Genomic DNA, 57,671 nt, shown 5'->3' with positions numbered 1-57,671 from the left:
GACGCCGGCTACTACGCCCGGACACTGGGATACGCACCCCGCACCCTCTCAAGAGCGGTGCAGCAGGTCACCGGCCGCAGCGCGAAGGCATACATCGTCGATCGGATCGTCCTGGAAGCCAAACGGCTCCTCGCGCACGACCGCCTCACCGCGGCCGCCTGCGCCCACACGCTCGGCTTCCCCGACGCGTCCAACTTCTCGGTGTTCTTCCGGAAGGCGACAGGCATTCGCCCGGGCGCGTGGCAGGCCGAAACGGTGGCCGTCGCGTGAGGGGGTGTGCTTGAGAAGGGCACCATCCATGATCACAGAGCGTCGCAACTCCGTGATCGTCTGGGCCCTGTTACCTGCCTCGCTGCTTGGGCATCACCGTGCCTGTCTGCGCGACCTCTTAGCGGACCTTCTCGAAGAAGGCGCGCATGTCGGCGGCCATGGCGTCGGGCTGGTCCATGGCCAGGAAGTGGTGGCCGCCCGGGTTGTCCGTGGGCCAGTGGACGATGGTGTTGTGCCGCTCGGCGAGCCGCCGGATCCCGGGAGCCCCGCTGTAGACGCCGGTCGGCGCCGCCCTCTGGCCCTCCGGCCAGCCGAAGCCCGTGCTGTCGTACATGGGCCAGGAGGAGGAGCCGAAGGTGTCGGTGAGCCAGTAGAGGGTCGTGTTGGTGAGGATCAGATCGCGGTCGATCAGCTCCTCGGGGAGCTTGTCGGCGACGGTGAACTCCTTGAACTTCTGGATCATCCAGGCCAGCGCGGCGACGGGGGAGTCGTGCCAGCCGTACGCGAAGGTCTGCGGGGCGGCGCGGAGCAGGGCGTGGTGGGGGACGCCGTTCGTCCAGTCCGCCTGCTGGAGCTGTTCGAAGGCCGTGCGCTCCTCCTCGGTCAGCTCGGGGACGTCGCCTTCGGTGGGAATGCCGAGCCCGGCGGTGATGTACACGCCGACCACGTGGTCCGGTGCGGCCCTGGCCACCTCGGGGGCGACGTACGCGCCGAGGTCCCCGCCCTGGGTGCCGTAGCGGTCGTAGCCGAGCCGGTCCATCAGCCGGGCCCAGAGCCGGGCCACCCGGGCGACGTTCCAACCGGTTTCGCGCGGGGGCGCGGAGAAGCCGAAGCCGGGCACGGACGGGACGACCACATGGAAGGCCTGGGACGGGTCGCCGCCGTGCGAGCGGGGGTCGGAGAGACGGCCGATGAGTTCGGCGAACTCGACGAAGGAGTTCGGCCAGCCGTGGGTGAGGATCAGCGGCAAGGCGTCGGCTTCCGGCGAGCGGACATGCAGGAAGTGGATGTCCTGGCCGTCGATCTCGGTCATGAACTGGGGGAATGCGTTCAGCCGCGCCTCCTGTCGGCGCCAGTCGTAGCCGTCCCACCAGTAGTCGGCCAGCTCCTTGAGGTGGGCCAGGGGCACGCCCCGGCTCCAGCCCTCGCCGGGCAGCTGCCTCGGCCAGCGGGTGCGGGCCAGGCGCTCGCGCAGATCGTCCAGGTCGGACTGGGGGATGTCGATACGGAAGGGGCGGAGTTCATCGCTCATGCGGCGACTGTAGGAGTCGTCTAGGCCGGATCCTGACCTAGATGCCCCGGCATGATGGACGCCATGAGCACCCCTTCCGCCCGGCTCCTGGCGTTGCTGTCGTTGTTGCAGACCCCGCGCGAGTGGCCCGGCAGCGAGCTCGCGGACCGTCTGGCGGTCAGCCCCCGCACGGTCCGCCGGGACATCGACCGGCTGCGTGAGCTGGGATACCCGGTGGAGGCGAGCATGGGAGCCGCCGGGGGATACCGGCTCGCCGCGGGCAAGGCCATGCCGCCGCTGCTGCTGGACGACGAGGAGGCCGTGGCCCTCGCGGTCGCGCTCAGCACGGCGGTCGGCAACCCGGTGAGCGGTATCGAGCAGGCGTCCCTGCGCGCCCTGGCCAAACTGGAGCAGGTGCTGCCGTCCCGGCTGCGACACCGGGTCGGCGCCTTCCGGACCGCCACGGAATCGCTGGCCACCGAGAGCCCCTCGGCCGTCGACCCGCACGACCTCGCCGTGACCGCCGCGGCCGTGGCCGGCGGTGAACGGCTCCGGTTCGCCTACCGGGCCGGGGACGGCAGCCGGAGCAGCCGGCTGGTCGAGCCGCACCGACTGGTGCTGGCGGGGCGCCGCTGGTACCTGCTGGCGTACGACAACGAACGCGACGACTGGCGGATCTTCCGCGCCGACCGGATGACCCGCCTCCAGCCCACCGGCGTACGCGTCCCGCCCCGCGAACTGCCCGAGAAGGACGCGGCCGCCTTCGTCACCCGCACCATGTACTCCCTCGCGCCCACCTACGAGGTACGCGCCACCGTCCGCCTCAACGCCGCCCGGGTCGCGGAGCGGCTCGGCGCCGCGCCGGAGGAGGTGCGGCCGATCGACGAGAACAGCTGCGAGCTGCACGGGCGCGCCGACACGCTGGAGTGGCTGGCGTCCCGGCTGCTCATGCTGGGCTGCGACTTCGAGGTCCACGAGCCGCCGGAGCTACGCGATCACCTGCGTACGATCGGGGCCCGTGCCCTCCGCGCCGCCGGAGGTGTGGCGGCCGGAGCCCCGCCGGCCGGAGACCGGGTGGCCGAAGACGGGTCGGGCGGATACCGCGCCGCCGGAGGCGTGGCGGGCGGGCGCCCGCACTGAGCGGCCCACAACGTGCGGGGCACCCGCGCCCTCAGCGGTGCCCCTCAGCGGCGCCGCTCAGCGGTGCCCAGGCGCGCCACCGACCCGTGAGCTGGACATCCGACCCGTGAGCTACAGATCCGAGAGGGACGCCGCACGCTCCCCTCCGCCGGTCGCGACGGGGCGCGTAGAGCGGGGTCGCGGCGCGAGAAGGCGACGCCCGGTGACCAGCGCGGCCAGGCCGGCCGCGGAGCCGGCGAGCGGGACCAGCAGCCCGGCCGCGGCGCCGTGCGCGTCGACGGCCCGGCCCGCGGCGGCGGAGCCCATGGCCAGGCCGAGACCGATCGCCCCCGTCAGCCAGGTGAACGCCTCGGTGGCCGCCCCCCTCGGCACCAGTTGCTCCACGAGGGTGTAGGCGGAGATCAGGGTGGGCGCGATGGCAAGGCCACAGCACAACCCGGCCACGGCGAGGGAGGTCAGCGAGGGCATCGCCCAGAGCGTGGCGCAGCCGACGGCCAGCAGGGCGAAGGAGAACAGCATCCGGTGCGCGACCGACCGCTTCCAGCGCACCATGCCGTAGCCGACGCCGGCGCCCATGCTGCCGCAGGCGAACAGCCCGTAGACCACGCCACTGAGCCCCGCGTGCCCGGCCGCCTGCGCGGCGGCGGTCATGGACACCTGGAGCCCGCCGAAAACCGAGCCCACCCCGAGCAGCGAGCCGGCCAGCAGCCGCACGCCGGGGTAGGCGAGCGCGGGGGCCTGGCGGGTCCGCTCACGGCGGCGCACCGGCGGCGCGCTGCCGCGCCGGGCCGCGAAGAGCAGGCCACCGACAACGGTCAGGGCCGCCTCGGCGACCAGCCCGGCCGCGGGGGCGATCCCGGTGCCGAGCGCCGTGGCCAGGACCGGCCCGACGACGAAGGTGAACTCGTCCGTCACCGACTCGAACGCGAAGGCGGTGGCGAGAGCGGCGGGCGGCCCCTCCCGCAGGGCATGCACCCAGCGGGCCCGCACCATGGCCCCGATCTGCGGCACGGACGCCCCGGCCGCGACCGCCGCGGCGAAGAGCACCCAGGCAGGGGCCGCGCCGAGGGCGAGCCCGACCAGCGCCGCCACGGCAACCCCGTGGACCCCGACGACCGGCACCAGCACGGCCGCCTGCCCGTACCGGTCGGCCAGCCGTCCGATCTGCGGACCGGCTATCGCCTGGGCGACGGCGGCCACGGCGGCCACGGTGCCGGCGAGGCCGTAGGAGTGCGTGGTGCCGGCGACCAGCAGCACGATGCCGAGCCCGAGCATGGCGTAGGGCAACCGCGCGACGAACGCGGGGACGAGGAAGGCCCGGGCGCCGGGGGTGCGCAGCACCGCGCCGTAGCCGATGCGGGCAGGGGTGAAAGACGCGGCCTTGGTGGGGCGCCCCATCGAGTACTTACTTTCCGCTGCCTGGTAGCGCCGCGGGGCCCGTCCCCGCCGAACGCCGAGGGTCGTCCGCTGATGCCACAACCGGGGTAGATACCGCGCGGTGAACCGCGGCCGCCGATCGGTCGGGCCGACCCTGCATCAGGCAGATGTCGCCTGGTCTGGTGAACGGCCACCACTATAGCGGCCCGGCCGAAAGCCTGTTTGTGGTGAGTATCGGACAGCGACACGCCTACGCCAGGGCGTGTCGCTGTCCGATACTCACCACAAAGTGCCCGACATCGGCCTCAGGCCCACCTGACCGTCGCCAGAACCACCTCCCGGGGGACGGCTACCTGCCTGCACGGGCGGGCACCGGATTGTCCGGTGAGTCCAACCAGATTCGTTCACCGCGCCTGTCCACGGTCAGCCCGAAGCGGTCGAAGCCGGGGTGGCCTTCCTCCTCCCACCACCGGTAGGCCGCTTCCGCCTCGTCCCAGAGCCGGCGGGGGCCCGACTGCCACACGCGGGCAGCCGCTCCGTCCCGGAACTGCACGCAGGCCCATGAGCGGTCGGTGAGCCCGTAGAACCACACCGGGCGCGCCCCGTCCTCCTTCTCGGCGACGACGTGTCGGCAGTCGCGGACCAGGAGGCTCAGCGCGAAGCGTTGCGGGCTGAAGCGCTCGGCCACGAACTGGGCTTCCGTGATCGTGGTGGACGACTCGTCGGCGTGGACCACGCTGCCGGGGACGTAGTCGGTGTGCACCACGGGCGGAAGGCGCTGCGCCCGGAGTTTCATGAATTCGACCGGTCCGGTGAACGTGCCCGACGCGCTGTGTCCGTCGTCCGCGACGATCAGCCGGGCCACGGCGTCCCCGTTGCCGTAGTGCGTGCCCCAGGGGGCGACGATGACCCCGTGCGGTCTGCACTGCCGTACCCATGCGAACGGGATCGACCGGAGTCCGCAGGTCGCGAGGATCCGGTCGTACGGCGCCGCATCCGGGCAGCCCTCCAGGCCGTCGCCGTGCACCACGCGCACGGGTGCGCCGAAGCGATCGAGAGTCGCCTTCGCCGTGGCCGCCACCGCCTCGTCCACCTCCACCGTCACGACGTTCTCCGCGCCCAGCCGGTGAGCCAGCAGCGCGGCGTTCCAGCCGGTGCCCGTGCCGATCTCCAGCACCCTGTGACCGACCCGTACGTCCAGGTCACGGAGCATGGAGAACACGACGCTCGGCATCGAGGCGGAGCTGGTGGACACCCGGCCCGGTTCCGTACCCGAGTGTTTTCCGTCGTCCCATTGCGTGACGATGGGCGCGTCGGAGTCCGCGTACCTCAGCCATCCAGCCGGGTCATCTGCTCTGCTGACGGCGATGCTGCGGGCGGTGTGCATATCGAACGGCCACATCAGGTCGGGCAGAAACGCGGAGCGGGGTACCGCCTGGAACGCGGGTGCCCAGTCCGGGGAGAGGACACCGGCGGACATGAGGACGCGCCCCAGCTCGGTACGGCCGGGGCGCTCCTGGTGTGCGTGCGGGGTCACGGGGCGGTGTCCTCATGCGTCTTGGGCGGGTTGGGGACGCCGGGGCCACCGTCCGGAGACGGCGGCTGGTGCGGGCCGGGGTAGGGCTGCCCCGGTAGCTTGTCTCCGTTGCCGCCGTCAGCGGCCGTGGTGATCTGCGACCTCATCGTTTGCTCCTTCATTCTGTTTTACGGGATCCATTTGGGCCACTGGCCCGACGAGCACACCACGCACGGGACCTTGGTCGTGCCCCCGCATGTCACGCATCCCGCGAGTCCGCCGCAGTCGGGGCAGGTGACCTCGCCCCATCCCGCGCAATAACCGCAGTACCACGTGTGCCCGTTGGCGTCCGTCCAGGCCGGAAGGGGCCGACCTGGACAATTGCGTCGCGGGCCCGCCGTCACGGGCCGGGCGTCGTCGAGCCCCGGAGGCGCGGGCGTTGCCGCTTCTCCGACTTCTCCGGGCAGGGGATACCGGTGCGCTCCTCGCAGCGGCAGGGGCGGAACCAGAGGGGGTCGAGAGCCGCTCTGAGGTCTTCGGCGGTGGCTTGGGGGAGGAGTACGGGCCGGGCGCGTCTGGTGTGGGTCCCTCTCCTGACGGCGTTGGCGAGAGCCCGCGCGGCGTCCGGCCGGATGCCGCTGATGTGCACCAGGCTCAGGGGCGACGTTCCGCCCACGGCCGACCAGCCGATGCTCAGCGCCTCGACGCCCGCGAGGGCCAACGCGGACCGGAGTTCGGCGGCGGCCTGTTCGGCGTCCGTCGTGGTGTCGTGGAGGCCGGTCACCGGCCGGCCCCCGCCCGTGCGGGGGTGTAGGGCGGGATGTACGGGGGCGCCGGGTCGGTGTCCCGCATGAGGGGGATGGTCCACCCGAGCGGGATCCGGGGCAGTCGCAAGCGTGTCTGCTCCGCGTGTGACACGGGGCGTGGCATGGGGGTGGGGGCGGTGGTGCGTGTCGGAGGGGGAGTGGGGGTCGGCTGCGGTTCGGGGGTGGCGGTTCGGCGGCCGAACAGGGCCTTTTTCACTCGTCCGAGTGATCGTGGTACGAATTGCATTGTCGTTCTGCTCATTTCAGATCGGCCATGCCCCCGGGCCGCTGCAACGGTCGCGGGGGTCCTGTATGCCTAGTCAACGCCACGCCGCTGACCATGAGTTGCACACTTCTTGCACACTGACCCCGTCTACCGCTGTGGGAGTGGGACCATGGGAAACATGAACGGCGCGAATGTTCCCGGACCCGGCGCCAACATCGTGGCGCTCCGTAAAGATCGCGGGTTGAGCCAGGTGGCGCTGGCTCGCAGGTCAGGGGTGTCCGTCTCCCTCCTCAGCAAAATCGAAGTGGGGGACCGAGCCTTGACGCAGAGCGTAGCCGCCTCGGTGGCCCGGGCGATGGGCCTGACGCTTGATGAAGTGCTGGGCCGGACACCGGAAGCGGACCTCTCCGAACTGAGTTACGCCATTCGGCGATTCGATCTCCCCGGAGAACCGCCACGCGATCCGGAGAGGTTGGCGCTTGAGGTGGATGGCCTCAATCGGAATCGGTGGAACAGCGAACTGGCCGAGGTATCGGCGAAGCTGCCACCCTTGCTGGTGAAGGTGACCAACCAGGCGCACGCGACGGGCCGTCCGAGCGACTGGACCCTCGTCGCCGATGTCTACAGCGTGGTCTATTGGCTGGCCGCCCGGCACCGGTGGATGCACTTGGCGGAACTGGCCACGATGAAACAGCGCCTGGCCGCTGAACGGGCGGATCCGATCGCGGCCATTGTGGCCGCGCGGGACGATGCCGGTACGTTCTTGAATTCGGGCGACTTCGCCGGAGGGCTGGCCATTGTCGACCGTGCCATCGTACGGGCGGAATCCTCTCTTCGAGGGCGCGAGCGGGCCTTTGGGCTGGGCCTCCTGCATCTTCGCGGACTGACCTTGGCCGGGCGCCTCAGGGACAAGCAGACCACGAACCAGCACATCGCGGCCGCGTGGCGTACGGCGGAGGAATTCCCGGAGGACATCGCCGAGCACGGAATCCACTTCGGCCAGGAGAATACGGCCACACACGTCATCTCCACCGCTTCCGACATGGAGCGGCATCGAGAAGCTCTCGACACGGCAGAGGACTTGCTTCGCGCGGGGCTGACGCTTCCGGCCACCCGCGTGGGGCCGCTGTACATGAATATCGGACGCTCGCAATTGGCCCTCGGGGACCGGGACGGCACGCTGGAGTCCCTGGAGAAGGCATGGACCGTGGCGCCCGAAATGGCTGCCGTCCACCCGACCAGCCTGGAACTCACGCGGGTGCTGACGTCCCTGCACAAGCGCAGCAATCCGCGCCTGACCAGGCTCGCGAAGCGGGCCGGAATCGCGATGTGAGGCGTACCCCGGTTGCTCTACCTTCGGGCGCATGGCTGATGAGGAGTTCAGGCACCCGAGGCTGGCCGCGATCTACGATCCGCTCGATCCCGACCGCAGGGACCTGGACGCCTACCTCGACCTCGCGGAGAAGCTCGGGGCGAGGCGGGTGCTGGACATCGGCTGCGGGACGGGCATGTTCGCGTTGCTGCTGGCCGACCGGGGAGTCGAGGTCGTGGGTGTTGACCCGGCCCAGGCGTCACTCGACGTGGCGCGGGGCAAGCCAGGCAGCGAGCGGGTGCGGTGGATCTGCGGGGACGCCACGGCGCTGCCGCCGCTGCGGGTGGATCTCGCCACCATGACGGCGAACGTCGCCCAGCAGATCGTCGATCCGGACGCATGGCGGGGGACGTTGCGGGGCGCCTACGAGGCGCTGCGGCCGGGTGGGCATCTGGTGTTCGAGACGCGGGATCCCGCGAAGCGGGCCTGGGAGGAGTGGAATCGCGAGGATTCGTACCGGGTCACGGAGATACCGGGCGTGGGCGCGGTGGAGAGCTGGGTCGAGGTGACCGAGGTCGCCGGGCCCTTGGTGTCGTTCCGGTGGCATTACGTGTTCGCGGCGGACGGTGAGGTGCTGACGGCCGAGTCGACCCTGCGGTTCCGGGAGCGGGAGGAGGTCGAAGCGGATCTGGCGGCGCAGGGATTCGAAACGCTGGAGGTGCGCGACGCGCCGGATCGGCCGGGTAGGGAGTTCGTCTTCGTTGCCGTTCGGCCGGTGTCGTGATCCACTCGCCATGACCGCATCCGACAGAAGGACACCACGAGTGGATCTCCCACGCTCCATCGTCATCAGCGAACACAGCCACCGCATCCACAACCCGTTCACCAGCGAGAAACTCGCCGCCCTGGGGCAGGCGTTGCGCCTGGAACCGGGGACGCGGGCGCTCGATCTGGCCAGTGGGTCGGGGGAGATGCTGTGCACCTGGGCGCGTGATCACGGGATCACCGGGACCGGGGTGGACATCAGCACGGTGTTCGTCGACAAGGCGCGGGCGCGGGCCGTCGAGTTGGGAGTGGCCGAGCGGGTGGTGTTCGTGCACGGCGACGCGTCGGGGTATGTGGCCGACGAGCCGGTGGATCTGGTGTCGTGTGTGGGCGCCACCTGGATCGGCGGTGGCGTGCCGGGCACGGTGGAGCTGTTGCGGAAGAGCCTGCGGCCGGGCGGCATGATGCTGATCGGCGAGCCGTACTGGCGGCTGGAGCCGCCGGACCAGCGGACCGTCGAGGCCTGCCATGCCGGCAGCAAGGAGGAGTTCCTGCCGCTGGCCGGGCTGATCGAGCGGTTCGGCGGGCTCGGTTACGACGTGGTGGAGATGGTGCTGGCCGACCAGGACAGCTGGGACCGGTACCGGGCGGCGCAGTGGTTGAACATCCGCCGCTGGCTGGACCGCAATCCGGAAGACGAACTGGCCGCCGAGCTGCGGGCCGAGCTGACCACCGCCCCTGTCCGCTACGCCCGGTACGAGCGCGAGTACCTCGGCTGGGGCGTGTTCGCGCTCATGCGTCGCTGACCCACGTGTTTGCGATCCGAGATGCTGATTGCAACCGACCGATCGTTCGGTTAGTGTCGCCCCGCGTCCGTTCCCAGCGATGAGGTGGCACATGATCCCGAAGGATGCGACCGGTGGCGCGACCGGCGACGACGATCTTCTCAGCCGGGTCGCGGATGTGCTCCGCCGGCTGGCGCTCGACGAGAAGCTCAAGGAGCGTGTGCCGGCCGACCCCATGCTAGGCCCCCTGGCGCGGCGCATCGCCCGCCGGTACGTGGCCGGCGAGACGGTGGCCGAAGCGCTGGCGGAGGTCGCCGCGATCAACGGGCGCGGGCATCGTGCCACCGTGGACTACATGGGCGAGAGCTGCCGGGACGCCGCGCAGGCCGACGCCGCGACAGACGTGTTCCTGGACGTGAGCGAGCGCCTGGCCGCGGGCGGGCACGACTCCTCCGTCTCGCTCGACCTGTCCCACATCGGGCTCGCCGTGGAGCCCGGGCTGGCGCTGCGCAACGCCCGCCGGATCGCCGAGGCGACGGCCGCCGCCGGCCAGGAAATGATCATCTCGGCGGAGGGGTCGGACCGCACCGACGCGGTCCTCGATGTCCACGGCGCGCTGTGTGAGCAGTTCGACCACGTCGGGGTCACTGTCCAGGCGCGGCTGCACAGGACCGCCGACGACACGTCTGTCCTGCTGCGCCGCCCCGGGCGGGTCCGGCTGGTCAAGGGGGCGTTCTTCGAGCCGGAGACGATCGCCTACCCTCGCGGCAGCCGCGAGCTCCGCGAGGCGTATCTGAGCTGCGCCCGGGCCCTGGTCGACGGCGGCCACCCGTGCTCCTTCGCCACCCATGACTGGGACCTGCTCGGCGAACTGGAGTCGATGGTGGCCGGCGGCGCCCATGACCGGGCCGCGCCGTGGGAGTTCGAGACCCTGCTGGGCCTGGGGCCGGATCGGGTCGCCGCTATGCGCGAGAAGGGGCACCCCACCCGGGAGTACGTCGTCTACGGCACCGAGTGGTGGCTGTATGTGTGCAACCGGATCGCGGAGGACCCGCAACGGCTCTTCCACGCAGTCGCCGACGCCGCGGGGCGGTAGGGGCCGGCTCGAGTCGGAGTGTGGTGAGTATCGGACAGCGACACGCCGACACCACGGCGTGTCGCTGTCCGATACTCACCACAAACTCAAGACGTTGCTCCTACCGGGCCCCCGCAGTCACAGGCCCGCCGCCGCGCGCAGCTTGGCCGCGCGGTCGGTGCGCTCCCAGGTGAACTCGGGGCGCCCGAAGTGGCCGTAGGCGGCGGTCCGGGCGTAGCCGGGGCGGAGCAGGTCGAGGTCGCGGATGATGGCGGCGGGGCGCAGGTCGAACACCTCGGCGATGGCGTCGGTGACCCGCTGGACGGCCACCCGGGCGGTGCCGAAGGTCTCCACGAAGAGGCTGACCGGCTCGGCCTTCCCGATGGCGTACGCGACCTGCACCTCGCAGCGGTCCGCGAGGCCCGCGGCGACCACGTTCTTGGCGACCCAGCGCATGGCGTACGCGGCGCTGCGGTCCACCTTGGAGGGGTCCTTGCCGGAGAACGCGCCGCCGCCGTGGCGGGCCACGCCCCCGTACGTGTCCACGATGATCTTGCGGCCGGTCAGGCCCGCGTCGGCCATCGGGCCGCCCTGCACGAACCGGCCGGTGGGGTTGACCAGCAGCCGTACGTCGTCGGTGGCCAGCCGGACGCCCTCGGCGCGCAGTGCCTCCAGCTCCGGCTCGACGACACGTGCGCGGATGTCGGGGGTGAGCAGCCCGGCGAGGTCCACATCGGCGGCGTGCTGGCTGGAGATGACGACGGTGTCGAGCCGTACGGGCTTGCTGCCCCGGTACTCGACGGTCACCTGGGTCTTGCCGTCGGGGCGCAGATACGGCACGGTGCCGTCCTTGCGGACGGCGGTCAGCCGGCGGGCCAGCCGGTGGGCCAGGGTGATCGGGAGGGGCATCAGCTCGGGGGTCTCGTCACACGCGTAGCCGAACATCAGGCCCTGGTCACCCGCGCCCTGGCGGTCCAGGTCGTCGACGACCGCGCCGGAGCCGTCGCGGACCTCGTACGCCTGGTCGACGCCCCGCGCGATGTCCGGCGACTGGGCGCCGAGGGCCACCGAGACGCCGCAGGTGGCGCCGTCGAAGCCCATGGTGGAGCGGTCGTAGCCGATGTCGAGGACGCAGGCGCGCACCAGGGCCGCGATGTCGATGTTCCGGGCGGTGGTGGCGATCTCGCCCGCGATGTGCACCTGGCCGGTGGTCAGGAGTGTCTCCACGGCGACCCGGGCGCGGGGGTCCTGGGCGAGCAGGGCGTCCAGGATCGTGTCGCTGATCTGGTCGGCCATCTTGTCGGGGTGGCCTTCGGTCACCGATTCGGAGGTGAAGAGGCGGGTGGGCATGGTGTGTTCTCCCTCGGCATGGGTCCTCAGGGGTGCTCCCCGGCGCGCGGGGTCGCGCCGGGGAGCGGGGGAGGTGGCTTTCGGAGTGGCCTGTTCGCGCGGGCGGTCAGGAGCGGCGGGCGAGCAGCACCCGGTGCATCGGGGTGTCGAGCAGGCCGACTCGGCGCAGCCCCGCGTCCGCCAGCCACTGGTCGTAGTCGTGCACGGTGAAGGCGTCGCCGCCGCCGGTGGCCAGCATGGAGGCGGCGAACAGCCGGAAGAACTTGTTCTGCACCGAGCCCTCGCCGCGGTCCTCGTCGACGATGTGGTCGGCGATCGCGATCACCCCGTCCTCCGTCAGCCCCTTGGTGGCCTTCAGCAGCAGCTCGCGTGCCGACTCGGGGGTCTGGAGGTGGAAGATGTTGACGAACAGCGCGAGGTCGGTGCCGCTGCCCCAGTCCTCGCTCCAGAAGTCCACGACCTCGCCCCGGAACCGCTCGGCGACCCCGAGCTGCGTGGCCTGCCGGGCGGCGATCGGGATGATCCGCTCGGCGTCCAGGCCGCGGGCGGTCAGCTCCGGGAACTCGCGCAGCAGCAGGTGGCTGTAGATGCCGGTGCCGCAGCCGACGTCCAGCAGATTCGCGGAGCGGCCGGTGGTCCAGCCCAGGTCGCGCAGGGCGCCGGCCAGCGCCCGGGTGATCGGCGGCGCCCAGAAGTTGATGCCGCGGACCAGTGAGGTGTAGTCCTCCTCCGATATCTGGTTGAGCTGCTGTGCGCCGTCGGCGGCGCGGGCGCCGGAGCGGACGTTGTCGGCGAGGTGGCGCCAGGCGTTCCAGGCGACGTTGCGGTCGTGGCCGATCTTCCCGGCGAGGCTGAAGAGCCCGTGGGGCGCGAAGACGCCGTGCAGCTCGGCCGGGAGGGTGTAGACGGCCTGGCCGTCGTCCCCTCTGGTGCGCTGGACGACGTCGTACGCGTACAGGCCGTCCAGCAGGACGCGGGTGGCCCGCAGGTCGGTGTCGAGGATCTCGGCGAGCTGGGCGGCGGTGGCCGGGCCGACGGCCAGGGCGGCGAAGGCGCCGAGGTCCTGGGCGGCCTCGATGACGCCTGGTGCCCACATGCCGATCAGGTGCTCGTACAGCCGGTGGGCGGCCCGTACCTCGCCGTCCAGGGCCTCGGGGAAGGCGGTGGTGTCGACGAGCGGGGTGAGGTTGGCGGACGCGGTGGTGGCGGGGATGGTCATGAGGCCGGCTCCTTGGTGAGTCGCGGGGCGGGGACGGGTCTGTGGTGGGCTGGGCTGTGGTGAACGAGGCTGTGGTGGACGGCGGTGTCGTGGGTGAGGCTGTGGTGGGCCGGGACCGGGACCGGGACCGGGACCGGGGGCGGGGGCGGGGCCGGGCGGTGCGGGCCGCGGCGGGCCGGGGCCCTGCGGTGCGGGCCGTGGTGGGCCGTGGGCGGCGGCGTCACAGCACGATCCCGCCGTCGATCTGGAGCACGGACCCGGTGATGTACGCGGCCTTGTCGGAGGCCAGGAAGGACACGGCCTCCGCGACCTCCTCCGCGGTGCCGAACCGGCCCAGCGGGACGGCCGCGACGGCGCGGTCCCGCTGGTCGCCGCTGAGGGCGCCGGTCATGTCCGTCTCGATCATCCCGGGGGCCACCGCGTTGGCGCGGATGCCGTACCGGCCGACCTCCTTGGCCAGCGCCCGGGTCATGGCGACCATCCCGGCCTTGGAGGCCGAGTAGTTGCCCTGCCCCGGGTTGCCGTAGACCCCGGACACCGACGAGAGCGTGATGATCGAGCCGGCCTTGCGCTTGACCATCGGGAACAGCACGGCCCGGCAGACGTTGGACGCGCCGTCCAGGTTGGTGGTGAGCACCGCCCGCCAGTCCTGGTCGGACATCATCAGCATCGGCTTGTCGCGGGTGATGCCCGCGCTGGCCACGGCGACGGCGATGGGGCCGAGCTCGCGCTCGGTGCGCGCCACCCATGCGCGTACGGCCTCGCCGTCGGCGATGTCCAGGCGCTCGGCGAGCGAGCCGGCCCCCACCTCGGCGAGTTCCTTGCCGAGCTGCCGGGCCGACTCCTCGTCGGAGCGGTAGCAGAAGCTGATCGCGTAGCCGTCCCGGGCCAGCCGCAGCGCGGCCGCCCGGCCGATGCCCCGGGACCCGCCGCTGACCAGCGCGACCGGCGGGGCCGGCGCGACCGGCGGCGCGGCGGAGGTCGCGGAGGCATCGGAGGCCGAAGGGGCCGCGGGGGTCGCAGAGGCCGCAGGGGCCTCGGAGGCCGCGGGGGTTGCGGACGCCGCGGGGGTTGCGGACGCCGCAGGGGTCCCAGGGATCCCAGGGGCCCCAGGGGCCCCGGAGGTCGCGGACGCCGCCGGGGTCCCAGAGCCCCCGGGCGTCGCGGGAGTCGCGGGGCTCATCGGGCACCGCCCAGCAGCCGCAGCACCCCGCAGGCCACCAGGCCCTCGCGGTCCACCGAGGTGACCACGGCGGCCCGGCCGGCCGAGGCCGGGTCGGCGGACGCCGCGACCAGGACCGCGGCGAGCTGGAAGGCGGCCTGGGCCGAGGCGGTGTCGCCGATCAGCTCGTGGCACACCGCCCGGTCGGCGGCCTGCCGCCCGAACACCTCGGTCAGCAGGGTCCGTTCGGCCTCGCCCGCCGCGCCGGTCAGCCCGCCCCCGGCCGCCGCCCACACCTCGTCCGGGGTGACACCGGACTCGGCGAGGGCGTGGCGCACGCTCTCCCGCAGCGTGCCGGGCAGATCGCCGGTGACGTCCACCCGTACGTCGATCGCCAGGAGTTCGGCGAGCGCCGGCCGGTCCTCGGGGAGGGTGTCGGCGGGTTCGAGCAGCAGCATCGCGCAGCCCTCCCCGAGCGGCGCGCCCTGCTCCTCGTCCGCGCCCCGGCTGTGGCGCTCCAGCCAGGAACGGGCCCCGGAGTACTCCTCCACCGCCCCCACCAGCGCCCGCTCGGCCCGGCCCGCGGCCAGCAGCCGGCGGGCGTAGGCGAGGGCGAGCAGCGCGGCCGGACGGCCGCCGGCCAGGGTGGTGTTGGGGCCCTTGAGGCCGAAGCGGATGGCGCTGGCCCCGGCCGGGCTGTTCATCAGGGTGTTCGGCATCAGCTGCGCCGGCACGTCGTACGGCTTGTCGCCGACGAACGAGGCCCGGCTGAAGTTCTGCTGGCTGGCCGCGCTGCCCAGGGTGGTGCCCAGGACGAGCGCGGTGCCGGTCCCCCGGGTCACCGGGTGTTCGTCGGCCTCGGCCTCCTCGAACAGCTCGCGTACGGCGGTGACCGCGAGCCCCATGGCCCGGTCCATGGTGCGGGTGCCGGCCCGGCCGAGGATCTGCCGGATGTCGAAGCCGGGCACCAGGCAGGCGCCGGCGTCGGGCGTCTGCCAGGCCGCCGGGTCCGGCACGGCCGCGGTGGGGCGCCGCGCGGCGATCCCCTCCGCGTACGCGGCGCGGCCCAGGCCGTACGGGGAGACGGCCGACCAGGCGGTGATGACGGCGCGGTCGGTGCGGGGGCGGCCCCGGGCCTCGGTGGTGACCTCCTTGGCGGGTACGGGGGTCATCGCTGGTCCTCCTCGTAGCGGCCGAGGACGACGGAGGCGTTGTTGCCGCCGAAGGCCAGGCCGTTGTTGACCACGATCCGCAGCGGCGCCTCGACGGCGTGGTTGGGCACGCAGTCGACGCCGCACTCGGGATCGGTGGAGCGGTGGTTGACGGTGGGCGGGATGAAGCCGTGGGCCAGGGCGAGGGCCGAGGCCGCGGCGCCCAGGGCGCTGGCCGCGCCCATGGAGTGGCCGAGCATGGACTTCAGCGCCACGGTGCGCGGCGGCCGGTCGCCGAACAGCTCGCGGATCGCGCGGGTCTCGGTGATGTCGTTGGTCCTGGTGCCGGTGCCGTGCGCGGACACCAGATCCACCTCCTCCGGCTTGATCCCGGCGTCGGCGAGCGCGAGGCCCATGCAGCGGGCGACGCTCTCCTGGTCGGGGGCGGTCGGGTGGTGGGCGTCGCAGTTGAGGCCGTAGCCCAGCAGCTCGGCGTAGATCCGGGCGCCGCGCGCCAGCGCCGACTCCAGGGGCTCCAGCAGCAGGACGCCGGCGCCCTCGGCGGTCAGCAGCCCCTCCCGCTCGGCGTCGAACGGCCGGCAGCGGTCGGAGGCGACCAGGCCGAGCCGGGAGAAGCCGGCGAAGGTACGGCGGGCCAGTGCGTCCGACCCGCCGACCAGCGCGTAGTCCGCCTCGCCGGAGCGTACGGCGTCGAAGCCGTCGCCGATGGCGTAGTTGCCCGCCGCGCAGGCGGTGCCGAGCACGGACGGCACCGCACGCGGCAGCCGCAGCTCACGGACGACGGCGAGCGCCAGCCGGTGGGCGGGCAGCCGCCGCACCGCGGTGGGCGCCAGGTGTTCCGGGCCGCCCGCGGCCAGTTCGGCCTCGACGAGCTGGTCCAGCTCCCTGGCCTCGCCGTCGGTGGTGCCGAGGGTGACCAGGCCGCGCCGGCCGCGCAGCTCCGCCAGGTCCAGCCCCGCGTCCCGGACCGCCAGTCGGGTGGCGGCGACGGAGAACTGACTGGCCCGGCCCAGCTCTTCGAGCGGGAAGTGGCGGATCCACTCGGCCGGGTCGAAGTCCCGCACCTCGTGAGCGAGTTGGCGGCGGAAGCCGGTGGCGTCGAAGAGGGTGATCTCTCCGGCGCCGCACCGGCCTTCGCGCAGCCCGCGGGTGAACTCGGTGACACCATTGCCGATGCTGGACAGGACGCCGAGTCCGGTCAGCACCACTCGCCGGCCGGTCATCGCGATTCGGCCCGGGAGAGCACCTCGAGGACCGCCTCGAAGTGGATCATGTTCTGGAGTTCGTCCTGCTCGATGGTGACGCCGAAGGCCACCTCCAGGGCGGACAGCATCTCGATCGCGCACAGCGAGTCGGCCCCGTACTCGTCCACGAACAGCCCGGTGCGGGTCAGTTCCTCGCCGTCCAGGTCGAGGGAGTTGGCGAGGATCTCGCGGACCTTGTCCTCGGCCGCGGTGTCGATGGTGATGGCGCTCATTGCGAATTCCTCCGTCGGAAAGTGATGTGCGGTGGGTGGGGGGTTGGGTGGTGCCCTCGGGCGGACCGGCCCGGGCGGGGCCGGTCCGCGTGGGTGGGGTGTGCGTCGGTCCGGTGTATGTCGGTCGGGTGTGTGTCGGTGGGATGTGCTTCGGTCGGGTGTCGCGGGCTAGGCCGTCTCGATCAGGCTCTTCGGGCGCAGATCGGTCCAGGTGCGCTCGACATACGCCAGGGCCTCCTCACGGCTGGTCTCGGCGAGTACCGCCGTCCAGCCGGCCGGGACCTCGGCGAAGGCGGGCCACAGGGAGTGCTGGCCCTCGTGGTTGACCAGGACCAGAAAGGTTCCGGTCTCGTCGTCGAAAGGGTTTGTCATATCCGGTTGATGTCCTCTCTCGCTCTCCTCTTTCTGACATGGGCATCCCTCGGGAGAAATTCACCATTCTCTTCGGGAAGTCTTCTCGGCTCAGTCGCCGAGCGCTTCGGAAATGACTTTCGCGATATGGGCGGCGGGCTGCGGGGCCAGCATTCCGTCGTGGTCGGCGTCGATCTCGTGGCGGACGATCGCGCCGTCGATGTGCGCCGCCCAGCGGGCCTCGGTCGGGGCGGATTCGGCGAGTCCGCGGGTGGCCGCGAAGAAGAGCAGGTCTCCGCGGTAGCGGCCCGGCCGGTGGGCCGAGCCCAGCTCGCTGAAGTGACGGATCACCCCGAGGAGATGGCCGAGCCGCGCCTCGTCGAGCTCGGCGAGGGGATTGCCGTCCCGGGCCAGCAGCGCCAGCACCCCGGCCGCGTCCAGCTTTCCGCCGCCCTCGGCGCCGCCCTGCGGGTCCAGCCCGCAGCGCAGCAGGATCTGGGCCAGCAGCGCCTGGTCGCTCAGGTCCTCGTCGGGGTCGCGCTCCGCCGCCGGGAAGCCGTCCAGATTCGCCAGCAGCGCCACGTCGCGCCCCTGCTCCTGCAATTTGACGGCCATTTCATGGGCGACCAGCGCCCCGAAAGACCACCCGACAATATGGTACGGCCCCTCGGGTTGTATTTCCAGCATGCTCCGGATGTAATCCGCAGCCATTTCCCGTACGGAGCCGGGCTGCTGGGCCGGGGACACGATTCCGCCCGCCTGGAATCCGTACACGGGGAATTCGGTGAGCGCGCCGGCCAGCTCCAGGAACGGCCAGGAGAGCCCGACCCCGCCGTGCACACAGAACAGCGGCGGCCGCGTCCCCGCCCCCGTCCCCACGGCGCGGATCGGCAGCACCCGGGCGAAGGCGTCGGCCACGTCCGGCGCCGACCCGGCCGCGGTGGCCGCCGTGGCCAGGCCCGCCACCGTCCGGTGCAGGAACACATCGGCGGGGGAGAGCCCGACGCCCAGCTCGCGGGCGCGGCCGACCAGGCGGATGGAGCGGATGGAGTCGCCGCCCAGCTCGAAGAAGCTGTCCTCGGCGCCGACCCGGTCCAGCCCCAGCACCTCGGCGAAGGCCTGACACAGCGTCTGCTCCAGCGGGGTGCGCGGCCCCCGGCCGGTGGCCGCGCGGGGCAGCCCGGGGGCCGGCAGGGCCTTGCGGTCCACCTTCGCGTTGGGCGTCAGCGGCATCCGCTCCAGCTCGGTGAGGAACGCCGGGACCATGTAGTCGGGCACCGCGGCCGCCAGATGGGCCCGCAGCTCCGCCAGGTCGATCCCCGGCTCGCCGCGCGGCACCACGTACCCGGCCAGCCGTGGCTCGCCCGGCGCGCCGGGGGTGTCCCGGCGTACCACCACCGCGGCCTGCGCCACCCGTGGATGGCTCAGCAGCGTGGCCTCGATCTCGCCCGGCTCGATGCGGAAGCCGCGCACCTTGACCTGGTGGTCGGCCCGGCCCAGGTAGTCCAGGGAGCCGTCCGGCCGCCGCCGCACCAGGTCGCCGGTGCGGTACATCCGGGCGCCGGGCACCGGGGAGTTGGGGTCGGCGACGAACCGCCCCGCGGTCAGCCCCGGCCGGTCGTGGTAGCCGCGCGCCGGGGACGCGCCGCCGAGGTACAGCTCGCCGGTCACCCCGGCCGGCACCGGCCGCAGCGCCGCGTCCAGGACATACGCCCGGTTGCCGGCCAGCGGGCGGCCGATGGGCGGGGTGCCGGTGCCGTCCAGCTCGGCGGCGGTGGACCAGATGGTGGTCTCCGTCGGCCCGTACAGATTGGTCACCTTGCGCGCCGCCCCGCGCAGCGCCGTGGCCAGGTCCTGGCTGATCGCCTCGCCGCCGGTCAGGGCGTGCACCTCGCGCAGCGCCCCCGGGTGCGAGGCCACCAGGGCGTGCCACAGCGTCGGGGTGGCCTGCATCATGGTGGCGCGGCTCTCGACCAGCAGCGCGGCCAGCTCCCGCGGGTCCCGCACGGTGGCGGGCGGGGCGAGCACCAGCGTGGCGCCGGACAGCAGCGGGACGAACAGCTCCAGGTTGGCGATGTCGAAGCCGAAGGTGGTCACCGACACCAGCCGGTCGTCCGCGCCCAGGTCCAGCAGGCGCGAGGTGGCGGCCAGGAAGTTGGCGAAGGCGCCGTGCGGGACGACCACGCCCTTGGGGCGGCCGGTGGAGCCCGAGGTGTAGATCACGTACGCGGCGTGGCCCGGAGCCGGGACCGGGCGCTCGTGCGCCCGCAGGTTCCCGGCCGGGAGGGCGGCCACCTCCGCCGCCGCCTTCGGGTCGTCCAGCAGCAGACGGGGCACCACGTCCGGGCCCGGCAGCGCCCGCGCCGCCTCCCGGCCGGTCAGGGCGAGCACCGGCCGGGCGTCCCGCACCATGTGGCCGATCCGGTCCGCCGGGTAGGCCGGGTCGAGGGGCAGATACGCGGCGCCCGACTTGAGCACCGCCAGCGCCGCCACGACCATCTCGGGGGAGCGCGGCAGGGCGATGGCGACCAGCCGGTCGGGGCCCGCGCCCCGCGCGACCAGGGCCCGCGCCAGCCGGTTGGCCCGCTCGTTCAGCTCCCGGTAGCCGATCCGCCGCTCCTCGTGGAGCAGCGCGGTACGGTCCGGGTCCGCGGCCGCGCGCGCCTCGAACCGCTCGTACAGCGGCGGATGCGCGGGATGGGCGGGCGCGCCGTTCCACTCCACCAGCAGCCGCTCCCGCTCGCCCGGCAGCAGCGCGTCCGTCTCGCCGAGCCTGGTGTCGGGGGCTGCGGTGAGCCGGTCCAGCAGATGGGCCAGCCGGGCGGCCAGGACGCGCGCGCTCTCCTCGGTGAACAGGTCGGCGCTGTACTCCAGGCGCCCGGCGATCCCGCCCGGCTCCCCGGACCCGGACCGCACCTCGGCCAGGTCGAAGGCCAGGTCGAAGCGGGCGCGGCCGGTGCGGGCCGCGCCGACCGTGCCGGTGAGGCCCGGCAGCTCCAGCGTGGCCGCCGCGTTGTTCTGGAACGCCAGCATCGTCTGGAACAGCGCGTGGCGGGCCATCGAGCGGGCCGGGGACAGGGCGTCCACCAGCCGCTCGAACGGCAGGTCCTGGTGGGCGAAGGCGGCCAGCGCCGTCCCGCGCACCCGGCCCACCAGCTCGCGGAAGGTCGGGTCGCCGGACAGGTCGCCGCGCAGCACCAGGGTGTTGACGAAGAAGCCGACCAGGTCGTCCAGCGCGTCGTCGGTGCGGCCGGCCACCGGGGTGCCGATGGGGATGTCCTCCCCGGCGCCCAGCGTGGACAGCATGGTGGCCAGCGCCGCCTGCACCACCATGAACAGGCTCGCCCCGCACTCCCTGGCCAGCGCGGCGGCGCGGGCGTGGGTGGCGGCCGGGACGGTGAACTCCACGGTGCCGCCCCGGTAGGAGGGCAGCGCGGGGCGCGGGAAGTCGGTGGGCAGCTCCAGCTCGTCCGGCAGTCCGTCCAGCGTCCGCTTCCAGAACTCCAGCTGCCGGGCGGCCAGGGACTCAGGGTCGCTCTCGTCGCCCAGCAGCTCGCGCTGCCACAGCGCGTAGTCCGCGTACTGGACCGGCAGCGGGCTCCACGTCGGCTCCTCGCCGCGCAGCCGGGCCGCGTAGGCGCGGCTCAGGTCCCGGGCCAGCGGGGCGTTGGACCAGCCGTCGCCCGCGATGTGGTGGATGACCGTGACCAGGACGTGTTCCCGCTTCCCGAGGGCGAACAGCGCGGCTCTGATGGGGATTTCGCGCGACAGGTCGAAGCCGCGGGAGGTGAACTCGGTGACCGCGTCCTCCAGTTCGTCCTCGCCGATGTGGCGCACCGGCAGGGTGATCCGCGCCCGGCGGCGGATCCGCTGGTACGGGCCCTCGGCCGACTCGGGGAACACCGTGCGCAGCGCCTCGTGGCGCGCCACCACGTCGCCGAGCGCGGCGCGCAGCGCGGGCCGGTCCAGCGTGCCGGTGAGCCGCAGCGTCCAGGGCAGGTTGTAGGTGCCGGACGGGCCCTCGAGCCGGCCCAGGAACCACATGCGCCGCTGGGCGGACGACAGCGGCAGCCGTCCCCGGCGCGGTGCCGCGGTCAGCGGCGGCCGGGCGGCGTCCGCGCCCGTCAGCCGGGCGGCGAGCGCGGCCGGGGTCGCCGCCTCGAAGACCGTACGGAGCGGGACCTCCACGTCCAGCAGCGACCGCACCCGGCTGATCAGCCGGGTGGCGAGCAGCGAGTGTCCGCCGAGGTCGAAGAAGTCCTCGTCGATGGAGACCCGCTCCAGGCCCAGCACCTCGGCGAAGGCCTGGCACAGCAGCTCCTCGCGCGGGGTGCGCGGGCCGCGCCCGGCCGAGGTGGCGATCTCGGGGGCGGGCAGCGCCTTGCGGTCCACCTTGCCGTTGGGGGTCAGGGGCAGCGAGTCCAGCAGCACGAACGCGGACGGCACCATGTACTCCGGCAGCCGCTCGGCGACCGAGGCCCGCGCCGCCGCCACATCCGCCGCCCCGGCCAGATAGCCCACCAGCCGGCCCTCGCCCCGGGTGTCCTTCGCGACGTTCACCACCGCGTCGGTGACCCCGGGCACGGTGCGCAGCACGGCCTCGATCTCGCCCAGCTCGATGCGATGCCCGCGGATCTTCACTTGGTGGTCGCGCCGCTCCAGGAACTCCAGGCTCCCGTCGGCCCGCCGCACCACCCGGTCGCCGGTGCGGTACATCCGGGCGCCGGGCACCGGCGAGTACGGGTCGGCGACGAACACGGCGGAGGTGCGGCGCGGGTCGCGCAGATAGCCGCGGCCCACCCCGGCCCCGCCGACGTACAGCTCGCCCGGCACCCCGGCGGGCACCGGCCGCAGCCCGTCGTCGAGCACGTACAGGCCGGTGTTGCGCACCGCCGACCCGATCGGCGCCCGCACCCCGGGCACCTCGCCGGCGTCCCGGATCACGGCGTGGGTGACATCGTCCGAGCACTCGGTGGGCCCGTACGCGTTGACCAGCGGAATGCCGGGGAAGCAGCCGAACCAGCGGCGGCACAGCTCGGCGGGCAGCGCCTCGCCGGTGACCACCAGCCGGCGCAGCCGCGTCAGGTCCGGCACCGGCGCGCCCGCGTCCCAGCTGTCGAGGGCCGCCCGCAGCAGCGAGGGCACGACCTCCAGGATGGTGATCCGCTCCGGGCCGACCATCCCGAACAGCTCCGCCGGGTCGGCCGCCGTCCGCTTGGACACCACCCGCAGCAGACCGCCCACGACCAGCGGGGACAGCATCTGCCACACCGAGATGTCGAAGGTGACGGGCGCGTTGTGCACCACCGTGTCGCACGCGGTCAGATCCAGGTCCGCCACCTTCGCCAGCAGGTGGTTGACCATGCCACGGCGGTGGACCATCGCGCCCTTGGGGCGGCCGGTGGAGCCGGAGGTGAAGATGACGTACGCCAGGTCGTCGCCCGCCCCGGCCACGGGCGCCAGGTCCTCGGGTGAGTCCTGGTGGCCGTTGACGGTCAGGACGGGCAGCGTGCCGCCCACCTCGGCGGCCAGGTCGGCGTGTTCGGCGTCGGTCAGCAGCAGCGCCACCCCCGCGTCGGCGACCAGCGCGGCCGTACGGGCCATCGGCGCCGTCACGTCCAGCGGCACCCATGCCGCCCCCGCGCCCAGCGTGCCGAGCACCGCCGTCACGAAGCGGGCCCCGGGCGCGGCGAGCACGCCCACCAGGGCGCCCGGGCCGATGCCGCGGCCGGTCAGCTCCCGGGTCAGGGCGCTGCTCCGGCCCACCAGCTCCTCGTAGTTCAGGGTCTCCCGGCCGTCGGTGACGGCCGGTGCCTCCGCCTGCTCGCGGGCCAGCGCCCGCACCCGCTCGACCACGTCCGCGAACGGGTCCCCGGGCGCCGGGTCGGCGGGCAGGTCGAGGACCCGCTCGCGCTCGCCTGGCAGCAGCGCGTCCAGTTGCCCGAAGGGCCGGTCGGGGTGGTCGAGCAGGGTGCGCAGCAGCCCCGTGAGACGGTCCATGACCGCGGCCGCCTCCTCGGCGGGGTACAGGTCGGGGGCGTAGCCGAGGTCCAGCCGCAGCCGCTCGCCGGGCAGTGCCATCAGGCTCAGCGGGTAGTGCGTGGCGTCTTTGGCCGCGAGGCCGGTGACGCGCAGCCCGGGCGCGGGCCGCTCCATCCGCGCCGGGTCGAGCGGGTAGTTCTCGAAGACCAGGACGGTGTCGAACAGCTCCCCGGCGCCGGCGGCCTGCTGGATGCGGGTGAGGCTCAGGTGCTGGTGGGGCAGCAGGCCGGTCTGCCGCTCCTGGAGCGCGGTGAGGATCTCGGCGAAGGAGCGCGCCGGGTCCAGGTCCACCCGCACCGGCAGGGTGTTGATGAACAGGCCGACCATCGTCTCCACACCGGGCAGCCCCGGCGGCCGGCCCGAGACCGTGCCGCCGAACACCACGTCGCGCAGCCCGGTGAGGGCGCCGAGGGTGGCCGCCCAGGCGCCCTGCACCACGGTGTTCAGGGTCAGGCCGCGGCCGCGCGCCCAGGCGGTCAGCTCGGCGGTGAACGCCGCGGGCAGCTCCACCGCGTGGTGTGCGGGCAGGCCCGCCGCCCGCCCGGTCGCCGCCGGGGCCACCAGCGTGGGCTCGTCGAGCCCCGCCAGCGCCTCGCGCCACGCCTCCTCGGCCGCGGCCCGGTCCTGCTCGGCCAGGTGCGTCAGATACGACTTGTACGGGGCGGCGGGGGCGAGGCTCCCGGCGGCGTCCCCGCCGTACAGCACGAACAGCTCGCGCACGATCAGCGGCATGGACCAGCCGTCGAAGAGCATCTGGTGCGCGGTCAGCACCACACGGTGGGTGCTTGCGCCCAGGTCCATCACGATGAACCGCAGCAGCGGCGGGCGGCGGACGTCGAACCGGCGCACCCGGTCCTCGTCGGTCAGGCGCCGCGCCTCGGCGGCCCGCTCCTCGGGCGCCAGGCCGCTGAGGTCGGTCTCGGTCCACGGCACCTCGACGGCGCGCGGGATCAGCTGCACCGGGTCGCCGTTCCCGCGGTAGCGGAAGGCCGCCCGCAGGTTCGGGTGGCGCCGCAGCAGGGCGCCGGCCGCGGCCTTGAGGCGTGCCGCCTCCAGCGGGCCGGACAGGTCCAGGACCAGTTGGACGGCGTACACGTCCAGCTCGGCCTGGCTCTCGTACACCGCGTGGAAGAGCAGCCCTTCCTGGAGCGGGGTCAGCGGCAGGACGTCCTGGAAGTTGGACCGCTTGGCGGTCGGTCTCGCCGGCCGGAGCGCGGCCTCGCCCGCCGGTCGCATCTGGGTTCCGCTCATAGGGACCACTCATCCATCTCGTCTTCGAACTCGTCGATCTCGGCCTGGCTCAGCTCCACCAGGTCGACATCGGAAGGGGTGTGCCCGCCCGAATCCGGGCTCTGGGCGTGCAGGGCCAGGGCCGTGAGGGCGCGGAACCAGGCCTCGGCGATGTGCCGCGCGTCGTCCTCCGGCAGGAGGTCCGCCGCGAAGGTCCAGGCGGCGACCAGCCGGGGCCCGTCCGGGCCGTCCTCCGTCAGGGCGTTGAGCCCGAGCACGTGCGGCAGCGGCAGGTCCGGGTCCGTGCCGGCCGCCACCAATGCCGACTCCGGCGTGACGGACCAGTCCTCGGCCACCGGGGCGGGCAGCCGCCCCAGGTAGTTGAAGCCCAGCTGCGGCGGGTCCGCGGCGACCAGCTCGGGCGCGGTGTCCGGGGCCAGCCGGCGCAGCAGCCCGTGGCCCAGGCCGTGGTCGGGGAGGGCCCGCAGCTGCTCCTTGACCGCCTTGAGGACGAGACCGGCGGCGGGCCCGCCCGACCAGGCCTCCGCCCAGTCGACGGCGCCCAGATCGAGGCGCACCGGGCAGGTGGTGGTGAACCAGCCGACGGTCCGGCTCAGGTCCACCCCCTGCGTGAACTCCTCGCGCCCGTGACCCTCCAGCTCCACCAGCACGGCCGAGCTGTCCTCGCCCCTGCGCCGCCGCCAGTCGGCCACCGCGAGCGCGAGCCCGGCCAGCAGCACGTCGTTGGCCTCGGTGTGGAAGGCGGCCGGGACCTCGGTCAGCAGCGCCGCCGTGGTGGCGGTGTCCAGGGACATCCGCAGGGTGCGGGCGGTGGCCGTGGTGTCCCGGGCCCGGTCGAGCCGGCGGCCACCGAGCGGCGGGTCGGGGGTGGCCACCACCTCGCGCCAGTACGGCAGTTCGGCCCCGCGCCGTACCGTGCGCGCCTCGGCCGCCAGCAGGCCGGACCAGTGGCGCAGCGAGGTGCCCACCGGTTGCAGCGCCACCGGGGTGCGGTGGGTGACCGCCTCGTACGCCTGGGCCAGGTCGGGCAGCAGGATCCGCCAGGACACCCCGTCCACGACCAGGTGGTGCATCGTCAGCAGCAGCCGGCCGGGGCGGCCGGGGCCCGCGTCGAACCACACCGCCTGGACCATGACGCCCTCGCGCGGGTCGAGCCGGGACTGGGCGGCGGCGGCCGAGCCGGTCACCGCCTCGGGCCAGGATTCCTCGGGCAGGGAGGCCACCCCGACGCGGGTGAGCAGCTCCTTGGCGCGCACCGCGCCCGGCTCGGCGATCCGCAGCGCCCAGGCCCCGTCGGTGTCCTCCAGGCGGGTCCGCAGGGCGTCGTGGTGGTCGAGCAGGGCTTGCAGTGCGGCGGCCAGGGTGGCCTGGGTGGCGCCGGCCGGGGTGCGGACCACCACCGCCTGGTGGAACCCGGCGAACTCGGCCCCCTGGGACAGCTCCTGGAGCCACAGCCCGATCGGGGTGGGCGCGAGGCGGCCGACCCCGTCGTCCGCGCCGAGCACCACCTGTTCGGCGGCGGGCTTGGCGGCGGCCGCGAGCGCGGCGGGGGTGCGGTGGGTGAACACGTCCTGCGCGGTGATCAGCAGCCCGGCCTTGCGCGCCCGGCCCACCAGCTGGATCGACACGATCGAGTCGCCGCCCAGGTCGAAGAAGCTGTCGTCGGCGCCCACCCGCTCCAGGCCCAGCACATCGGCGAAGACCTGGCACAGCGTCTCCTCCTGGGCCGTGACCGGCGCCCGGCCGGTGGCGCGGGCGGTGAAGTCGGGCGCGGGCAGCGCCGCGCGGTCCAGCTTCCCGTTGCCGGTCAGCGGCAGCGCGTCCAGCGTGACGAACGCGGCGGGCACCATGTGGTCCGGCAGCCGCCCGGCCAGCCGCTCGCGCAGCAGCGCCGCGTCGGGCGCCTCCTCGCCGGCCGGTACGACATAGCCGACCAGGCGCTTCTCCCCGGGCCGGCCGGAGCGCACGACCACCGCGGCCTGGGCGACGCCCGGGTCCGCGAGCAGGGCGCTCTCGATCTCCCCGGGCTCGATCCGGAAGCCGCGCAGCTTGACCTGGTCGTCCGAGCGGCCGACGTAGTCCAGCGTCCCGTCGGGCAGCCAGCGCACCAGGTCCCCGGTGCGGTACACCCGCGCGCCCGGCTCCCCGTACGGGTCGGCGACGAACCGCTCGGCGGTCAGCCGCGCCCGGCCCAGATAGCCGCGGGCCAGCCCGGCGCCCGACACGTACAGCTCCCCGGTGACCCCGGGCGGCACCGGCCGCAGCGCCGCGTCCAGCACCCGGACGCGGGTGCCGGCCAGCGGGCGGCCGACCGGCGGCTTGACGGACCCGGCGAGCGGCTCGCTGACGGTGGCGCACACGGTGGTCTCGGTCGGCCCGTACGCGTTGATCATCCGGCGCCCGGCCGACCACCGCTCCACCAGCTCCGGCGGGCAGGCCTCGCCCGCCGTGATGACCGTGATCCCCTCCGGCATGGGCAGGTCCTCGGGCCAGGCGGAGAGCACGGTCGGCGGCAGGCAGACCACGTCGATCCCGGCCTCGGCGATCAGCGCCGCGAGCGGCTCGCCGGGCGCCCGGTCCCGCTCGTCCGCCAGCACCAGCACCGCGCCGGTCAGCAGCGAGGTGCACACCTCCCACGCGGCCGCGTCGAAGCTGAACGAGGCGAACTGCAGCACCCGGGTGCCCTCCCGCACCCCGAACGGCTCGCCCTGCGCGGCCAGCACCGCCACATTGGCGTGCGGCACAACCACGCCCTTGGGGCGGCCGGTGGAGCCCGAGGTGTAGATGACGTACGCCGGGTGCTGCGGCGCGAGCGGCCGCAGCCGGTCGGCGTCCGTCGGGGCGTGCGCGGGCGCGGCGGCCAGCCGGGCGGCCGTCTCCGGCGCGTCCAGTGCGAGGACCCCCTCCGAGCGCTGGAACGCCTCCGCCCGCTCCACCGTGGTGAGCACCGCCGCCGGCCGGGCGTCCGCGATCACATAGTCCACGCGGTCCTGCGGATAGGCCGGGTCCACCGGCAGATACGCCGCCCCCGTCTTGAGCACCCCGACCACCGCGACCACCGCCTCGGCGGTGCGGGGCAGCACCAGCGCCACGGTGTCCTCCGGGCCCACGCCGAGCGAGATCAGATGGTGCGCGAGCCGGTTGGACCGCTCGTCCAGCTCCCCGTACGTGACCGGGCCCGTGCCCGTGGCCAGCAGCGCGGTGCGGCCCGGGTCCCGCGCCACCCGGGCGGCGAACAGCTCGGGGAGCGTGGCCGCCCCGGGCGCCTCGGTGCCGCCGCCGGACCACGCGCCGAGGACACGCGCGGCCTCCTCGGGCAGCAGGGCGTCCAGCCGGCTCAGCGGCCGGTCCGGCTCGGCCGTGGCCTTGCGCAACAGCTCCACCAGGCGCTCGGCGATCGTCGCCGCGCTCGCCTCGGTGAACAGGTCCGCGCTGTACTCCAGCTGCCCGGCGATGCCACCGGGCGCGCCCTCGGGGCCGTCCTCCTCGGTCAGCTCGAAGGCCAGGTCGAAGCGGGCGGTGCCGGTGGGCACCGGCGCCATGGTGGTGGTCAGGCCCGGCAGCCCGAAGTCGGCGGGCGCGGTGTTCTGGAAGGCCAGCATCACCTGGAACAACGGCTGCCGCGACAGCGAGCGGGCGGGGCTCACGGCATCCACCAGCGCCTCGAACGGCACGTCCTGGTGGTCGAAGGCCGCCAGGTCCGCGGTGCGCGCCCGCCCCACCAGCTCCCGGAAGGTCGGATCGCCGGACACGTCGGTGCGCAGCACCAGGGTGTTGACGAGGAAACCCACCAGGCCCTCGAGCGCCGTCTCGCCGCGCCCCGCCACGGGGGTACCCAGCGGGATGTCCTCCCCGGCGCCCAGCTTGGCCAGCAGCGCCGCCAGCGCGGCCTGCAACACCATGAACACGCTGGCCCCGGTGGACCGCGCCAGCCCCGTGACCGCCGCGCGCAGCTCGGGCTCCAGGCGGAAGTCCACGGTGCCGCCCCGGTAGGAGGGCAGCGCGGGGCGCGGGAAGTCGGTGGGCAGCTCCAGCTCGTCCGGCAGGCCCGCCAGCGCCTCGCGCCAGAAGGCGAGCTGCCGCGCGGCCAGGGACTGCGGGTCCTTCTCGTCGCCGAGCAACTCCCGCTGCCACAGCGTGTAGTCGGCGTACTGGACCGGCAGCGGACGGTACGCGGGCGCCCGGCCGCGCAGCCTGGCCGCGTACGCCTCGCGCAGGTCCTGCGCGAGCGGCAGCACCGACCAGCCGTCACCGGCGATGTGGTGCAGTACGACCAGCAGTACGTGTTCCTCGTCGTCGAGCCTGAACAGCTCGGCCCGCAGGGGCAGTTCGGCGCTCAGGTCGAAGGGGCGGGCCGCCCGCTCGGCCAGCAGCGGCGCCAGCCCGTCCTCGGTGGTCACCGTGACCGGCAGGCCGGGCCTGGCCACCTCGGGGGCCAGGACGAGCTGCGTGGCGCGCCCGTCGGCCTCGGGGAAGACCGTCCGCAGGCTCTCGTGGCGGGCGACCACGTCGGCCAGCGCCTCGGCGAGCGCGGCGGTGTCCAGCTCGCCGGACAGCCGCAGCGCCCGGGGCAGGTGGTAGGTGGCGCCGCGGTTGTCGAGGTGGCCGAGGAACCACAGCCGCGCTTGCGCGAAGGACAGCGGCAGCTCGGCCGGGCGGTCCACCGCGACGAGCGGGGGCCGCGCCTGTCCGGCGCCGTCCAGCGAGGCGGCGAGCCGCTCGACGGTCGGCGCGTCGAACAGGGCCTTGATGGGCAGCTCGATGCCGAGCAGCACCCGCAGCCGGCTGACCACCTTGGTGGCGAGCAGCGAGTGGCCGCCGAGGCCGAAGAAGTCGTCGTCGATCGACACCCGCTCCACGTTCAGCACATCGGCGAACAGCTGGCACAGCACCTCCTCGCGCGGATTGCGCGGGGCGCGGCCCGAGCCCGCCGCGGCGGCGGCGAAGTCCGGCTCCGGCAGCGCCTTGCGGTCCACCTTGCCGTTGACCGTCAGCGGCAGGGCGTCCAGCACCACGAACGCCGCGGGCACCATGTAGTCGGGCAGCGCGCCGGCCACCCGGTCCCGCGCGGCCACCACATCGGCCGGGCCGGACAGGAAGGCCGCCAGCCGGGAGTTGCCCTCGCGGTCCACGGCCACGGTCACCACGGCGTCGACGACGCCGGGCACCTCGCGCAGCACGGCCTCGATCTCGCCCAGCTCGATGCGATGGCCGCGGATCTTGACCTGGTGGTCGACGCGCTCCAGGAACTCCAACTGCCCGTCCGGCCGGTGCACCACCCGGTCGCCGGTGCGGTACATCCGCGCGCCGGGCACCGGCGAGTACGGGTCGGCGACGAACACCAGCGCGGTGCGGCGCGAGTCGTCCAGATAGCCGCGCCCGACGCCGAACCCCCCGACGTACAGCTCGCCGGCCACCCCGGCGGGCACCGGGCGCAGCCCGTCGCCGAGGACGTACAGGCTGGTGTTGCGCACCGCCGAGCCGATCGGCGCCCGCACCGGGCCCAGGTCGTCCTCGGAGCGGATGAAGGCGTGGGTCACATCGTCCGAGCACTCGGTCGGCCCGTACGCGTTGACCAGCGGAATCCCGGGGTAGTACGCGAGCCAGCGGCGGCACAGGTCCACCGGCAGGGTCTCCCCGGTGACCACCAGGTGGCGCAGCGCGGCCAGCTCCGGCCGGGCCGCCCCCGCGTCCCACTCGTCCAGGGCCACCCGCAGCAGCGAGGGCACCACTTCCAGCACGGTGATCCGCTCGGCGTCGGCGAGGCCGAACAGCGCCTGCGGGTCCCCGGCCACCTCGCGGGACACCACCCGGGTGCGGCCACCCACGACGAGCGCGGACAACATCTGCCAGATGGAGATGTCGAAGGTCACCGGCGCGTTGTGGACCACCGAGTCGTCGGCGGTCAGATCCAGGTCCTCGACCTTGGCGAGGAGGTGGTTGACCATGCCGTGGCGATGGACCATCGCGCCCTTGGGGCGGCCGGTGGAGCCCGAGGTGAAGATCACGTAAGCCAGGTCGTCGCCCTGGCCCGCCACCGGCAGAAGGTCCGCCGCGGCATTGCCCTCCGCGCCACCGCTTTCTGTTCCGCCGCCCAGCTGGATCACCTGGGGCCAAAGGGGCGCGCCGCTGTCGAAAGGGAGAGCGCGCGCAGGCCCTGAGGTACGAAGGGCCGAGCACGGTCGACCGTCGACAGGGGCTGTAGCGCCCCGGAGGCCCGAAATCGAATCAGCCCAGCTGCCGCACGCGGCCAGCACCTGGTGGGCGAACTCCTCCTGGTCCGCGCCGAACAGCAGCGCCCCCGCGCCGCTGTCGGCCAGCAGGGAGGCTCCCCGGGCCACCGGGGCCCGTACGTCCAGCGGCACCCAGCCCGCCCCCGCGCCCAGCACGCCGAGCACCGCGGTCACGAAGGCCGCGCCGGGCCCCGCGGCCAGCGCGACCAGTGAACCGGTGGTGAGCCCGGCGCCGGCCAGGGTGTGGGAGAGGGCGTCGGCGCGGGCGACCAGCTCGGCGTAGCTCAGCCGGGTGGCGCCGTCGTCCACGGCCGTGGCGTGCGGGGTCAGCCCGGCGAGCTCCCGCACCCGCTCGACCACGTCCGTGAAGCCGCCGGTGCGTGTCGTGGCGTTCCAGTCGACCAGCAGCCGCCGGCGCTCGGCGGGCAGGGTGACGTCGACCCGGCCCAGCGGCAGGTCGTCGGCGCCGTGCGCGAAGGCCTCGATGGCGGCCAGCAGCCGGTCCTGGTGTGCGGTCAGCTCGGCGTCGGTGTACAGGCTGGGGTTGGCGTCCAGGCGGACCGTCCAGCCGTCGCCCGGCGTGTCCAGGTAGACGATCTGCAGATCGGGCACCGGGCCGGTGGACAGGTTGTGCAGCCGGCCCGTGCACCCCTCGCCGAAGGCGTAGTCCGCCCCGGACTCCAGCACATTGACCGTGGGCCCGAAGGTGGCGTCCGCCTCGCCCGTGAAGCCCAGCTCGCGCCGCAGCTCGTCGCCGCGGTACCGCTGGTGGCGCACGGTGGCCCGCAGCTCGGCCGCGGTGTGCCGCAGCAGCTCGTCGCGGGTCATCGAGGGACGCACGCTCAGGGCGAGCGGCAGGAAGTTGGCGCGCATCCCGGGCACGGCCCGGGCGGTGGCCCCCGTCCTGGCGGGCACCGGGAGGGTCAGCAGCACCTCCCCGTCGCCACTGGCCCGGGCGGCCCACGCGGCGGTGGCCGCGATCAGCGTCGTGGGCCAGGTGACCCGCGCCGCCCAGGCCAGCTCGCCCAGCCGCGCCACGGTGGACCCGGGCAGCGGGGCGGTGCGGCGCAGGGTGTGGCGGGCGGCCGCCGGGCGCCGCCGGGACAGCCGGGTCGGCTCCGGGTCGGTGTCGAACCGCCCGGACCAGAAGCGCGCGTCGCGGGCGTGGGCCGGGGAGGCGTGGTACGCCTGCTCGTCGGCGAGCAGCTCGGCCAGCGGCGGCAGCGCGCCCGTTTCCGGTCCGTCGTCGCGGGCGTTCCCGGGTTCGTTCGCGTACAGCGCGGTCAGCCGCTGGTAGAACACCGCGCGGCTGAAGCCGTCCATCTGGATGTGGTTGGCGCGGGCGTACAGCCGCACCCGACGCGGTCCCAGCAGGTGCAGCTCGCTGTGGAACGCGTCGCCGCCCAGGGAGGAGGGCAGCCGCAGGTCCTCGCGCATCCGGTGGCGGGAGGCGGCGTCGGGGTCGGTGGTGGCGCGGAAGTCCCGTACCGGGAGCGTCCGTTCGCCCAGCGGGTGGATGGTCTGCACGGGCTCGCCGTCGCGCTCGGTGAACCGGGCCCGCACACACTCGGTCTCGTGGATCAGCCGCCACCAGGCGCGCTCGAACCGCGCCAGGTCCAGCGGGCCGTCCAGGTCGAGGTGGTCGGCCATGGTGAACACGGGGTTGCCGGGGTCGAGCTGCTGCGCGTACCACATCTCCCGTTGCGCACCGGAGAGCGGCAGTTCGAAAAGGGCGGTCTCTCTCATCGTCAGTGCACTCCTGAAGTGACGGCGCCCGGACGGGGAGCCGGCTCCAGCGCGTCCAGGCCGTAGACGTCCTGGACCCAGGTGGGCCGGTAGATGGTGTCCAGGTAGCGGTCGCCGAGATCGGGCGAGATGGCCACGGCGGTGACGTCCTGGCCGGGTCGGTGCTCGGCCAGCCACTTGACGGCGCCGTTGACGACGGTGCCCGTGGAGCCGCCGAACAGAAAGCCGCCGCGGGCCAGGGTGTGACAGGTGCGGATGGTGTCGATCTCGGGGACCAGCACCATGTCGTCGATGTACCGCTGGTCGAACAGGGCGGGCCGGACACCGGCGCCCAGTCCGGGGATCATCCGGGGGCCGGCCGGCGCGCCGAAGGTGACCGAGCCGACGCTGTCGATGCCGACGACCGTGACGGGGGAGTTCGGCTGCTCCTTGAAGTAGCGCGCGCAGCCCATCAGCGTGCCCGTGGTGCCCGCCCCGACGAACAGCACGTCCAGGTCGGGAAACTGCTTTTCGATGGCGGGCGCGGTGGTGCGGTAGTGCGCCTTCCAGTTGTTCTGGTTGGCGTGCTGGTTGAGCCAGACGTAACGCGGGTCCGTGCTGCAAAGACCCCGTACGAAATCGAGGCGCGCCCCCAGAAACCCGCCGCTGGCGGACGGCTCGGTGATGACGTGCACCTCACTGCCGAGCGATTCGATGACCTGCCGCGTGGACAGGTTGGTCCGTGAGTCCACCACGCAGATGAACCGGTAGCCCTTGGCCGCGGCGATCACGCTGAGCGCCATACCGAGGTTTCCCGAAGAGGACTCGACCAGGATCGTTTCGGGGCCCAGGAGCCCGCCGCGCTCCGCTGCTTCGATCATGGACGCGGCGGCCTTGAGCTTCACTGAGCCGGCGAAGTTGAATCCCTCGCACTTCAGGTAGAGCGGATAACCGAACATCTCCCGCAGGTCCACGAAGAGGTCCTCCTCGTTGAACTCCTGCGGCGTCGTGATGATGGGCACGAGACCTTCCCCCTGATCGCCGTATCGCCGTATCGCCGCTAGTCCCAGCCCACGTCCTGCTTGCCGGCCGCGATGTCCCAGCCGACGTCGGGGTCCTGGCCCGCGGCCTTGTCCCAGCCCACGTCGGGGTCCCGGTCCGCGGCCAGGTCCCAGCCGACCTGCGGCGACGCGACGACGTGGTCCCAGCCGACCCCCGGGTCCCGGCCCGCGCCCCGGTCCCACCCGACCCCGGGAGAGGCGACGACTTTGTCCCAGCCGACCTCCGGGACGGAGGCGGCCGCTCTGTCCCAGCCGACGCCCTGCGCGCCCGAGGCGGTCGCGAGAATGACGGCTCCGAAAGCGAGCGAGATGAAGGCGTTCATGCGGGCCGAGGAGTGGGCCGAGGAGTGGGCCGGGGTGTGATTGGCGGCAGCCATGAGTATTCCCTTTTCTCTGGGTAGTGGTTACTCTCGAGTCGTCGGAACCGAGAATTCCAGAATGGGTTTCGAATTCTCGTCCGGTGATAAGAGTCTGTACCGCCCGTAGACCCGGTGTCATGTGTTCACGCTGTCAGGGTCCTGCGATGGCCGGAGAATGCCAGAGGGGATTTGGGAATTCCCTAGGCTTCGCCTCGACGGCCTTCCCACTCCCAGCCGCGGAGTTCATCCTGAGCGAGCAGACGGTCCACGATACGGACCGCGGTGGCCTCGGCCCGCTCCGCGGAAGTGGCGCACAGAAAGAGGACGGCGCCGGCACCCTCGAGATCGGTCTCGGCGTAGACGTGCTCCAGGCCGTCCTCCGGTTCGGCGGCGGCGTACACCAAAGCTCGTAGCTGCCCTGCGTCCACGATGGTACGGCCGCGCACCATGCGTCCCATGACGATGTACATGGCCACCTCTCACGGCTCGATGCCTGGCTGCCGAAGAACTGGTGAATTACTCAACTGCTGCCCGGACGGGCCCCGTTCGTGCCGTAACATGCGAGAGAATGATGATCGGGACGTACGGGTGGGTTTCGATCACGCGCGGGGGCGCGGGGGGCGAGGGGGTACACACGTGCTGGAGATCCTCGGTGTCAGTTCCGCGGCCGAGAGCGTCTACCGAGCCATGCTGGGCAAGCCCGAACTCGGCGTATCGGGGCTGGCCGCGCAGCTCGGCTGGAGTGAGGAGCAGGTCAGGGGCGCCCTGGACGAACTGGCCAGGCTCTCCCTGGTGCGCCAGTCGGACCAGCGGCCCGGCGGGCTCTTATTGGTCAACCCGGAGATCAGCCTGGTGTCCCTGCTGGCCCGCCAGGAGGTCGAACTGACCCAGCGGCAGCAGGAGATCACCTCCGGCCGGCTCGCGATCAGCAAGATCGTCGCCGAGTACGTCGACTCCGTCCAGAACCGGCGCCGCGTGGACGTCGAGGAGCTGAACGGCATCGACATGGTCCGGGTCCGGCTCGAGGAGCTGGCCCATGACTGCACCTCCGAGATCATGGAGTTCACCACCGGCGGGGGGCAGTCGGCCGAGTCCCGGCAGGCCAGCAAGCCGATCGACCAGGCCCTCCTGGAGCGCGGTGTGCACATGCGCTGCGTCTATCTGGAGAGCGTGATCAACCACCCCCAGACGGTGTCCTACCTGGACTGGCTCACCCAGCTCGGCTGCCGGGTCCGGGTGGCCCCCTCGCTGCCGCTGCGCATGATCATCTTCGACCGGCGGGCCGCCGTGGTGCCCAGCAACCCCGACAACACCGCGGTCGGGGCGCTGCTGCTGCGTGGCTCGGGGCTGGTCTCCGCCCTGTGCGCGCTGTTCGAGCACATCTGGGAAGACGCCCCGCCCTTCGGCGCCACCCGGCGGCGCGACGAGGACACCGGCCTCACCAGCCAGGCCCGCGCCGTGCTGAGCCTGCTGGCCCAGGGCCACACCGACGAGGTGGTGGCCCGCAAGATGGGCATCTCGGTGCGGACCGCCCGCCGGATCACCGCGGAGCTGATGACCCAGCTCGGCGCCCGCAGCCGGTTCCAGGCCGGTGTGATCGCCGGCGAGCGCGGCTGGCTGCAGGGCAGCGTGGACGGGTCTGCGGTACCGGACTGACCGGCGGCGGCCCGCCATGGTCAGCGCGCGGCCGCCGTGCGGAAGGTCCGCAGGGCCACCGGGATCAGTACGGCGATCAGCGCGGCCACCGTGATGACCGAGACCAGCACCGGATGCCGCATCGGCAGGCTGTCGCCGCCGGCGGCGGGTGCGTTGCCCCACAGCACCCGGCAGGCCTCGGACACCGAGCTGACCGGGTTCCACTCCACCACCGTGCGCAGCCAGCCGGGCAGGCCGGACAGCGGCATGAAGGAGTTGGACATGAACGAGAGGATGACCAGCGTCAGCGCCGAGATGCCGTTGATGGCCTCCATGTTGCGCAGCACCATCCCCAGCAGCGCGCCGAGCCACAGCATGGCGTACGCGAAAGCCAGCAGCAGCGCGAAGCCGGCCGCCACGGACAGCACACCGGCGTCGGTGCGCCAGCCGACCAGCAGGCCGATGCCCGCCACCGCCACCATGCTGATCGCCGCCGGGACGAGGTCGGCCGCGGTGTGGCTGACCAGCACCGAGGAGCGGGCCATCGGCAGCGAGCGGAACCGGTCGATCAGGCCCTTGCCCAGGTCGGAGGCCACGCCGAGCGCGGTGATGCCGACACAGGTGAGCCCGATCTGGGCGAACACCCCGGCCATGACGTAGTCGTGGTATTCGACACCGCCGTTGTCCTTGATCGTGATAACACTGGCGAACAGATAGCCGAGGATCACCACCATGGCCACCGGGGTCAGGGCCACCGCGATGAGCTTCTCCGGTGTTCTGCGCAGATGCCTCAGATGCCGGCCGGTCAGGGCCAGCACGTCCCCGATCCCGGCCGGCCCGCCCGCGCCCACCCGGGGCCGGGCCGCCGGTGCCGTCACGCCGCTCATGAGCCGTCCTCCGCGGTGGTGGTCTTGTTGTTCTCGCCGGTGAGGTGAAAGAACACGTCGTCGAGCGAGGGCCGGCGCAGCGCGAAGTCGACGACATCGGCCCCGCTGCCCTCCAGCGCCGTGGCGGCGGCCGCGATGGCGCCCATCCTGTCCGCCAGTTGGACGGAAATCCGGTGGCCCGTCTCGTCCACGGTGGGGCTGGCCACGGCCACCGGGCCCAGCGCGGCGAGCGCCGCGGGCAGGTCCCCGGCGGTGGCGACGGCCACCTCCAGCCATTCCTCGCCGACCTTCTGCTTGAGTTCGTCCGGGGTGCCCTCGGCGAGGGTGCGGCCGGCCGCGAACACCATGATCTGATCGGCGAGGTAGTCCGCCTCCTCCAGGTACTGCGTGGTCAGCAGCACGGTCACCCCCTGGGCCACCTGCTCGCGGACCATCTGCCACAGCACCATCCGGCTGGACGGGTCGAGGCCGGTCGTCGGCTCGTCCAGGAACAGCACGTCCGGCGCGGCGATCAGACAGGCCGCCAGGTCCAGCCGGCGCCGCATCCCGCCCGAGTAGGTGCGCACCGGGCGGTCCGCGGCCCCGGTGAGCTCGAACGCGGTCAGCAGCTCGTCCGCCCGCTGCCGCGCCCGCCGGCGGCCGAGCCGCAGCAGCGTGCCCAGCAGGACCAGGTTCTCCCGGCCGGTGAGCAGCTCGTCCACCGCCGCGTACTGGCCCGCCAGGCCGATCCGCCGCCGCACCTCGCGCGGTTCGCGTACGACGTCGAAGCCCGCGACCCGGGCGCTGCCGGAGTCCGGCTCCAGCAGCGTGGCCAGCACCCGGACGGTGGTGGTCTTGCCGGCGCCGTTGTGGCCCAGCAGCCCGAGCACCGTTCCGGCCCGTACCTCGAGATCCACTCCCGCGAGCGCCTGGTGGTTTCCGTAACGCTTTCCAAGATTCTCTGCCGCGATGGCGATATCCACGAATCCCCCTCTCCCAGCTTTCCCTTTCGATGGAATTCCGAATTCCCTTCGAAACGTTCCCTTCGGAACGTGGGAGTTCGGGTATCGATCTGCTGGGAAATGTAGCAGCGGAATCGCACGCTCGGTGCCTGATATGTCCGGATCCGGGTGGCAGTACTCTGCAGCCGCAGCTTGCTGCAAGCTCGACCGGCTCCATGGCCTCTGATCAGCGCCTAGCGTTTTCAACAATCCCCCACGGCCTCCGCGGCTACGGGGCAAACGCCGCTGACCGCAGGAGAGGTAATGGCACGTCATCGAAATTTCGCCGCCGCGCTCGGTGACTGGAGCGCCCGCCACCGGAAGACCGCCGTCTTCGGCTGGATCGTCCTGGTCGTCCTGGTCACCGTCGTGGGCGGCGCCGCGGGACAGAAGACCCTGACCAACGCGGACTACGGCACCGGCGACTCCGGCCGGGCCGAGCGCATCCTCCAGGACGCCGACCTGGCACCGCTCGCCGCGGAGCTGGTCCTGGTGCACAGCGACAAACTCACCGCCGACGACGCCGAGTTCCGGGGCGCCGTCACCGCCACCGTGAACGCCATCAAGGCGACCGGCCTGGTCACCAACCTCCACGACCCGAACACCAGCCACGTGGTCTCCGAGGACAAGCACTCCGCGCTCATCCAGTACGACGTCAAGGGCGACCCGGACACCGCGGCCGACCGCATCCAGCCCGTCATCGACGCCGTCGAGAAGACCGACAAGGCCCAGGCCTCGGTGACCCTCGGCCAGTACGGCGCCGCCACCGGCCTCAAGGGCATCAACGACAGCCTCGGCGAGGACTTCGCCCGGGCCGAGATGACCGCCCTGCCGGTCGCCCTCGGCATCCTGCTGGTCGTCTTCGGCGCCTTCGTGGCCGCCGTGCTGCCGGTGCTGCTCGCCGCCACCGCCTGCGTGGGCGCCATGGGCCTGCTGGCCCTGACCAGCCAGGTGGTGCCGGTCGACGGCATGACCAGCTCCGTGATGTTCCTCATGGGCCTGGCCGTCGGCGTCGACTACTGCCTGTTCTACCTGCGCCGCGAGCGGGAGGAGCGCGCCGCGGGACGCGACAGGGACACCGCCCTGCACATCGCCGCCGCCACCTCCGGACACTCGGTGCTGATCTCCGGCATCACCGTGGTGGTCGCCATGGCCGGCATGTTCCTGTCCGGGCTGACCGTGTTCAAGGGCTTCGCCTTCGCCACCATCGAGGTCGTCCTGATCGCGGTGCTCGGCTCCATGACCGTCCTGCCCGCCATGATGGCCATGCTCGGCGACAAGGTCGAGAAGGGCCGCATCCCGTTCATCGGACGCCGCCGCCAGGCCCGCGCCGCGGCCGCCGCGACCGGCGCCGGCCGCCGCAACAACGCCCTGCTGCGCGGGGTGCTCGCCAGGCCCGGTGCCTTCGCCCTGCTGGGCGCCGCCCTGCTGCTGGCCCTCGCCGCCCCCGCCCTGGGCATGAAGACCGAGAAGCTCGGCACCGACAAGCTGCTCCCCGCCGACAACCCGATGGTGTCCGTCTCGGAACGGATCGGAAAGGAGTTCCCCGGCGCGCCCGCCCCGGCCGGCGTGGTGGTCGAGTCCGACGACATCGACTCGCCCAAGGTCACCCAGGCCATCGCCGACTTCAAGAAGGCGGCGCTCGCCTCCGGGCAGACCGGCAAGCAGATCGACGTCACGGTCCACGCCAAGCAGAACATCGCCGAGATCAGCGTCCCGCTGGTCGGCAACGGCAGCGACGCCACCTCCAAGAAGGCCCTGGAGGAACTGCGCTCCACCCTGATCCCCGACACCCTGGGCAAGGTCTCCGGCACCACCGCCCTGGTCCGCGGTGACCTGGCCTTCTCCGAGGACTACAACGACCAGCTCAAGAGCAGCATCGTCCCGGTCTTCGCCTTCGTGATGGGCGTGACCTTCCTGCTGATGCTGGTGTCCTTCCGGTCCCCGGTCATCGCGCTGACCTCGATCGTCCTCAACCTGCTGTCGGTGGGCGCCGCGTACGGCGTGATGACCGCCGTCTTCCAGCACGGCTGGGGCGCCTCCCTGGTCGGCACCGAGGCCCCGGGCGCCCTGGAGTCCTGGATGCCGCTGTTCGTCTTCGTGGTCCTCTTCGGCCTCTCGATGGACTACCACGTGTTCGTGGTCTCCCGGATCCGCGAGGCCTACGACCGCGGGGCCACCACCCGGGACGCCATCGCCCACGGCATCCGCTCCACCGCCGGGGTGGTCACCAGCGCCGGCCTGATCATGGTGGCGGTGTTCGCGGTCTTCGGCACCCTCGCCATGCAGGACTTCAAGCAGCTGGGCGTGGGCCTGGCGGTGGCCGTCCTGCTCGACGCCACCGTCGTCCGGGCGATCCTGCTGCCCTCCGTGATGGCCCTGCTGGGCAAGGCCAACTGGGCCGCCCCCGGCTTCCTCCGCAAGTCCCGCCCCGCCGCGACACACCAGGCGGGCCAGGGCCACGTGGCGGCACGCGAGACGCAGAGCGTGCCGGTCACGTACTGAACACCCACGAGCCCGACACGTACAGCACCCCGGAACGACAGCACCCCGGAACGACAGCAGCACGGAACGACAGCACCCCGGAACGACAGCAGCACGGAACGACAGAGCGACGGACGGGCGGTGGCCGGCCACGCGTCGGCCCCGCCCGCCACGTAACCACCGCAACCAGCCCGCCAGCGACCGGAAGGGAAACCCGTGTTCGAGTTCAGCGTGATCGGCGGCAGAACGGCCCGCGACATCATCGGCCGCAGCCGCCGGGAGATCGTGCGGGAGGTGAGGGAGACCTATCTGACCCACGACGAGGGCGACTCCGTCAACCCGGACAGCTACTTCCTGCGCTTCCCCGACAAGCCCGACGCCCGCATCATCGCCCTCCCCGCGTACCTGGGCGGCAAGCACGACGTCGCCGGCATCAAGTGGATCGGCAGCTTCCCGGGCAACATCGCCAACGGCATCCCCCGCGCCTCAGCCGCCCTGCTCCTCAACGACTACGCCACCGGCCACCCCTTCGCCCTCCTCGAAGCCTCCCAGATCAGCGCCGCCCGCACCGCGGCCTCCGCCGTCCTCGCCGCCGAACAGCTCACCGGCGGCCGCACCGCCCGCCGGCTCACAGTGATCGGCGCGGGCATCATCGCCCGCAACATCCTCGAGTTCTTCGCCGCCCAGGAATGGTCCGTCGACACCCTCGTCGTCCACGACCAGCACCCCGAGTACGGCCGGGCCCTCGCCGGCTACGCCACCGACTCCCTCGGCTACCGCGCCGAGACCACCGACGACCTGCGCACCGCCCTGGACGTGGCCGACGTGGTCGTCCTGGCCACCACCGCCGGCGAGCCCTACATCCTCGACCCGCGCGCCTTCGCCCCCGGGCAGGTGGTCCTCAACATCTCCCTGCGCGACATCGGCCCCGAGATCGTCCACGACTCGTACAACATCGTCGACGACATCGACCACTGCCTCAAGGCCAACACCTCACCCCACCTGGCCGAGCAGAAGTACGGCAACCGGGACTTCATCACCGGCACCCTCGCCCAGCACATCCGCGGCGAGGTCACCACGCGCCCCGACAAGCCCGTGATCTTCTCGCCCTTCGGCCTCGGCGTGCTCGACCTCGCGGTCGGCGCCCACGTCTACCGCGCCGCCACCGAGGCGGGCGAGGCCATCGCCATCGACGACTTCTTCGGCGAGACCACCCGCTGGTAGCCCCGCCGCCCGGCCACCCGGGAACTCCGCCACCGGCCGCCCAGGTCAGTTCACCGCCACCCAGGAGTAGCGGTGTTCGGGGCGGCCGGTGTCGCCGTATTTGAGGCTGAGGCTGATCCGCCCCGCGTGTTCCAGGTACTTGAGATAGCGCTGCGCGGTGGAGCGGCTGATCCCCGTGCGCTCGGCGACCTCGTGGGCGGAGAGCGGACGGTCGGCCTGGCCCAGGGCGCGGCGGATGAGGTCGACCGTCGGCGCGGAGTGGCCCTTGGGGAGCGCGGAGCGAGCGGTGGCGTCGGCGGTCCGGAAGGCGCCGAAGATCCGGTCCACCCGCTCCTGGCCCGTCTCACCGCGCCCGCCGACCCCCTCGAGCGTGTGGCGCAGCGTCGTATAGCCGTCGAGCTTGGCGCGCAGCCCCGCGAAGTTGAACGGCTTGACCAGGTACTGCAGCGCGCCGTACCGCATGGCGGCCTGGACGGTGGCGACATCGCAGGCCGCCGTCACCATGATCACATCCGCGTGGTGGCCGAGCTGCCGCATCCGCCGGACCAGGGTCAGCCCGGTCTCGTCGGGCAGGTAGTGGTCGAGCAGGACGAGGTCGACATGGGTGCGTTCCAGGGTCGCCAGGGCCTGGGCGGCGGTATGGGCGCGGGCGGCGACCCGGAAGCCGGGCACCTGGGCCACATACGCGGAGTTGATCTCCGCGACGTGGAAGTCGTCGTCCACGACGAGGACGTCGATCATCGTGACTCTCCCGCTGTGGTGAGCTGCTGGACGGGGACGTGGTCCGCGCGCGTGTCGCCGCCCGGGGCCGGGCCCGGGGCGGTGGTCAGGTCGGGGGCCGAGGTCAGGTCCGGGGCGGTGGTCAGGTCCGGGGCCGAGGTCGGGCCGGGGGCGGTGGTCAGGTCCGGGTCAGGGGCCGGGGTGCGGGCTGCGTCCGGATCGAGTGCCTCGGGCAGGATGACGGTGAACACCGCGCCCCCGCCCGCCCGGGCGGTGACCCGGGCCATCCCGCCGTACCGCTCGGCGAGCCGCCGCACCAGGGCCAGACCGATGCCCCGGCCGCGCGGGGACGGCGCGGGGGAGGAGGGGGCCCGCTTGGTGGACCAGCCCTCGGCGAAGATCTGTTCGCGCATCCCGGGCGGCACGCCCGGGCCGTTGTCGCTGACGCGCAGCACGGCCGTGGTGCCCTCGGCGCGCAGTTCGACCTCGATGAACGGGTCGGGGCGGGACTGGGAGGCCACGGCGTCCAGCGCGTTGTCGACCAGGTTGCCGAGCACGGTCACCAGATCGCGCGGGTCGACCACCCGCTCGGTCAGCAGGGTCTGGGGCGACACGCGCAGGGACGCCCCGCGCTCCGCCACGATGGCGGCCTTCCCGACGAGCAGCGCCGAGAGCAGCGGGTCGCGCACCCGCTCGGAGATCTGCTCGGCGGAGGCCCGATGGGTGTCGGTGAGCCCGGAGATGAATTCCGCGGCCCGCTGGTGCAGCCCGAGTTCGAGCAGCCCGAGCAGGGTGTGCAGCCGGTTGGCGTGTTCGTGGCCCTGGGCGCGCAGGGCGTCCAGGAGCCCGCGGGTGGAGTCCAGCTCCCGGCCCAGCAGCTCCAGTTCGGTGCGGTCGCGCAGCGTCGCCACCGCGCCGCCGTCCTTGGTCGGCATCCGGTTGGCCACCAGGACCCGGCCGCCGCTGACGGTCAGCAGATCCGCCCCGTCGGCCCGTCCCGCCAGCACCTCCGTGGTACGGCCCGGGGGCAGCGCCTCCTCCAGGGTGCGGCCGGTGGCGTCCGCGCCGACGCCGAGCAGCCGCCGCGCCTCGTCGTTGATCAGACGGATCCGGCCCTCCCGGTCGAAGGCGACCACGCCCTCGCGGATGCCGTGCAGCATGGCCTCGCGCTCGTCGAGCAGCGCCGAGATGTCGGCGAACGCGATCCCGTGCGTACGGCGGTGCAGGCTGCGCGAGACGCCGATCGCGGCCAGCACGCCCACGCCGAGCGCCAGACCCGCGTACCGCAGCAGCCGGGGCACGGTGGCGAGCAACTGGTCGCGGACGCTGCCGTAGCCGATGCCGACCGACACCGCGCCGACGATCTTCCCATCGGCGGTGCGCAGCGGCACCTTGGCGCGGGCCGAGCGGCCCAGGGTACCGACGTCGATCTGCATGATCTGCTGTCCGGAGAGCGCTGCCCCCGGGTCGGTGGAGACGTGTTCGCCGATGCGCGCGGTGGTGGTGTGCGACCAGCGCACCCCACGCCGGTCCAGCACCACCACGTACAGCGCCCCGGTGGCCCGGCGGATCCGCTCGGCCTTCCGCTGCACCGGCCCCCGCGCGCTCGGCGCGGTGGTCAGCAGATCGTCGGCGAGGTGGGGGTCGGCGGCGGTGGCCTGGGCGATGGAGAGCGCCTTGTGCATGGCCTGGTCGTCGATCTCGGAGCTGAGCGGGGCGAGGAAGAGCCCGGTGGCGAGCACCATCACCCCGGCGGTGAGGGTCAGCTGCACGGCCAGCACCTGGGCGGAGACACGTCTGGGCCAGCGGATCCGCACCTCGGTCACCCCTGTCTCCAGGCCCTCCGCGCAAGCGGTATGAGCTATTCCGTTTACCTCGCTGTCATCGCACGGTAAGGGTGCTCCGCGCCGGTTGCCCAGGGTCCGTAGCGGATTCGTTGCCGTAGCGCGAGCTAAACGAGCAGAACGGGGTTTGCGCGCACAAGAGCGCGTTGTGCCCTCAAGGCTGCCGGTGTGGCCCGCGCCACTCCTAGCCTCCTCGGCCATGAGCAGACACACCGGCCCTGCTATCGAGTTGCGGGGCACGAGCAAGGTGTTCCGGACGCCGTCCGGGGGCCTCCACACCGCCGTCAGGGATCTGGACCTGACCGTCGGGCGGGGCGAGTTCGTCGCCGTGGTCGGCCCCACCGGATGCGGGAAGTCCACGACACTGACCCTCGTCAGCGGACTGGAAGAGCCCACCGAGGGCGATGTGCTGGTGGCCGGCGAGCCGGTCCGCGGCATCGGGTCCAAGGTCGGCTTCGTCTTCCAGCAGGACGCGGTCTTCCCCTGGCGCAGCGTGCTGTCCAACGTGATGGCCGGGCCCCGCTTCCGCGGCGTGCCGAAGGCGGAGGCGAGGGAGCGGGCGCGGGAGTGGCTGGCCCGGGTCGGGCTCTCGTCCTTCGAGGACCGCTATCCGCACCAGCTGTCGGGCGGCCAGCGCAAGCGCGTCGCGCTCGCCGCCACCTTCGTCAACGACCCCGAGATCCTCCTCATGGACGAGCCGTTCTCGGCGCTCGACGTGCAGACCCGGGCGCTGATGTCCGACGAACTGCTCGAGCTGTGGTCCGGGACCGGAGCCTCCGTCGTCTTCGTCACCCACGACCTGGAGGAGTCCATCGCCCTCGCCGACAAGGTCGTGGTCATGACCGCCGGCCCGGCCACCGTCAAGGAAGTGTTCGAGATCGACCTGCCGAGGCCCCGCAAGGTCGAGTCGGTGCGGCTCGACCCCCGGTTCATCGAGATCTACCGCGAGATCTGGGCCTCGCTCGGCGAAGAGGTGCGGATCACCCGCGAGAGAGGAGCCTCGCATGCCTGAGGCCACGGCAGCCGCCACCCCCGTCGAGCAGGGCATCGGCAAGCACGGCATCGGCAAGGAAGGGCCCACCGACCGTACGACCGCCAGGGCACGGGCCGCCCGCAAACGCGCGATCCTCGTGCAGTCCACCCGCGCGCTGGTGCTGGTCGCGGTCCTGGGGCTGTGGGAGTGGTCCGCCCGTACCTCGGTCATCGACCCGTTCAACTTCTCGATGCCCTCGAAGGTCTGGGACCAGCTGAAGGAGTGGATCCTGCACGGCACCGCGCAGGGCCCGCTGTGGGAACAGGTCTGGGCCACGCTGCAGGAGGCGCTCATCGGCTGGGCCATCGGCGTGGCCGCGGGCGTCGTCCTCGGCATCGGACTCGGCCGGGCCCGCTTCCTCGCCGACGTGTTCGGGCCCTACATCAAGGTGCTCAACGCGCTGCCCCGGATCGTCCTCGCCCCGATCTTCCTCATCTGGTTCGGCCTCGGACCGGCCTCGAAGGTCGCCTCGGCGGTCGTGCTGGTCTTCTTCCCCGTCTTCTTCAACGCCTTCCAGGGCGCCCGGGAGGTCGACCGCAATCTGGTGGCCAACTCCCGCATCCTCGGCGCGAGCAACCGCCAGGTCACGCTGCAGGTCGTGATCCCCGCCGCCACCTCGTGGATCTTCACCAGCCTGCACGTCAGCTTCGGCTTCGCGCTGATCGGCGCGATCGTCGGCGAGTACATCGGCGCCACGAAGGGGATCGGGCTGCTGGTCGCCACCTCGCAGTCCACGTTCAACGCGGCCGGGGTGTACGCGGCGATGGTGATCCTCGCCGTCGTGGCCCTGCTGGCCGAGGGCCTGCTGACCTTCCTGGAGAGGCGGCTCTTCCGCTGGAAGCCGGCCCAGTCCGGCGCCGACCGCTGACGTACCCCTCTCCCTCCCCTTTCTCCCCTCCGTTTTCCCCCTCTCCCAAGGACGTGACATGCGCAGCTACGCCAAGATCTCCGCGGCGGCCGTCGCCGCGGCGCTCACCCTGACCACCCTCACCGCCTGCGGCAGCGACGCCTCCGGCGGGGACGGCAAGGACGGCAAGGTCAAGATCATGGTGGGTGGCCTGGACAAGGTCATCTACCTGCCCGCGATGCTCACCCAGCGGCTCGGCTACTTCAAGGACGAGGGCCTCGACGTCCAACTCCTCACCGAGCCCGCCGGTGTCCAGGCCGAAACCTCACTGGTGGCCGGCGAGGTGCAGGGCGCGGTCGGCTTCTACGACCACACGCTGGACCTCCAGGTCAAGGGCAAGCAGGTGGAGTCCGTCGTGCAGTTCTCCCACGCCCCCGGCGAGGTCGAGATCGTCTCCAACAAGGCCGCGGGCGAGATCGCCTCGCCCAAGGACTTCAAGGGCAAGAAGCTCGGCGTCACCGGCCTCGGCTCCTCCACCGACTTCCTCACCAAGTACCTGGCCGTCAACAGCGGGGTGAAGACCAGCGAGTTCACCCCGGTCGCGGTCGGCGCGGGCCAGACCTTCATCGCGGCCCTGAAGCAGGGCTCCATCCAGGGCGGCATGACCACCGACCCCACCGTCGCCCAGATCATGGACCAGAAGCTCGGCAAGATCCTCCTCGACATGCGCACCCCCGAGGGCTCCAAGGCCGCCCTCGGTGGCCCGTACCCCTCCTCCAGCCTCTACATGAACACGTCCTGGGTGAACAGCCACAAGGACACGGTCCAGAAGCTGGCCAACGCGTTCGTGAAGACCCTCAAGTGGATGTCCACCCACACCCCCGAGGAAATCGCCGCCAAGATGCCCGCCGACTACGCCCAGGGCGGCAAGGCGCTCTACGCCCAGGCGATCAAGTCCACCCTGCCGATGTTCACCAAGGACGGCGTCATGCCGGCGGACGGCCCGGCGACGGTCGAACGCGTCCTGAAGTCCTTCAACCCGAACCTGAAGAACGCCAAGGTCGACCTCGCCAAGACCTACACCACGGAGTTCGTGAAGAAGGCAGGCTGAGACCGGGCCTCAGCGGACGTAGGCCTTGAGAACTTCCGTGTCGAGCGTGATGCCGACCGGCTCGGGGATCACGACTTGCTCTCCGAAGGGTGCCCGGTGGATGTCGCGGTAGCAGCCGCTCTTCGAGTCGGGGTTGGTGTGGACGATGACCGCGCAGGCATCACGGTCCACGAGGAGGTAGACGGGGATGCCCGCAGCCGCATAGGCAGCGGGCTTCTCTACGCGGTCGCGGAGATCGGTGTCATAGTCGTACGACGTGACCTCGACGGTCATCAGGACCCCGTCTGGGTCGGCCCACTCACCGTGCCCTGCGAAGTGCGCTACGGGCGCCAGCGAGCCGTCCGGCCGGACTCGACCCTGACGGTACTCCTCGGCCTTCAGCCCCTGAGACGTATGCAGGTCGAGTTCCGGACGACTCTGCATGCACTGCCTGAGCAGCCACATGATGATCGTCTCGTGATCGCCGTCCGGCACGCACTTCTCCTCGATCCGTCCGTTGATGAGCTCCAACCTGACGGTTTCGGGCGCGGCGGAGGCGATCTGCTCGAACTCCTCCACCAGCATGTGAGACGTGCGCTCGGTCATAACCGTCATGTTGCACCCCTTTCATGAAGGAGGCCAGTCTTTCCGGGTCGGTGTACGACTGGGGCGCATTCCGGGAGGGATCACTCCTCCGAGTGATTGTTCGATATCGTATGGTGACGACCGGCGGGGCGGCTCCTCTGGCGGTCCGTGGCGTCGAACACCGCCAGGGAGCGTGCGCCGGGCCTGACGGCCTGGTCCAGACAGCGCAGGAAGGCGTCCTCCAGTCCGCCCAGCGCTTCGGCGGTCTCCTCCACGACATCACATGTGATCTCTTCCGCCACCTCGTCCACGGAAGCGTGAGGTCCGAGCTTGCTCACCGCGGCGGCCGCGCGGGCCGGGGTGAGGAGCCCCGAGGCCTGGACCAGAAGCCAGGCGGGAATCCCGGCCGCCCCCTGCGGCGGTGCCAGATAGGGGCGTGAGCCGTCGAAGCGCTCGTCCTCGGCGAAGGCCTTCTGCTTCACCTTGGCCACCGGCCGCCCGCGAGCGCCCGAAGAGTCCGACTCCCGCCATTCCCCGTCCGGCTTGAGGACATAGCCCTCGGCGAGATTGTCGGCCAGCTCGGGAAGCCCGAAGAGGGCAGGCACCCTGGTGGGAAAGGCGCAGGGCAGGTCCGGGAGCGTGTTCAGCGGGCCCCGTCCGAGAGCGGGAACGCAGACGAGACCGGCAGCGGCGGCCGCACCGCGCAGAGCCCGGTCGGAGATCCAGCAGCGGCCTTCCGCGGTCTCGACCGAGGCGTCGAACAGCAGCCAGCGCAGGTCCGGCGCGTACCACACGCCGGTCTGCACCGGCTCGACGCCGGGAACAGCGGGGACATCCGGGTGCGGGTAGCACCCGCCGGCCAGCTCGCCGTAGACCGTCACCACCGCGGCGTCACCCCACTCGGCCCGCAGCCTCGAGGCGAATCGGGCCGCCGCCACCGACACTGCCGACCAGATCCTGCTGACGCCGAAGAAACCGTCCAGCCCGTCATCTCCCAGCAGCTCACGCCGCTTCGCCGGGCGGACACCCGTGTCCTCGCAGACCACCGCGAAGTGCGCTCCGTGCACTTTCTCCAGGGCGACCCACTCCCGCACCCCGGGCACGCCGAGCCGCCCTCTCGACGAGATCTTGGGGTACGGCCTGAGCGCAGAGCCTTCAGACGCGATGTCGGACATGAACAGGCATAATCGCCGTGCGCCAGGCCTGAGGCAACAGAGATTCATCGCGTGGCCGAAAACGCGACCGGGGTTTCTCGGAGAACCGAGAAACCCCAGGTCAATGGCGTCAGAGCCACGGTGCGCCGCCAGGGACTCGAACCCCGGACCCGCTGATTAAGAGTCAGCTGCTCTAACCAACTGAGCTAGCGGCGCCTGCTGACGTCGTAAATACTACCTGCTCCACAGGGGTGCTTCCGACCAGGAGTTCCCGACCCCCAGGACCACAGGGCATCCCCTAGATCGTGAGGGACAGCAGCACCCGGGCCGCCTCCCGGTTCAGGGTGTACGCGGCCTGGCGCAGTCGGTGGGCATGCTCCAGGGGGAGGGAGAGGGCGAGGGAGCCGGCCGAGCGGCCCGCGGTGATGGGGACGGCGGCGCAGACCGTGCCGACCGCGTATTCCTGGAGGTCGAGGACCGGGACGGTGGCGGGCTGGGCCTCCAGCTTGCGGAAGAGGACCTTCTCGTTGGTGGTCGTGCGGGAGGTGAGCCGCACGGTCTTGTGGCGGGAGAAGTGGTCGCGGCGGCCGTCGTGGTCGAGCTGGGTGAGCAGGCACTTGCCGATCGCCATGGCGTGGGCCGCGGAGCGGAAGTCGACCCATTCGTTGACCTTGGGGGTGCGCGGGCTGTCGGCGTACTGGGTGATCCGGACCTCGCCGTCTATGTAGCGGCTGAGGTAGACCGCCGCGCCGACCGAGTCGCGCAGGGCGGCGAGCGACTTCTGAAGCTGGTGCTCGACCGCGGTACGGCGGCCGGTGCCGGAGGAGCCGAGCAGGGCGAGCGCGGGGCCGCCGACGTAGACCCCGTCCCCGATCTGTTCCCCGTCCCCGATCTGTTCCACATAGCCCTCGCGGCGCAGCATCCGCAGCAGCTGGGCGAGGTGCACCGGGGGCAGGCCGGTCTCGCGGGCGAGGCCGGCGTCGGTCACGCCGTCGGTGTGATGGGAGACGACTTCGAGGACCCGGAGGGCGTGTCGCACCGAGTGGAACGGCGCGGTCGACTCGGGCTTGAGCGCCACGGTTTCCCCCCTGGCAGGTTGTGACCGCTTGCGTCGGCGCCGTCGCCGCAGGTCGTGGCCATGGGATCACCCACGGCAGCCTTGAGCGGCGCGGCCTCGTACCACGATAGCCGCCAAGCGGGCGATTCGGAGCGGGTGTTGGGCATATTGCCGGGCGGGCAGGGGCCGCTCAGCAGCGCCGTACTACTCTGGCATATGCCAGCGGCATGCCCTGTGAAGGGTCTCCCCGCCACCCGCCGCCCTCTCCGGGGCCCCGCGGCCCGCCGCCCCATCCGCTCCGGCGCCCGCTACAGCACGGCGCTCAGGAACTCGCGGGTGCGCTCGTGCTCCGGCTCGCTGAAGATCTTCTCCGGCGGTCCGGCCTCGATCACCCGGCCCGAGTCGAACATGAACACCTCGTCGGAGATGTCCCGGGCGAAGCTCATCTCATGGGTCACACAGAGCATCGTGATGTCCGTGGTGTGAGCGATGTCACGCAGCACGTCCAGCACCCCGGCCACCAGCTCCGGGTCGAGCGCCGAGGTCACCTCGTCGAGCAGCATCACCTGCGGCCGCATCGCCAGCGCCCGCGCGATCGCCACCCGCTGCTGCTGTCCGCCGGACAGCTGCGTGGGGTACGCGTCGCACTTGTCGCCGAGCCCGACCAGGTCGAGCAGCTCGCGCGCCCGCTCCTCGGCCTCGTCCTTGCTCAGGCCCAGGACGTGCACCGGGGCCTCGGTGATGTTCCGCAGCACCCGCATGTTGGGGAAGAGGTTGAACTGCTGGAAGACCATCCCGATCTTCTTGCGCACCTCGCGGGTGTGCTTCTCGCCCGCCTCGACCAGCTTGCCGCCGCGGTCCTCGTGGGTGAGGTAGTCGCCGTCGACCTTGATCGTGCCCTGGTCCGGCTTGATCAGCGTCATCAGCAGCCGCAGGATCGTGGTCTTGCCGGACCCGGAGGGACCGATGAGGGTCACATGCTTCCCGGAGGACACCGAGAAGTCGAGGTCGTCGAGGACCGTGTTCTCGCCGAAGCGCTTGGTCACCCGGTCGAAGCGGATCAGTTCGCTGCCGTCCACGGCGGGGTTGGTGTGCGGGGTTTCAGTGGCCAAGGCGACGCTCCAGGGCTCGCATGAGTAGGGATGCCGGATAGGCGATGAGGATGAAGGCGATGCCGACCATCGTGTAGGGCTCGATGTACTCGAAGGACGAGGCGCCGTGCGCCCGCGCCTTCTGGAGCATGTCGACGACCCCGATGAGCGCCAGCATCGGCGAGTCCTTGAGCATCGCGATCACGTAGTTGCCGAGGGCCGGCACGACCCGGCGGATCGCCTGCGGCAGGATCACCGCGATCCAGGTGCGGCCGCGCGAGAGGCTGAGCGCGGTGGCCGCCTCCCACTGCCCCCTGGGCACGCCGTCGATGCCGGCCCGGTACACCTCGGCGGTGTACGTCGAGTAGTGCAGACCGAGCGCGATCACGCCGGTGGTCAGCGCGGAGAACTTGATGTCCCAGGTCGGCAGCACGTAGTAGAAGAAGAACAGCTGGACCAGCAGCGGCGTGTTGCGGATGAACTCCACCACCGCGGCCACCGGCCAGCGTACGAAGCGGGTCGGCGAGCGGAAGGCCAGCGCCCACACCAGCCCCAGGGCGAAGGCCAGCACCGAGCCCAGGGCGGTCGCCTCCAGGGTGATCAGCAGCCCGTCGCCCAGCTCGGGGAGGAAGTCCTTCGCGACGTCCCAGTCCCAGTTCACTGGGCACCTCCCGCGGTGATCAGGTCGGAGGACTGGTCGGTCTTCCGGGCGGCGGACGGCTTCCTGGTCAGGGCCGGGCCCTTGGCGCGCTTCTCGGGCGCCTGCCCGAGGCCCGCCTTGGCGCGCCGCTCGAGCAGCCGCATCAGCCGGGTGAGCACGAAGGCCAGCACGAAGTACATGACGAGGATGATCGAGTAGATCTCCAGGCTGTCCCCGGTCGCCAGCCGCGAGAGCTGGGCGGCGAAGGTGGTGTCGGCCACGCTCACCGCGGAGACCAGGGCGGTGCCCTTGAGCAGCTCGATCAGAAGGTTGTTGAACGGCGGAATCATCTCGGGGATCGCCTGGGGCAGGATCACCCGCCGCATCCGCTGCGCGGGCGTGAAGCTGAGCGCGATCGCCGCCTCACGCTGCGCGGGCGGCACCGCGGCGACCGCGCCGCGCACGATCTCGGAGCCGTACGCGCCGTAGGTCAGGCCCAGGGCGAGCACCGCCGCCCACATCGGCACCAGCTGGAAGCCGAAGCCCAGCGGCATCACGAAGAACAGCCAGAACATCAGCACCAGGGCCGAGGTGCCGCGGAAGACCTCGACGTAGAAGCCCGTCAGGAAGCGGACGATCCACAGCCTGGAGGTACGGGCGATGCCGACCCCGAAGGCGACGACGGCGGCGAAGAGCGCGCTGTAGAGGGTGAGCTGGATGGTGATCCAGAACCCCGGAAGGAGCCATTTCTCCCACAGTCCGGCTGTCATCGACACAGCTCCTTGGCGGTCAGATCGGTCATCTCGGCCTTGGTGAAGCCGAACGGCCGCACGATGCGCAGGAGTTCGCCGCTCTTCTTCATCTTGTGCAGCTCGACGTTGAAGGCGTCCCGGAGCCTGGTCTCCTCCGGGCGGAAGGCGAAGCCGCCCGCGCCGATGTCCGGCTTTCCGTCGAGCATCGCCTGGAACGGCTCGGTCATCTCGACCCGGCGGCCCCCGCTCTGCCGGACCACGTTGCGCACCGTCACCGCCGTACCCGCGAAGGCGTCCGCGCGGCCCTGCTCGACCGCGAGCAGCCCGGCGAGCTGGTCCGGGAGCACCATGATGTCGTGCTCCTTCACCCCGGCGTTGACCGCGTAGCCGATCTGGGCGTACGCGGAGCCGCTGGCGAGCTTGGCCCCCGTCTTGACGATGTCCTCGTAGTTGTGGAGGTTCTTGGGATTGCCCTTGCGTACGATGAACGCGTCACGGACGCGGTAGTCGGGATCCGAGAAGATCACCTGCTGACAGCGGTCCGGGTTGATGTACATGCCGGCGGAGACCACGTCGAACTGCTGCGAGCGCAGCCCCGGAATCAGCGAGGCGAACTCGGTCGGAACCGGCTGGACGCGTGCCACCCCCAGCCGTTTGAAGATCACCCTCGCGATTTCCGGCGCCTCGCCGGTGAAGTCGCCGTTCTTGTCGATGTACCCGAACGGGATCTCGCCCGCGATGCCCAGGCGCACCGTGCCCTGCGACCGCAGGCGCTCCAGCAGGTTTCCCCCGTCCTTGGCGTCGGCGCTGGACACCCGGCTGCAACCCGTGGCGCCCAGCAGACCCATGGCCGCCCCGCCCGCCAGAAGCGCGCGGCGGTTCAGCCGTCTTCCGCTGATGTCCTTGTGTGTCCGTCGTGGTGGAGCCATGGGCGCGCGGCTACCCGAGTGCTCGGAATATATGCAGATCTTTTTCGGCCCTTTGGCGGTCGGCCGCGCTGGGTAGGGGCTCCCGGAACCAGGTCCCGAACCGAGCGGGAGGAATGTCATGGCTGACCGGTTTATCGAGGTGTCGCTCGCCAAAAGGGGCGTGACCTGCACGGCGAAACTCCTCGACGACCGTGCGCCCATCACCTGTGACGCGGTGTGGAACGCGCTGCCCCTGGGCGGTGACGTCTACCACGCCAAGTACGCGCGCAACGAGATCTACGCGCTGCTGCCCCCCTTCGCCCCCGAGGAGCCGCCCCTGGAGAACCCGACCATCACCCCCATCCCCGGTGACCTGTGCTACTTCAGCTTCACCGACACCCAGTTGGGCACCGCCTCCTACGGCTATGAGCAGGAGGCCAAGCACCAGGGGCAGCGGCGGGTCGTCGACCTCGCGCTCTTCTACGAGCGCAACAACCTGCTGATCAACGGCGACGCCGGATGGGTGCCGGGCATCGTCTGGGGCTCGGTCGTCGACGGGCTCGACCGGATGGCCGACGCCTGCCAGGACCTGTGGCGGGCCGGGGCGCTGGGGGAGACGCTGAACTTCCGCCGGGCGTAGCGCGGGCACGGGTGAACGGGGGTCGGCCCCCGGCCGACCGCCGTCCCCTCCTCCGCCGTCAGCGGACCGCCGACGGGGCCGCCCTCGTCAGCCGGCCGCCGTCGCCCCTGACGCCGTCAGCCGGTCATCGTCGCCCCTGACGCCGTCAGCCGGCCGCCGTCGCGCCCGTCCCGGTCGCCCCTGGCCCGGTCGCGCCCGGCGCGGGCGGCCTGACGCCGTCCGCCAGCCCCGCCTCGTAGAGCGCGTGCGCCGCCCGCAGCACCACCGCGTCCGCGTGGCGGGCGGCGACCAGCTGCACCCCGATCGGCAGCCCCTCGCCGGACAGCCCGCAGGGCACGCTCGCCGCGGGCTGCTGGGTCATGTTGAAGGGGTAGGTGAAGGGCGTCCAGCCCGTCCACCGCGTGTGGTCGGAGCCCTTCGGCACCTCCACACCCGCCTCGAAGGCGGTGATCGGCATGGTCGGGGTGACCAGCAGGTCGTACGCGGAGTGGAACCGCCCCATGGCGTGCCCCAGCGCCATGCGCACATCGACGGCGCTCAGATAGTCCAGCGCGCTGTACGAGGCGCCCTGGGCGCAGATCTCGCGCAGCCCGGGGTCCAGCAGCTCCCACTTCTCCTGTCCGAGCGGCTGCACCACCCGCGCGGCCCCGCTGAACCACAGCGTGTGGAACGCCTCGACCGGGTCCTCGATGCCCGGGTCGATCTCCTCCACGGACGCGCCCAAGGCGGCCAGCAGGTCCACCGCCCGCCGCACCGCCGCCGCCACCTCCGGGTCGACGGACGCCGCCTGGCCGAGCGCCGGGCTGTAGGCGACCCGCAGCCCGGCCACCCCGCCCCCGTCCGCCGTGAGCGCCTCGCGGAAGCCGCCCTCGGGCGGCGCGAGCTGGGACCAGTCGCGCCAGTCCGGGCCGGAGATCACATCCATCATGAGGGCCGCGTCGGCCGCGTCACGCGTCATCGGCCCCACATGCGCGAGCGTCCCGAACGCGCTCGCCGGATACAGCGGAACCCTCCCATAGGTGGGTTTCAACGCGAAGATGCCGCAGAAGGACGCGGGAATGCGCACCGAACCGCCGCCGTCCGTCCCCAGGCTCAGCGGACCCGCGCCCAGCGCCACCGCGGCCGCGCTGCCCCCGCTGGAGCCGCCCGCGGTGCGCCGCGGGTCGTACGGGTTGCCGGTCACCCCGTACACCGGGCTGTCCGTGACGCCCTTCCAGCCGAACTCCGGGGTCGTGGTCTTCCCGAGGAACACCGCCCCGTGCTCCCGCAGCCGGGCCACCGAGGGCGCGTCCTCGTCCCACGCCTGGCCGTCGGCCGCGACGGTCAGCGAGCCGCGCAGCGTGGGGCCGCCGCGCTGCAGCAGGATGTCCTTGACCGACACCGGCACCCCGTCGACCAGGCCGGCGGGTTCGCCGCGCCGCCACCGCCCGGCCGACTCCTCGGCCTGCCGCAGCGCCGCCTCCGCGTCCACCCGGCTGAACGCGTTGACCTCTGGCTGGATCTGCTTCACCCGCTCCAGCGCGGCGCGGGTCGCCTCGACGGGGGAGAGCTCGCCCGAGGCGTACCGTTCGAGGAGTTGAACAGCTGTCAGATCGTGGATGTCGGTCATCCACCTCTCCTTTCAATCGACCGGTACGTACCCCAGGCGCTTGTCGACCACGTTGAGCAGCGGTTCGCCCGCTTCCCAGCGGTCGTAGTTGTCCTGGAACTGCTCGGCGAGCCGGTCGCGCCAGCCGACCGTGTCGCCGCTCATATGGGGCGAGACGAACAGCCCCGGCACGTCCCACAGAGGGTCGTCGGCGGCCAGCGGCTCGTGCTCGAACACATCCAGCGCCGCGCCGCCGATCCGCCGCGCGACCAGCGCCGCGACCAGGTCGTCCTGGACGACCAGCGACCCGCGCCCCACGTTGACGAACAGGGCGGTGGACTTCATCCGGGCGAAGGCCTCGCGCCCGAACATGCCGCGCGTGCTGGCGGTCAGCGGCGCCGCGCAGATCACCCAGTCGGCCTCGGGGAGCAGCGCGTTCAGCTCGTCGCCGCCGCGCACGCCCTCCCGCGCCGTACGCCCCACCAGGTCGACGGCGATGCCGAGGGCCTCAAGGGTGCGGCCGATGGCGCGTCCGATCGGGCCCGCGCCGACGACGACCGCGCGGGTCCCGGCCAGCCGCACCGTCTCGCGATGGCGCCAGCGGCGCTGCCGCTGCAGCTCCCAACTTCCGAAGAAGTCCTTGGCCTTGGCGGTGACCAGGCCCGCGACGTACTCGGCGATGGGCTGCTCGAAGACGCCCCGGGCGTTCGTCAGGATCGCGTCGGACGCGATCAGTTCGGGGCACATCAGCCGGTCCACACCGGCGCTGGCCGCGTGGACCCAGCGCGGGCGGGGGCCGTCGCCGGGCCAGGCGGCGCGTACCGCCTCGGAGGTGAAATTCCACACCAGCAGGACGTCGGCGGCGGGGAGCAGTTCGGGCAGGGAGGCCTCGTCGCACACGAGGACCCGGGCCCGGCCGGCCAGCCGGTCGAGGCGAACGGGCGGGTCGTCACCGAAGACGACCACAGTGCTTTCGGACATAGGCGGGAAACCGTTTCGAAACGTAGGTCCGCTTGGCTGTTGAGGGTGTCGGGGAAGTCACCTCAGAGCGAGGATTGACCACGCTAGGCAGCGGAAACTACCGTCGTCAACAACGGAATCGTTCCGGGGTCTCTGTCCCGACGTCCCGGCATTCAGGCCGGCTCTTTCCCTCTGGCCAATGGTCCAGCCCTCCGTTTCGTATTGGGGCTCGATATGGACGTCTCTTTCCTGGGTGGCCCGCAGCCGCAGCGCGGTGTGGGCGTCGTAGCACCATTCGATTTCGCACTCGACCGCGAGTTGTGGCGCTGGGTGCCCGATGAGGTCTCCCTGCATCTGACCCGCACCCCGTTCGTCCCGGTCGAGGTGAGTCTCGACCTGGCGCGGCTCGTCAGCGAGCACGAGACCCTGCACGACGCGGTGCGCGCGCTGTGCGCGGTCGCGCCCGAGGTGATCACGTACGCCTGCACGTCGGGCAGCTTCGTCGGCGGCGTCGCCGGGGAGCGGGCGATGTGCGCGGCGATGACGCAGGCGGGCGAGGTCCCCTCGCTCACCACGTCCGGGGCGCTGATCGAGGCGCTGCGGGAGATCGGCGCCCGGCGCATCGCCGTGGTGACGCCCTACACCAAGTCGGTGACCGACTCCCTGGAGGAGTACCTGGGCGAGGCCGGGATCACCGTGACCGGGCGGGCGTACCTCGGGCTGACCCGGCACATCTGGAAGGTGCCCTACCGCGATGTGGTCGACATGGCGCGGCAGGCGGTGGTCGGCGCCGCCGACGCGCTCTTCATCAGCTGCACCAACCTCCCCACGTACGACGTGATCCCGCAGTTGGAGGCCGAGCTGCGGATGCCCGTCCTCTCGGCGAACCAGGTGACGATGTGGGCGGCGCTGCGGGCGATCGGCGAGCGCGCGGTCGGTCCGTACCAGGCCCTCCTGGACCCGGCGGCGCGCTCCGGCCCGGCGGGGATGGCCGGCCCGGCGGGGCTGGCCGGGCTGGCGGGGTTCGCGGCGGGCGATCCCGCCGCGGGGCCGGTGGAGCCCGTGGTGATCCCGTCCACCCCGCTGACCGACCCCGCGCAGCCGGTGCCCATGCCGGAGCAGGTGCCCATGCCGGAGCCCGAGGCGGCTCTGGCCGGGTCGCCGCAGGGTCCGGACGGGGAACCGGCCGACGGCCTCGACCCGTCGTTCGGCTCCGGGATGGGGGATGCCCCGTACCTGGACGACCCGGGAGGCGCTCCGCCCGCGGTGTGACGGAACCGATCGGGCGGCCGCGGTGTATGAGAAGTGACAGGCGACGGGGCGGCGCTCGCGGGGGCCGCCGGAGGGAGGCAGAGATGGTGGACGTGATGGGGCCGGCCGGGGCGACGGCGCCGGAGCCGGTGGTGCGGGCGGCGCCGAGCGAGGTGCCGGCCACCCCGGCCACCTCCTTGGACACCACCCCCGACACGGTGGGCTTCCTCTACCCGGGATATTCAGCTGAGGACGACTATCCCCGCCTGGAGGGCATCCTCGGCGCCGGCGTCCGGCTCCCCCTGGTGCACACCGACATCGGCGAGGACGCCCATCGGGTGGACGCCCTGCTGGAGATGGGCTCGGCCGCCCGGCTCGCCGCCGGTGTGACGGAGC

At 72.4% G+C, this 57,671-nt stretch carries 44 protein-coding genes, 1 tRNA gene and 1 pseudogene (2 of these 46 cut by a window edge); 15 read left to right on the top strand and 31 right to left on the bottom strand.

The genetic code is table 11. From position 1 onward, the window contains the following. Nucleotides 1–270, top strand: a pseudogene (locus tag ABFY07_RS24525) (helix-turn-helix domain-containing protein) (it extends 562 nt beyond the left edge of the window). 118 nt (nucleotides 271–388) lie between these two features. Here ABFY07_RS24525 and ABFY07_RS24520 read toward each other — a convergent pair. After that, nucleotides 389–1,522 carry an epoxide hydrolase family protein gene (locus ABFY07_RS24520; protein ID WP_346176555.1) on the bottom strand — a complete coding sequence of 378 codons (1,134 nt, stop codon included), beginning with the start codon at nucleotides 1,520–1,522 and terminating at the stop codon, nucleotides 389–391. A gap of 63 nt (nucleotides 1,523–1,585) precedes the next feature. On the opposite strand from ABFY07_RS24520, the gene ABFY07_RS24515 reads away from it, so the two are divergent. After that, the gene (locus tag ABFY07_RS24515) at nucleotides 1,586–2,641 is read left to right on the top strand and encodes a helix-turn-helix transcriptional regulator (RefSeq protein ID WP_346176554.1); all 1,056 of its coding nucleotides are present in this window, start codon (nucleotides 1,586–1,588) and stop codon (nucleotides 2,639–2,641) included. 111 nt (nucleotides 2,642–2,752) lie between these two features. Here the strand turns inward: ABFY07_RS24515 and ABFY07_RS24510 are convergent, their stop codons facing one another. The 4 genes from ABFY07_RS24510 to ABFY07_RS24495 form a co-directional block, all read right to left on the bottom strand. Beyond that, nucleotides 2,753–4,039 (bottom strand): MFS transporter, encoded by a 1,287-nt coding sequence (locus ABFY07_RS24510; protein WP_346176553.1) that lies wholly within the window; start codon nucleotides 4,037–4,039, stop codon nucleotides 2,753–2,755. 328 nt (nucleotides 4,040–4,367) lie between these two features. Beyond that, on the bottom strand, nucleotides 4,368–5,555 hold the full coding sequence (locus ABFY07_RS24505; RefSeq protein WP_346176552.1) for a methyltransferase domain-containing protein: 1,188 nt from the start codon (nucleotides 5,553–5,555) through the stop codon (nucleotides 4,368–4,370). After that, nucleotides 5,552–5,701 (bottom strand): hypothetical protein, encoded by a 150-nt coding sequence (locus tag ABFY07_RS24500; RefSeq protein WP_346176551.1) that lies wholly within the window; start codon nucleotides 5,699–5,701, stop codon nucleotides 5,552–5,554. The genes ABFY07_RS24505 and ABFY07_RS24500 overlap by 4 nt, the downstream gene beginning before the upstream one ends. A 233-nt stretch (nucleotides 5,702–5,934) precedes the next feature. Continuing rightward, nucleotides 5,935–6,318 (bottom strand): hypothetical protein, encoded by a 384-nt coding sequence (locus ABFY07_RS24495; protein WP_346176550.1) that lies wholly within the window; start codon nucleotides 6,316–6,318, stop codon nucleotides 5,935–5,937. 417 nt (nucleotides 6,319–6,735) lie between these two features. On the opposite strand from ABFY07_RS24495, the gene ABFY07_RS24490 reads away from it, so the two are divergent. From ABFY07_RS24490 to ABFY07_RS24475, 4 genes are all read left to right on the top strand, one after another. Beyond that, on the top strand, nucleotides 6,736–7,899 hold the full coding sequence (locus tag ABFY07_RS24490; protein WP_346176549.1) for a helix-turn-helix domain-containing protein: 1,164 nt from the start codon (nucleotides 6,736–6,738) through the stop codon (nucleotides 7,897–7,899). 31 nt (nucleotides 7,900–7,930) lie between these two features. Further along, nucleotides 7,931–8,662 carry a class I SAM-dependent methyltransferase gene (locus ABFY07_RS24485; protein ID WP_346176548.1) on the top strand — a complete coding sequence of 244 codons (732 nt, stop codon included), beginning with the start codon at nucleotides 7,931–7,933 and terminating at the stop codon, nucleotides 8,660–8,662. A 40-nt stretch (nucleotides 8,663–8,702) separates the two neighbouring features. Beyond that, complete coding sequence (locus tag ABFY07_RS24480; RefSeq protein WP_346176547.1) at nucleotides 8,703–9,449, top strand: SAM-dependent methyltransferase; 747 nt, start codon at nucleotides 8,703–8,705, stop codon at nucleotides 9,447–9,449. Between the two features lie 91 nt (nucleotides 9,450–9,540). Then, complete coding sequence (locus tag ABFY07_RS24475; RefSeq protein WP_346176546.1) at nucleotides 9,541–10,524, top strand: proline dehydrogenase family protein; 984 nt, start codon at nucleotides 9,541–9,543, stop codon at nucleotides 10,522–10,524. 117 nt (nucleotides 10,525–10,641) lie between these two features. Here the strand turns inward: ABFY07_RS24475 and metK are convergent, their stop codons facing one another. The 12 genes from metK to ABFY07_RS24415 all read right to left on the bottom strand — a co-directional run bounded on the left by metK (nucleotide 10,642) and on the right by ABFY07_RS24415 (nucleotide 34,375). Beyond that, the gene (gene metK, locus ABFY07_RS24470; protein ID WP_346176545.1) at nucleotides 10,642–11,853 is read right to left on the bottom strand and encodes a methionine adenosyltransferase; all 1,212 of its coding nucleotides are present in this window, start codon (nucleotides 11,851–11,853) and stop codon (nucleotides 10,642–10,644) included. Between the two features lie 106 nt (nucleotides 11,854–11,959). Beyond that, the gene (locus ABFY07_RS24465; RefSeq protein ID WP_065959832.1) at nucleotides 11,960–13,072 is read right to left on the bottom strand and encodes a class I SAM-dependent methyltransferase; all 1,113 of its coding nucleotides are present in this window, start codon (nucleotides 13,070–13,072) and stop codon (nucleotides 11,960–11,962) included. Nucleotides 13,073–13,292: 220 nt separating this feature from the next. Continuing rightward, on the bottom strand, nucleotides 13,293–14,012 hold the full coding sequence (gene fabG / locus ABFY07_RS24460) for a 3-oxoacyl-ACP reductase FabG (protein ID WP_346176571.1): 720 nt from the start codon (nucleotides 14,010–14,012) through the stop codon (nucleotides 13,293–13,295). A gap of 239 nt (nucleotides 14,013–14,251) precedes the next feature. Further along, nucleotides 14,252–15,406, bottom strand: coding sequence for a beta-ketoacyl synthase N-terminal-like domain-containing protein (locus ABFY07_RS24455; protein WP_346176544.1), 1,155 nt, complete (start codon nucleotides 15,404–15,406; stop codon nucleotides 14,252–14,254). Next, the gene (locus ABFY07_RS24450) at nucleotides 15,403–16,629 is read right to left on the bottom strand and encodes a beta-ketoacyl-[acyl-carrier-protein] synthase family protein (RefSeq protein WP_346176543.1); all 1,227 of its coding nucleotides are present in this window, start codon (nucleotides 16,627–16,629) and stop codon (nucleotides 15,403–15,405) included. Before ABFY07_RS24450 ends, ABFY07_RS24455 begins: the two co-directional genes overlap by 4 nt. Continuing rightward, nucleotides 16,626–16,883: an acyl carrier protein gene (locus ABFY07_RS24445; RefSeq protein ID WP_346176542.1), complete on the bottom strand. Its 258-nt coding sequence runs from the start codon at nucleotides 16,881–16,883 to the stop codon at nucleotides 16,626–16,628. The genes ABFY07_RS24450 and ABFY07_RS24445 overlap by 4 nt, the downstream gene beginning before the upstream one ends. A 168-nt stretch (nucleotides 16,884–17,051) precedes the next feature. Then, on the bottom strand, nucleotides 17,052–17,255 hold the full coding sequence (locus ABFY07_RS24440; protein WP_065959824.1) for an MbtH family protein: 204 nt from the start codon (nucleotides 17,253–17,255) through the stop codon (nucleotides 17,052–17,054). 90 nt (nucleotides 17,256–17,345) lie between these two features. Further along, the gene (locus ABFY07_RS24435) at nucleotides 17,346–24,527 is read right to left on the bottom strand and encodes an amino acid adenylation domain-containing protein (RefSeq protein WP_346176541.1); all 7,182 of its coding nucleotides are present in this window, start codon (nucleotides 24,525–24,527) and stop codon (nucleotides 17,346–17,348) included. Next, nucleotides 24,524–32,506, bottom strand: coding sequence for an amino acid adenylation domain-containing protein (locus ABFY07_RS24430; RefSeq protein WP_346176540.1), 7,983 nt, complete (start codon nucleotides 32,504–32,506; stop codon nucleotides 24,524–24,526). Before ABFY07_RS24430 ends, ABFY07_RS24435 begins: the two co-directional genes overlap by 4 nt. Before the next feature lie 2 nt (nucleotides 32,507–32,508). Beyond that, nucleotides 32,509–33,507: a 2,3-diaminopropionate biosynthesis protein SbnA gene (gene sbnA / locus ABFY07_RS24425; protein WP_346176539.1), complete on the bottom strand. Its 999-nt coding sequence runs from the start codon at nucleotides 33,505–33,507 to the stop codon at nucleotides 32,509–32,511. Between the two features lie 38 nt (nucleotides 33,508–33,545). After that, nucleotides 33,546–33,923: a hypothetical protein gene (locus tag ABFY07_RS24420; protein ID WP_346176538.1), complete on the bottom strand. Its 378-nt coding sequence runs from the start codon at nucleotides 33,921–33,923 to the stop codon at nucleotides 33,546–33,548. Nucleotides 33,924–34,105: 182 nt separating this feature from the next. Further along, nucleotides 34,106–34,375, bottom strand: a complete 270-nt coding sequence (locus ABFY07_RS24415; RefSeq protein WP_346176537.1) for a hypothetical protein — start codon at nucleotides 34,373–34,375, stop codon at nucleotides 34,106–34,108. Between the two features lie 166 nt (nucleotides 34,376–34,541). On the opposite strand from ABFY07_RS24415, the gene ABFY07_RS24410 reads away from it, so the two are divergent. Further along, nucleotides 34,542–35,561 carry a LuxR C-terminal-related transcriptional regulator gene (locus tag ABFY07_RS24410; RefSeq protein WP_346176536.1) on the top strand — a complete coding sequence of 340 codons (1,020 nt, stop codon included), beginning with the start codon at nucleotides 34,542–34,544 and terminating at the stop codon, nucleotides 35,559–35,561. A 20-nt stretch (nucleotides 35,562–35,581) separates the two neighbouring features. Here the strand turns inward: ABFY07_RS24410 and ABFY07_RS24405 are convergent, their stop codons facing one another. Next, on the bottom strand, nucleotides 35,582–36,427 hold the full coding sequence (locus ABFY07_RS24405; RefSeq protein ID WP_346176535.1) for an ABC transporter permease: 846 nt from the start codon (nucleotides 36,425–36,427) through the stop codon (nucleotides 35,582–35,584). After that, nucleotides 36,424–37,389 (bottom strand): ATP-binding cassette domain-containing protein, encoded by a 966-nt coding sequence (locus ABFY07_RS24400; protein WP_346176534.1) that lies wholly within the window; start codon nucleotides 37,387–37,389, stop codon nucleotides 36,424–36,426. Before ABFY07_RS24400 ends, ABFY07_RS24405 begins: the two co-directional genes overlap by 4 nt. 282 nt (nucleotides 37,390–37,671) lie before the next feature. Here ABFY07_RS24400 and ABFY07_RS24395 point away from each other — a divergent pair, with 282 nt between their 5' ends. Both ABFY07_RS24395 and sbnB read left to right on the top strand, forming a co-directional pair. Beyond that, entirely contained in the window at nucleotides 37,672–39,912 is a 2,241-nt protein-coding gene (locus tag ABFY07_RS24395; RefSeq protein ID WP_346176533.1) for an MMPL family transporter, read from the top strand. Between the two features lie 195 nt (nucleotides 39,913–40,107). Beyond that, nucleotides 40,108–41,115, top strand: a complete 1,008-nt coding sequence (gene sbnB, locus ABFY07_RS24390; protein WP_346176532.1) for a 2,3-diaminopropionate biosynthesis protein SbnB — start codon at nucleotides 40,108–40,110, stop codon at nucleotides 41,113–41,115. Between the two features lie 45 nt (nucleotides 41,116–41,160). On the opposite strand, the gene ABFY07_RS24385 is transcribed toward sbnB, so the two are convergent. Then, nucleotides 41,161–41,856, bottom strand: a complete 696-nt coding sequence (locus tag ABFY07_RS24385; RefSeq protein ID WP_346176531.1) for a response regulator — start codon at nucleotides 41,854–41,856, stop codon at nucleotides 41,161–41,163. Continuing rightward, complete coding sequence (locus ABFY07_RS24380) at nucleotides 41,853–43,652, bottom strand: sensor histidine kinase (RefSeq protein ID WP_346176570.1); 1,800 nt, start codon at nucleotides 43,650–43,652, stop codon at nucleotides 41,853–41,855. The genes ABFY07_RS24385 and ABFY07_RS24380 overlap by 4 nt, the downstream gene beginning before the upstream one ends. A 226-nt stretch (nucleotides 43,653–43,878) precedes the next feature. On the opposite strand from ABFY07_RS24380, the gene ABFY07_RS24375 reads away from it, so the two are divergent. The 3 genes from ABFY07_RS24375 to ABFY07_RS24365 are packed head-to-tail and all read left to right on the top strand — an operon-like array spanning nucleotide 43,879 to nucleotide 46,670. Further along, on the top strand, nucleotides 43,879–44,691 hold the full coding sequence (locus ABFY07_RS24375; protein ID WP_346176530.1) for an ABC transporter ATP-binding protein: 813 nt from the start codon (nucleotides 43,879–43,881) through the stop codon (nucleotides 44,689–44,691). After that, nucleotides 44,684–45,580: an ABC transporter permease gene (locus tag ABFY07_RS24370; RefSeq protein ID WP_346176529.1), complete on the top strand. Its 897-nt coding sequence runs from the start codon at nucleotides 44,684–44,686 to the stop codon at nucleotides 45,578–45,580. The genes ABFY07_RS24375 and ABFY07_RS24370 overlap by 8 nt, the downstream gene beginning before the upstream one ends. Nucleotides 45,581–45,638: 58 nt before the next feature. Next, the gene (locus ABFY07_RS24365) at nucleotides 45,639–46,670 is read left to right on the top strand and encodes an ABC transporter substrate-binding protein (RefSeq protein WP_346176528.1); all 1,032 of its coding nucleotides are present in this window, start codon (nucleotides 45,639–45,641) and stop codon (nucleotides 46,668–46,670) included. Between the two features lie 9 nt (nucleotides 46,671–46,679). On the opposite strand, the gene ABFY07_RS24360 is transcribed toward ABFY07_RS24365, so the two are convergent. From ABFY07_RS24360 to ehuB, 8 genes are all read right to left on the bottom strand, one after another. Continuing rightward, nucleotides 46,680–47,264, bottom strand: a complete 585-nt coding sequence (locus ABFY07_RS24360) for a Uma2 family endonuclease (RefSeq protein WP_346176527.1) — start codon at nucleotides 47,262–47,264, stop codon at nucleotides 46,680–46,682. A 71-nt stretch (nucleotides 47,265–47,335) separates the two neighbouring features. After that, nucleotides 47,336–48,409, bottom strand: coding sequence for an RNA ligase family protein (locus ABFY07_RS24355; RefSeq protein ID WP_346176526.1), 1,074 nt, complete (start codon nucleotides 48,407–48,409; stop codon nucleotides 47,336–47,338). A 121-nt stretch (nucleotides 48,410–48,530) separates the two neighbouring features. Continuing rightward, a tRNA-Lys gene (locus tag ABFY07_RS24350) sits at nucleotides 48,531–48,604 on the bottom strand. An 82-nt stretch (nucleotides 48,605–48,686) separates the two neighbouring features. Beyond that, nucleotides 48,687–49,466 carry an IclR family transcriptional regulator gene (locus tag ABFY07_RS24345; protein WP_346176525.1) on the bottom strand — a complete coding sequence of 260 codons (780 nt, stop codon included), beginning with the start codon at nucleotides 49,464–49,466 and terminating at the stop codon, nucleotides 48,687–48,689. 287 nt (nucleotides 49,467–49,753) lie between these two features. Continuing rightward, a complete protein-coding gene (gene ehuA / locus ABFY07_RS24340; RefSeq protein WP_065959786.1) occupies nucleotides 49,754–50,524 on the bottom strand; it encodes an ectoine/hydroxyectoine ABC transporter ATP-binding protein EhuA in 771 nt (256 codons plus the stop codon). 22 nt (nucleotides 50,525–50,546) lie between these two features. Further along, the gene (gene ehuD, locus ABFY07_RS24335; RefSeq protein ID WP_065959784.1) at nucleotides 50,547–51,197 is read right to left on the bottom strand and encodes an ectoine/hydroxyectoine ABC transporter permease subunit EhuD; all 651 of its coding nucleotides are present in this window, start codon (nucleotides 51,195–51,197) and stop codon (nucleotides 50,547–50,549) included. Further along, entirely contained in the window at nucleotides 51,194–51,946 is a 753-nt protein-coding gene (ehuC, locus tag ABFY07_RS24330; RefSeq protein ID WP_346176524.1) for an ectoine/hydroxyectoine ABC transporter permease subunit EhuC, read from the bottom strand. Before ehuC ends, ehuD begins: the two co-directional genes overlap by 4 nt. Beyond that, entirely contained in the window at nucleotides 51,943–52,857 is a 915-nt protein-coding gene (gene ehuB / locus ABFY07_RS24325) for an ectoine/hydroxyectoine ABC transporter substrate-binding protein EhuB (protein ID WP_346176523.1), read from the bottom strand. The genes ehuC and ehuB overlap by 4 nt, the downstream gene beginning before the upstream one ends. Before the next feature lie 118 nt (nucleotides 52,858–52,975). On the opposite strand from ehuB, the gene ABFY07_RS24320 reads away from it, so the two are divergent. Beyond that, complete coding sequence (locus tag ABFY07_RS24320; protein ID WP_065959778.1) at nucleotides 52,976–53,476, top strand: DUF3830 family protein; 501 nt, start codon at nucleotides 52,976–52,978, stop codon at nucleotides 53,474–53,476. Nucleotides 53,477–53,621: 145 nt separating this feature from the next. Here the strand turns inward: ABFY07_RS24320 and ABFY07_RS24315 are convergent, their stop codons facing one another. After that, the gene (locus ABFY07_RS24315) at nucleotides 53,622–55,085 is read right to left on the bottom strand and encodes an amidase (RefSeq protein WP_346176522.1); all 1,464 of its coding nucleotides are present in this window, start codon (nucleotides 55,083–55,085) and stop codon (nucleotides 53,622–53,624) included. A 12-nt stretch (nucleotides 55,086–55,097) separates the two neighbouring features. Then, entirely contained in the window at nucleotides 55,098–56,045 is a 948-nt protein-coding gene (locus ABFY07_RS24310; RefSeq protein ID WP_346176521.1) for a D-2-hydroxyacid dehydrogenase, read from the bottom strand. Nucleotides 56,046–56,258: 213 nt separating this feature from the next. Here ABFY07_RS24310 and ABFY07_RS24305 point away from each other — a divergent pair, with 213 nt between their 5' ends. Continuing rightward, on the top strand, nucleotides 56,259–57,296 hold the full coding sequence (locus tag ABFY07_RS24305) for an aspartate racemase/maleate isomerase family protein (protein WP_346176520.1): 1,038 nt from the start codon (nucleotides 56,259–56,261) through the stop codon (nucleotides 57,294–57,296). 83 nt (nucleotides 57,297–57,379) lie between these two features. Then, nucleotides 57,380–57,671 carry the start of a maleate cis-trans isomerase family protein gene (locus ABFY07_RS24300; RefSeq protein WP_346176519.1) on the top strand. The gene runs 545 nt beyond the window's last position, so only the first 292 of its 837 coding nucleotides appear in the window; it begins with the start codon at nucleotides 57,380–57,382; the stop codon falls past the right edge of the window.

Source organism: Streptomyces sparsogenes subsp. cuspidosporus (assembly GCF_039532705.1).
Classification (GTDB): Bacteria; Actinomycetota; Actinomycetes; order Streptomycetales; family Streptomycetaceae; genus Streptomyces; species Streptomyces sparsogenes.
This window is presented reverse-complemented; position numbering and strand designations above follow the sequence as displayed.

Coding starts and splice junctions, on each gene's coding strand:
- ABFY07_RS24415 (WP_346176537.1), bottom strand. CDS start 34,375: ATGTACATCGTCATGGGACGCATGGTGCGCGGCCGTACCATCGTGGAC.
- ABFY07_RS24515 (WP_346176554.1), top strand. CDS start 1,586: ATGAGCACCCCTTCCGCCCGGCTCCTGGCGTTGCTGTCGTTGTTGCAG.
- ABFY07_RS24455 (WP_346176544.1), bottom strand. CDS start 15,406: ATGACCCCCGTACCCGCCAAGGAGGTCACCACCGAGGCCCGGGGCCGC.
- ABFY07_RS24500 (WP_346176551.1), bottom strand. CDS start 5,701: ATGAGGTCGCAGATCACCACGGCCGCTGACGGCGGCAACGGAGACAAG.
- ABFY07_RS24430 (WP_346176540.1), bottom strand. CDS start 32,506: ATGAGAGAGACCGCCCTTTTCGAACTGCCGCTCTCCGGTGCGCAACGG.
- ABFY07_RS24450 (WP_346176543.1), bottom strand. CDS start 16,629: ATGACCGGCCGGCGAGTGGTGCTGACCGGACTCGGCGTCCTGTCCAGC.
- metK (WP_346176545.1), bottom strand. CDS start 11,853: ATGCCCACCCGCCTCTTCACCTCCGAATCGGTGACCGAAGGCCACCCC.
- ABFY07_RS24320 (WP_065959778.1), top strand. CDS start 52,976: ATGGCTGACCGGTTTATCGAGGTGTCGCTCGCCAAAAGGGGCGTGACC.
- ABFY07_RS24370 (WP_346176529.1), top strand. CDS start 44,684: ATGCCTGAGGCCACGGCAGCCGCCACCCCCGTCGAGCAGGGCATCGGC.
- ABFY07_RS24485 (WP_346176548.1), top strand. CDS start 7,931: ATGGCTGATGAGGAGTTCAGGCACCCGAGGCTGGCCGCGATCTACGAT.
- ABFY07_RS24475 (WP_346176546.1), top strand. CDS start 9,541: ATGATCCCGAAGGATGCGACCGGTGGCGCGACCGGCGACGACGATCTT.
- ehuB (WP_346176523.1), bottom strand. CDS start 52,857: ATGGCTCCACCACGACGGACACACAAGGACATCAGCGGAAGACGGCTG.
- ABFY07_RS24445 (WP_346176542.1), bottom strand. CDS start 16,883: ATGAGCGCCATCACCATCGACACCGCGGCCGAGGACAAGGTCCGCGAG.
- ABFY07_RS24375 (WP_346176530.1), top strand. CDS start 43,879: ATGAGCAGACACACCGGCCCTGCTATCGAGTTGCGGGGCACGAGCAAG.
- ABFY07_RS24355 (WP_346176526.1), bottom strand. CDS start 48,409: ATGTCCGACATCGCGTCTGAAGGCTCTGCGCTCAGGCCGTACCCCAAG.
- ABFY07_RS24420 (WP_346176538.1), bottom strand. CDS start 33,923: ATGGCTGCCGCCAATCACACCCCGGCCCACTCCTCGGCCCACTCCTCG.
- ABFY07_RS24395 (WP_346176533.1), top strand. CDS start 37,672: ATGGCACGTCATCGAAATTTCGCCGCCGCGCTCGGTGACTGGAGCGCC.
- ehuC (WP_346176524.1), bottom strand. CDS start 51,946: ATGACAGCCGGACTGTGGGAGAAATGGCTCCTTCCGGGGTTCTGGATC.
- ABFY07_RS24520 (WP_346176555.1), bottom strand. CDS start 1,522: ATGAGCGATGAACTCCGCCCCTTCCGTATCGACATCCCCCAGTCCGAC.
- ABFY07_RS24405 (WP_346176535.1), bottom strand. CDS start 36,427: ATGAGCGGCGTGACGGCACCGGCGGCCCGGCCCCGGGTGGGCGCGGGC.
- ABFY07_RS24440 (WP_065959824.1), bottom strand. CDS start 17,255: ATGACAAACCCTTTCGACGACGAGACCGGAACCTTTCTGGTCCTGGTC.
- ABFY07_RS24305 (WP_346176520.1), top strand. CDS start 56,259: ATGGACGTCTCTTTCCTGGGTGGCCCGCAGCCGCAGCGCGGTGTGGGC.
- ABFY07_RS24435 (WP_346176541.1), bottom strand. CDS start 24,527: ATGAGCGGAACCCAGATGCGACCGGCGGGCGAGGCCGCGCTCCGGCCG.
- ABFY07_RS24465 (WP_065959832.1), bottom strand. CDS start 13,072: ATGACCATCCCCGCCACCACCGCGTCCGCCAACCTCACCCCGCTCGTC.
- ABFY07_RS24310 (WP_346176521.1), bottom strand. CDS start 56,045: ATGTCCGAAAGCACTGTGGTCGTCTTCGGTGACGACCCGCCCGTTCGC.
- ABFY07_RS24365 (WP_346176528.1), top strand. CDS start 45,639: ATGCGCAGCTACGCCAAGATCTCCGCGGCGGCCGTCGCCGCGGCGCTC.
- ABFY07_RS24360 (WP_346176527.1), bottom strand. CDS start 47,264: ATGACGGTTATGACCGAGCGCACGTCTCACATGCTGGTGGAGGAGTTC.
- ABFY07_RS24510 (WP_346176553.1), bottom strand. CDS start 4,039: ATGGGGCGCCCCACCAAGGCCGCGTCTTTCACCCCTGCCCGCATCGGC.
- ABFY07_RS24385 (WP_346176531.1), bottom strand. CDS start 41,856: ATGATCGACGTCCTCGTCGTGGACGACGACTTCCACGTCGCGGAGATC.
- ABFY07_RS24315 (WP_346176522.1), bottom strand. CDS start 55,085: ATGACCGACATCCACGATCTGACAGCTGTTCAACTCCTCGAACGGTAC.
- ABFY07_RS24490 (WP_346176549.1), top strand. CDS start 6,736: ATGGGAAACATGAACGGCGCGAATGTTCCCGGACCCGGCGCCAACATC.